Source organism: Endomicrobiales bacterium, from assembly GCA_023228045.1.
In the GTDB taxonomy this organism is placed as follows: domain Bacteria; phylum Elusimicrobiota; class Endomicrobiia; order Endomicrobiales; family JALOBY01; genus JALOBY01.
In genome coordinates this window covers 57,518-112,168 of sequence record JALOBY010000001.1, presented here as the reverse complement: position 1 = coordinate 112,168, position 54,651 = coordinate 57,518, and the positions used below count along the sequence as shown (strand labels likewise).

Annotated in this window: 53 protein-coding genes, 2 tRNA genes, 1 other RNA gene and 2 pseudogenes (1 of these 58 running past the window's edge); all 58 read left to right on the top strand. The window is 37.1% G+C overall.

Annotated elements, in window-relative coordinates; genetic code table 11:
• Positions 1 to 231: 231 nt before the first annotated feature.
• Positions 232 to 2,556 carry a glycosyltransferase family 39 protein gene (locus tag M0Q46_00600; protein MCK9582114.1) on the top strand — a complete coding sequence of 775 codons (2,325 nt, stop codon included), beginning with the start codon at positions 232 to 234 and terminating at the stop codon, positions 2,554 to 2,556.
• Positions 2,557 to 2,627: 71 nt separating this feature from the next.
• Entirely contained in the window at positions 2,628 to 3,668 is a 1,041-nt protein-coding gene (hrcA, locus tag M0Q46_00595) for a heat-inducible transcriptional repressor HrcA (GenBank protein ID MCK9582113.1), read from the top strand.
• 1 nt (position 3,669) lies between these two features.
• The gene (locus tag M0Q46_00590; GenBank protein MCK9582112.1) at positions 3,670 to 4,287 is read left to right on the top strand and encodes a nucleotide exchange factor GrpE; all 618 of its coding nucleotides are present in this window, start codon (positions 3,670 to 3,672) and stop codon (positions 4,285 to 4,287) included.
• Positions 4,280 to 6,154 carry a molecular chaperone DnaK gene (dnaK, locus tag M0Q46_00585; protein ID MCK9582111.1) on the top strand — a complete coding sequence of 625 codons (1,875 nt, stop codon included), beginning with the start codon at positions 4,280 to 4,282 and terminating at the stop codon, positions 6,152 to 6,154. The genes M0Q46_00590 and dnaK overlap by 8 nt, the downstream gene beginning before the upstream one ends.
• Before the next feature lie 92 nt (positions 6,155 to 6,246).
• A complete protein-coding gene (gene dnaJ / locus M0Q46_00580) occupies positions 6,247 to 7,380 on the top strand; it encodes a molecular chaperone DnaJ (protein MCK9582110.1) in 1,134 nt (377 codons plus the stop codon).
• Positions 7,381 to 7,430: 50 nt separating this feature from the next.
• Entirely contained in the window at positions 7,431 to 8,171 is a 741-nt protein-coding gene (locus M0Q46_00575) for a 16S rRNA (uracil(1498)-N(3))-methyltransferase (protein MCK9582109.1), read from the top strand.
• Entirely contained in the window at positions 8,161 to 9,363 is a 1,203-nt protein-coding gene (locus tag M0Q46_00570; protein MCK9582108.1) for a MiaB/RimO family radical SAM methylthiotransferase, read from the top strand. The genes M0Q46_00575 and M0Q46_00570 overlap by 11 nt, the downstream gene beginning before the upstream one ends.
• A gap of 86 nt (positions 9,364 to 9,449) precedes the next feature.
• A complete protein-coding gene (locus M0Q46_00565; protein MCK9582107.1) occupies positions 9,450 to 9,791 on the top strand; it encodes a histidine triad nucleotide-binding protein in 342 nt (113 codons plus the stop codon).
• Between the two features lie 39 nt (positions 9,792 to 9,830).
• Positions 9,831 to 10,037: a 30S ribosomal protein S21 gene (gene rpsU, locus M0Q46_00560; GenBank protein MCK9582106.1), complete on the top strand. Its 207-nt coding sequence runs from the start codon at positions 9,831 to 9,833 to the stop codon at positions 10,035 to 10,037.
• A gap of 12 nt (positions 10,038 to 10,049) precedes the next feature.
• A complete protein-coding gene (locus M0Q46_00555) occupies positions 10,050 to 11,009 on the top strand; it encodes a hypothetical protein (protein ID MCK9582105.1) in 960 nt (319 codons plus the stop codon).
• A gap of 143 nt (positions 11,010 to 11,152) precedes the next feature.
• On the top strand, positions 11,153 to 12,931 hold the full coding sequence (gene dnaG, locus M0Q46_00550) for a DNA primase (GenBank protein MCK9582104.1): 1,779 nt from the start codon (positions 11,153 to 11,155) through the stop codon (positions 12,929 to 12,931).
• A gap of 28 nt (positions 12,932 to 12,959) precedes the next feature.
• A pseudogene (locus tag M0Q46_00545) lies at positions 12,960 to 13,214 on the top strand (hypothetical protein).
• A gap of 681 nt (positions 13,215 to 13,895) precedes the next feature.
• Positions 13,896 to 14,636: pseudogene (locus M0Q46_00540) on the top strand (sigma-70 family RNA polymerase sigma factor).
• Between the two features lie 111 nt (positions 14,637 to 14,747).
• Positions 14,748 to 14,821, top strand: a tRNA-Ile gene (locus tag M0Q46_00535).
• Between the two features lie 92 nt (positions 14,822 to 14,913).
• Positions 14,914 to 14,985, top strand: a tRNA-Val gene (locus M0Q46_00530).
• Positions 14,986 to 15,023: 38 nt separating this feature from the next.
• A complete protein-coding gene (locus M0Q46_00525; GenBank protein MCK9582103.1) occupies positions 15,024 to 15,728 on the top strand; it encodes a C4-type zinc ribbon domain-containing protein in 705 nt (234 codons plus the stop codon).
• Positions 15,725 to 16,132 carry a ribonuclease HI family protein gene (locus M0Q46_00520; GenBank protein ID MCK9582102.1) on the top strand — a complete coding sequence of 136 codons (408 nt, stop codon included), beginning with the start codon at positions 15,725 to 15,727 and terminating at the stop codon, positions 16,130 to 16,132. The genes M0Q46_00525 and M0Q46_00520 overlap by 4 nt, the downstream gene beginning before the upstream one ends.
• Positions 16,133 to 16,166: 34 nt before the next feature.
• Positions 16,167 to 16,532, top strand: an RNA gene (rnpB, locus tag M0Q46_00515) — RNase P RNA component class A.
• A 33-nt stretch (positions 16,533 to 16,565) separates the two neighbouring features.
• On the top strand, positions 16,566 to 16,916 hold the full coding sequence (locus M0Q46_00510; protein MCK9582101.1) for a sulfite exporter TauE/SafE family protein: 351 nt from the start codon (positions 16,566 to 16,568) through the stop codon (positions 16,914 to 16,916).
• A 184-nt stretch (positions 16,917 to 17,100) separates the two neighbouring features.
• On the top strand, positions 17,101 to 17,526 hold the full coding sequence (mraZ, locus tag M0Q46_00505) for a division/cell wall cluster transcriptional repressor MraZ (GenBank protein MCK9582100.1): 426 nt from the start codon (positions 17,101 to 17,103) through the stop codon (positions 17,524 to 17,526).
• 21 nt (positions 17,527 to 17,547) lie between these two features.
• Complete coding sequence (gene rsmH, locus M0Q46_00500; GenBank protein MCK9582099.1) at positions 17,548 to 18,432, top strand: 16S rRNA (cytosine(1402)-N(4))-methyltransferase RsmH; 885 nt, start codon at positions 17,548 to 17,550, stop codon at positions 18,430 to 18,432.
• A gap of 3 nt (positions 18,433 to 18,435) precedes the next feature.
• Positions 18,436 to 18,690: a cell division protein FtsL gene (locus tag M0Q46_00495; protein ID MCK9582098.1), complete on the top strand. Its 255-nt coding sequence runs from the start codon at positions 18,436 to 18,438 to the stop codon at positions 18,688 to 18,690.
• Positions 18,683 to 20,398, top strand: a complete 1,716-nt coding sequence (locus M0Q46_00490; protein ID MCK9582097.1) for a penicillin-binding protein 2 — start codon at positions 18,683 to 18,685, stop codon at positions 20,396 to 20,398. The genes M0Q46_00495 and M0Q46_00490 overlap by 8 nt, the downstream gene beginning before the upstream one ends.
• 1 nt (position 20,399) lies before the next feature.
• Positions 20,400 to 21,890: a UDP-N-acetylmuramoyl-L-alanyl-D-glutamate--2,6-diaminopimelate ligase gene (locus tag M0Q46_00485; GenBank protein MCK9582096.1), complete on the top strand. Its 1,491-nt coding sequence runs from the start codon at positions 20,400 to 20,402 to the stop codon at positions 21,888 to 21,890.
• A 226-nt stretch (positions 21,891 to 22,116) separates the two neighbouring features.
• Positions 22,117 to 23,502 carry a UDP-N-acetylmuramoyl-tripeptide--D-alanyl-D-alanine ligase gene (locus M0Q46_00480; protein ID MCK9582095.1) on the top strand — a complete coding sequence of 462 codons (1,386 nt, stop codon included), beginning with the start codon at positions 22,117 to 22,119 and terminating at the stop codon, positions 23,500 to 23,502.
• A gap of 4 nt (positions 23,503 to 23,506) precedes the next feature.
• Entirely contained in the window at positions 23,507 to 24,592 is a 1,086-nt protein-coding gene (gene mraY, locus M0Q46_00475; protein MCK9582094.1) for a phospho-N-acetylmuramoyl-pentapeptide-transferase, read from the top strand.
• Positions 24,589 to 25,923, top strand: coding sequence for a UDP-N-acetylmuramoyl-L-alanine--D-glutamate ligase (murD, locus tag M0Q46_00470; protein ID MCK9582093.1), 1,335 nt, complete (start codon positions 24,589 to 24,591; stop codon positions 25,921 to 25,923). Before mraY ends, murD begins: the two co-directional genes overlap by 4 nt.
• Before the next feature lie 37 nt (positions 25,924 to 25,960).
• Positions 25,961 to 26,638 carry a response regulator transcription factor gene (locus tag M0Q46_00465; protein ID MCK9582092.1) on the top strand — a complete coding sequence of 226 codons (678 nt, stop codon included), beginning with the start codon at positions 25,961 to 25,963 and terminating at the stop codon, positions 26,636 to 26,638.
• The gene (locus M0Q46_00460; GenBank protein ID MCK9582091.1) at positions 26,635 to 28,344 is read left to right on the top strand and encodes an ATP-binding protein; all 1,710 of its coding nucleotides are present in this window, start codon (positions 26,635 to 26,637) and stop codon (positions 28,342 to 28,344) included. Before M0Q46_00465 ends, M0Q46_00460 begins: the two co-directional genes overlap by 4 nt.
• A gap of 338 nt (positions 28,345 to 28,682) precedes the next feature.
• Positions 28,683 to 29,933 (top strand): putative porin, encoded by a 1,251-nt coding sequence (locus M0Q46_00455; GenBank protein MCK9582090.1) that lies wholly within the window; start codon positions 28,683 to 28,685, stop codon positions 29,931 to 29,933.
• Positions 29,934 to 29,978: 45 nt separating this feature from the next.
• Positions 29,979 to 30,788 (top strand): phosphate ABC transporter substrate-binding protein, encoded by an 810-nt coding sequence (locus M0Q46_00450; protein ID MCK9582089.1) that lies wholly within the window; start codon positions 29,979 to 29,981, stop codon positions 30,786 to 30,788.
• Between the two features lie 60 nt (positions 30,789 to 30,848).
• Positions 30,849 to 31,733: a phosphate ABC transporter permease subunit PstC gene (gene pstC / locus M0Q46_00445; GenBank protein ID MCK9582088.1), complete on the top strand. Its 885-nt coding sequence runs from the start codon at positions 30,849 to 30,851 to the stop codon at positions 31,731 to 31,733.
• On the top strand, positions 31,730 to 32,596 hold the full coding sequence (gene pstA / locus M0Q46_00440) for a phosphate ABC transporter permease PstA (protein ID MCK9582087.1): 867 nt from the start codon (positions 31,730 to 31,732) through the stop codon (positions 32,594 to 32,596). Before pstC ends, pstA begins: the two co-directional genes overlap by 4 nt.
• Before the next feature lie 15 nt (positions 32,597 to 32,611).
• Positions 32,612 to 33,382 carry a phosphate ABC transporter ATP-binding protein PstB gene (pstB, locus tag M0Q46_00435; GenBank protein MCK9582086.1) on the top strand — a complete coding sequence of 257 codons (771 nt, stop codon included), beginning with the start codon at positions 32,612 to 32,614 and terminating at the stop codon, positions 33,380 to 33,382.
• A 34-nt stretch (positions 33,383 to 33,416) separates the two neighbouring features.
• Positions 33,417 to 34,076 (top strand): phosphate signaling complex protein PhoU, encoded by a 660-nt coding sequence (gene phoU, locus M0Q46_00430; protein ID MCK9582085.1) that lies wholly within the window; start codon positions 33,417 to 33,419, stop codon positions 34,074 to 34,076.
• Positions 34,077 to 34,133: 57 nt separating this feature from the next.
• The gene (gene nadC / locus M0Q46_00425; protein ID MCK9582084.1) at positions 34,134 to 35,015 is read left to right on the top strand and encodes a carboxylating nicotinate-nucleotide diphosphorylase; all 882 of its coding nucleotides are present in this window, start codon (positions 34,134 to 34,136) and stop codon (positions 35,013 to 35,015) included.
• A complete protein-coding gene (locus M0Q46_00420) occupies positions 35,003 to 35,956 on the top strand; it encodes a biotin--[acetyl-CoA-carboxylase] ligase (GenBank protein ID MCK9582083.1) in 954 nt (317 codons plus the stop codon). The genes nadC and M0Q46_00420 overlap by 13 nt, the downstream gene beginning before the upstream one ends.
• Positions 35,940 to 36,566, top strand: coding sequence for a nitroreductase family protein (locus tag M0Q46_00415; protein ID MCK9582082.1), 627 nt, complete (start codon positions 35,940 to 35,942; stop codon positions 36,564 to 36,566). Before M0Q46_00420 ends, M0Q46_00415 begins: the two co-directional genes overlap by 17 nt.
• Positions 36,567 to 36,574: 8 nt before the next feature.
• A complete protein-coding gene (locus M0Q46_00410; protein MCK9582081.1) occupies positions 36,575 to 37,213 on the top strand; it encodes a lactate utilization protein in 639 nt (212 codons plus the stop codon).
• Positions 37,214 to 37,248: 35 nt separating this feature from the next.
• Positions 37,249 to 37,884 carry a redox-sensing transcriptional repressor Rex gene (locus M0Q46_00405; protein MCK9582080.1) on the top strand — a complete coding sequence of 212 codons (636 nt, stop codon included), beginning with the start codon at positions 37,249 to 37,251 and terminating at the stop codon, positions 37,882 to 37,884.
• Positions 37,885 to 38,187: 303 nt separating this feature from the next.
• Complete coding sequence (gene rpsB / locus M0Q46_00400) at positions 38,188 to 38,973, top strand: 30S ribosomal protein S2 (GenBank protein MCK9582079.1); 786 nt, start codon at positions 38,188 to 38,190, stop codon at positions 38,971 to 38,973.
• Entirely contained in the window at positions 38,970 to 39,569 is a 600-nt protein-coding gene (tsf, locus tag M0Q46_00395) for a translation elongation factor Ts (GenBank protein MCK9582078.1), read from the top strand. Before rpsB ends, tsf begins: the two co-directional genes overlap by 4 nt.
• 28 nt (positions 39,570 to 39,597) lie before the next feature.
• The gene (gene pyrH, locus M0Q46_00390; GenBank protein MCK9582077.1) at positions 39,598 to 40,299 is read left to right on the top strand and encodes a UMP kinase; all 702 of its coding nucleotides are present in this window, start codon (positions 39,598 to 39,600) and stop codon (positions 40,297 to 40,299) included.
• A 173-nt stretch (positions 40,300 to 40,472) separates the two neighbouring features.
• On the top strand, positions 40,473 to 41,033 hold the full coding sequence (frr, locus tag M0Q46_00385) for a ribosome recycling factor (GenBank protein ID MCK9582076.1): 561 nt from the start codon (positions 40,473 to 40,475) through the stop codon (positions 41,031 to 41,033).
• Positions 41,034 to 41,105: 72 nt separating this feature from the next.
• A complete protein-coding gene (locus M0Q46_00380; GenBank protein ID MCK9582075.1) occupies positions 41,106 to 41,285 on the top strand; it encodes a 4Fe-4S binding protein in 180 nt (59 codons plus the stop codon).
• An 8-nt stretch (positions 41,286 to 41,293) separates the two neighbouring features.
• Positions 41,294 to 42,004 carry an isoprenyl transferase gene (locus M0Q46_00375; protein ID MCK9582074.1) on the top strand — a complete coding sequence of 237 codons (711 nt, stop codon included), beginning with the start codon at positions 41,294 to 41,296 and terminating at the stop codon, positions 42,002 to 42,004.
• A 13-nt stretch (positions 42,005 to 42,017) separates the two neighbouring features.
• Positions 42,018 to 42,857, top strand: coding sequence for a phosphatidate cytidylyltransferase (locus tag M0Q46_00370; GenBank protein ID MCK9582073.1), 840 nt, complete (start codon positions 42,018 to 42,020; stop codon positions 42,855 to 42,857).
• Between the two features lie 3 nt (positions 42,858 to 42,860).
• The gene (locus M0Q46_00365; GenBank protein MCK9582072.1) at positions 42,861 to 44,006 is read left to right on the top strand and encodes a 1-deoxy-D-xylulose-5-phosphate reductoisomerase; all 1,146 of its coding nucleotides are present in this window, start codon (positions 42,861 to 42,863) and stop codon (positions 44,004 to 44,006) included.
• Positions 44,007 to 44,066: 60 nt separating this feature from the next.
• Positions 44,067 to 45,125 carry a M50 family metallopeptidase gene (locus M0Q46_00360; GenBank protein ID MCK9582071.1) on the top strand — a complete coding sequence of 353 codons (1,059 nt, stop codon included), beginning with the start codon at positions 44,067 to 44,069 and terminating at the stop codon, positions 45,123 to 45,125.
• A complete protein-coding gene (gene ispG, locus M0Q46_00355; protein ID MCK9582070.1) occupies positions 45,122 to 46,237 on the top strand; it encodes a flavodoxin-dependent (E)-4-hydroxy-3-methylbut-2-enyl-diphosphate synthase in 1,116 nt (371 codons plus the stop codon). The genes M0Q46_00360 and ispG overlap by 4 nt, the downstream gene beginning before the upstream one ends.
• Positions 46,230 to 46,697: a transcription elongation factor GreA gene (greA, locus tag M0Q46_00350; GenBank protein MCK9582069.1), complete on the top strand. Its 468-nt coding sequence runs from the start codon at positions 46,230 to 46,232 to the stop codon at positions 46,695 to 46,697. Before ispG ends, greA begins: the two co-directional genes overlap by 8 nt.
• An 11-nt stretch (positions 46,698 to 46,708) precedes the next feature.
• On the top strand, positions 46,709 to 48,433 hold the full coding sequence (locus M0Q46_00345) for a proline--tRNA ligase (GenBank protein MCK9582068.1): 1,725 nt from the start codon (positions 46,709 to 46,711) through the stop codon (positions 48,431 to 48,433).
• A 79-nt stretch (positions 48,434 to 48,512) separates the two neighbouring features.
• A complete protein-coding gene (locus tag M0Q46_00340) occupies positions 48,513 to 49,706 on the top strand; it encodes a tetratricopeptide repeat protein (protein MCK9582067.1) in 1,194 nt (397 codons plus the stop codon).
• An 87-nt stretch (positions 49,707 to 49,793) separates the two neighbouring features.
• Positions 49,794 to 50,921, top strand: a complete 1,128-nt coding sequence (locus M0Q46_00335) for a hypothetical protein (GenBank protein ID MCK9582066.1) — start codon at positions 49,794 to 49,796, stop codon at positions 50,919 to 50,921.
• Positions 50,918 to 52,720: a hypothetical protein gene (locus M0Q46_00330; protein MCK9582065.1), complete on the top strand. Its 1,803-nt coding sequence runs from the start codon at positions 50,918 to 50,920 to the stop codon at positions 52,718 to 52,720. Before M0Q46_00335 ends, M0Q46_00330 begins: the two co-directional genes overlap by 4 nt.
• Positions 52,721 to 52,834: 114 nt before the next feature.
• Positions 52,835 to 53,290 carry a ribosome maturation factor RimP gene (locus M0Q46_00325; protein ID MCK9582064.1) on the top strand — a complete coding sequence of 152 codons (456 nt, stop codon included), beginning with the start codon at positions 52,835 to 52,837 and terminating at the stop codon, positions 53,288 to 53,290.
• 34 nt (positions 53,291 to 53,324) lie between these two features.
• Positions 53,325 to 54,578, top strand: a complete 1,254-nt coding sequence (gene nusA / locus M0Q46_00320) for a transcription termination factor NusA (GenBank protein ID MCK9582063.1) — start codon at positions 53,325 to 53,327, stop codon at positions 54,576 to 54,578.
• Positions 54,579 to 54,610: 32 nt separating this feature from the next.
• Positions 54,611 to 54,651, top strand: the 5' end (the start) of a protein-coding gene (gene infB, locus M0Q46_00315) for a translation initiation factor IF-2 (protein MCK9582062.1). 2,305 nt of this gene lie beyond the right edge of the window; only the first 41 of its 2,346 coding nucleotides appear in the window; the start codon lies at positions 54,611 to 54,613; its stop codon lies off the right edge, out of view.

Below are 54,651 nucleotides of genomic sequence, written 5' to 3'. Positions count from 1 at the left end.
TTTTTTTGCATTCATGCTCCTTTATTGAACCGTTTCAATAAAAGAGTATCAAATGTTTTTACTTGTCGTCTATATTTAAGACTTTATCCCTTGTTTTTAGCAACACTTTTTGAGTATTATGCCCATTTTGCGGACATTAGAACAAGTGAAAGGGTCTTAAATTGGCCAAAAGTAAATAACATATTTGGGTGCATCCTTGTGGTCTACAAGAATGTGCTCAAAGGATAATAAATGGGTAAGAAAAATAAAACAATAATTCAAAAACCAACTATAGCTGAAAACAAAAATTTCAGAGTGCCAGTTTTAATTATTATAACGGCATTAGTTGTATGGGCATGGTTTCTCTTAAGTGCTTATTTTAAAACTGCAAATATACCTGCATCTGTTGTTAATTACTATTTTGACCTTTCAAAGTTCACCCAGCCATTTGGCCCAGAAAATATAATTGTACTATTGCAAAATGCGTGGAATCTTCTATCGGCTATTTTTATTGTTTTTGCGGCATATGCTATTGGAAAACATATATTTAGTGTTTTTAAAATTGCTGTCACTTCGCTTTCAGAAAGAATTATATTTTCTATATCTCTTGGTCTTGGGGCTATTTTCTTTGTAGCTTATTTTTTTGGTGTCTGCGGCTTTTTCTATTCTTGGATATTTATCCCAATGATTTTGTTGTTTAATGTTTTTGGTTTGCTTGATATTTTATTATCTAAAAATAAAGAAGCATTCCAAACCTCACCTGCCCTTGGTTTTGAAAAAATACTTTTGTTGCCAATACTCGCTTTTGCCGTGGTTGTGCTTATTGGTTCTTTTGCTCCAGAAACATTTTACGATTCATTAATTGTGCATATAGGTAAACCAAATTTCTGGTTGCAAAATCACAAAATAATGCCCGATGAAACTATAGTTACATCCTGTTTCTTTCCTGGAAATGTAAATATTTTGTATTCATTTGGTTTAATGTTTGGAGACGAACGCTCATGTAAGGTTTTGCATTATTTATTTTCAATATTAACAGCCATGGTTATTTATGTTGCTGGTAAAAAGTTTTTTACAAAAAGTGCTGGTTTTGTAGGTGCGGCGATATTTCTAACAATTCCATACACAGGTATTATTTCATTTCGTTCTGGCATGGAAATGCCCATTGCTTTTTTTGAAACACTTGGTTTTTTTGCTCTTTTTAGCTTTTTAAAAGATCCACAAAATCGCAAATGGCTTATTTTATGTGCAATTAACTATGGTATTGCGTTTGGTATGAAGCATACCTCACTTTTTGCAGCAGCAGCTGCAATGCTTGTGCTTGTGGCAGATGCTATATTTGAAAAAAGGGGTTTAGTTAATTTAGTAAAATCTTTAGGCATTTTTTGGGGAGTGTTCTTTGCTGTTTATATGCCATGGATGTTATACAGTTATGTTCATACAGGTAACCCAATACACCCATGGTTAACAAAATATTTAGGAGGGCCAGCTTCATCGCCATCTAGGGCAATTGATTCTGTAACGATTGGGATAGATCTTTTTGGCCCTAAAAAAATACTAAAATCATTTTTAAATGTTTTTACTGGTCCTTGGGCAATAACTATGGGGAAATTTGAAGAGGCATATCCTGGTCCGCTTTTGCTGTTGCTTTTACCACTGGCATTATTTATAAAAAGCAATTTCAAGCATACATACAAGATTTTTATATATATTGCATTTTACTGGCTTGTTTGGGGTGTAACAACAAATATGTATTTTAGGTATTTTATGACGGCAGTTCCTGTTATTTGTTTATTGTGCGGAGCTTATGTTGCTTTAATATCTAAAAATAAATATGTCAAAGTATTGCTTTTTACACTTCTTGTGTTGTTGATGTTTAAAAATCTTTTCCTTGTTATGAACATTCAAAAATTTTCAAACAACTGTCTTGCGGTATCTCTGGGCTATCAAACGAAGGCCGATTATTTAAATAAAATGCGGCCAAGTTACCCAACACCATATTACGCAATGGCGCAATGGATAAACCAGCATACTCCAAAAGATTCTACTGTCGCAATCATGGGTGAGCAAAGAATATTTTATATAGAACGCAGGGTAATTATGAGTGACCTTCAAAGGAATTACCCATTAATAAGTTGGCTTAGCGAAAGTAAAAATGAGGATGATTATTACGCAAAACTTAAAAATAAAAATATAAATATAAATTATATTTTATTAAGTGTGCCGGAGTCGGTGCGGCTTACATCTTTTGACTTGGCTAATTTTGAACCAGCTGAACTTGAAATGTTCTCAAAGTTTTGGAATAAATATGTGCGTGAAGTGGCTATGTTTTGCCCTGATTTTGAAAACTTGCAACAAGGAGTATTTTCAATTAAAAACGATGTGCCACAATACTGGGCGCAATATTCTGCAAACCCATTTAACTATGTTTATGTTTATGAAATAATGTCCAAAGAAGAAGCGCTGAAGCCTCATCAAGCCCCGCCTAATTTTTTCCTTGCAAAGAACTTCTATAAACAAGACCGCTGGGAAAAGCTCTCCAAAACCGTAGAACGTTTAATTTCTGAGTCGAAATAATACCCACTTGACAAAAATAATGGTCAGTGTTATAATATTGGCACTTCAAACAAGGGAGTGCTAAATCAGTTATGCGTCAAATAGCTCCAAAAACTTTAGAGGATAGAAAAAGAAAGGTCTTGCAAGCCGTAATTCACCAGTATATTAAAACTGCAAAACCTGTCGGTTCAAAAGTACTTATAGAAGAACATGGTTTTGACCTCTCACCTGCAACAATAAGAAATATAATGGCTGACCTTGAAAATGCAGGTTATCTTAGCCACCCGCATACTTCCGCAGGGCGTATTCCAACAGATAAAGGTTATCGATTGTATGTTGACTCGCTCTTTGAGCTCCAAAAACTTGTAATTTCTGAAAAAGAACGAATAACAAAAGGGTACCACGGCAAGGTTAAAGAGTTACAAGATGTGCTTATGCAAACATCTCATGTGCTTTCAGGGCTTTCTAAGTATTATGGTTTTGTACTTGCGCCAAAAAATGAAGTTAACTGTTTAAAGCATATAGAGTTAATACCTATTTCAGATTCACAATTGCTTGCTATAATGGTAACTGACACAGGTATTGTTAAGCACCACATTGTTAACTCGATTGTTAACCGTGAAAAGATTGCATATGTAAATAAACTACTTAATAAGAAAATGTGCGGCATGAGTATGGCCGAAGCAAAAAAGAATATTGCATATAAAATAGCAGAGGCCGAGCAGGAACATAAAGAAGTTTTAATGCTTGCAAAAAACATAGGAAAGGACATCTTTGATCTTGATGAGGAATTATATATTGATGGTGCTTTAAATATTTTATCTCTTCCAGAGTTTAGAGATTATGAGCCAATGCGATGTTTGTTAAAAATAGGTGATGAAAAGAAAATTTTATCGCAAGCGGTTGGGAAAGATTTTCTTAAAGATGGTGTAAATGTGCTCATTGGTGCAGAAACTGAGTGCAAGGAGTTGGCAAACTTTAGTGTGATAAGCGCTGTTTATAAAGATGGAGAAAAACCACTTGGTGTTTTAGGTATAGTTGGTCCAAAAAGAATGGAATACGCTAAGATGATGTCTATAGTTGGCACGGTAACAGAGATTGTAAATAAAATGCTAGGTAAGATGGGAGAGTAAATTGGAAAAACAAAAAGATAATTCAACTTGTGATTGTAACGATAATTCTGACGATAATAGTCCCTGTATAGATAATCAAAAAGAGGTTTTAAATACCGCCAGAGAAGAAAAAGTGGGTGAGTTGGAAATATTGAGCCAGGCATTAGGTGAAGAAAAGAAAAAAAATAACGAACTAAGTGATCAGTTATTGCGCTTAAAGGCAGAGTTTGAAAATTTTAGGAAAAGAAATGAAAAAGAAAAGCATGCACTTATTGCCTGGGGCAAAGAAGATATTCTTCTTAAACAACTCGACCTGTTATTTGTAATTGAGCAGGCTTGTAAAAGTGTTGATGGAGCTAGTGATTTAGAAAGTATAAAAACAGGATTAAAACTTATACATAGCGAGTTTCAAAGAATGCTAAAAGCAGAGGGCGTAAGAATAATTGATGCATTAGGCAGGCAGTTTGATTTAAATTTGCATGATGCTGTTGAACAAATTGAAGATAATAAAGCAAAAGATGGGAGTATTATTGAGGTTTTGCAAGATGGTTACAAAATTGGCGAAAAAGTAATTAAACACGCAAGAGTTAAAGTTGCTAAAAATAATAAAAAAATAGAAGGGGGAGAATTAAATGGCTAAAATTATTGGTATTGACTTAGGTACATCAAATTCGGCAGCCGCCGTAATGGAAGGTGGTAAAGCGACAATTGTTCCTTCAGCTGAAGGAACAACTCTTGGCGGTAAAGCATTCCCGTCGTATGTAGCATTTACAAAAGATGGCCAGCTTTTAATTGGCGAGCCGGCAAGAAGGCAGGCTGTAACAAACCCAGAAGGTACAATTACCGCGTTTAAAAGAAAAATGGGTACCGATTTTAAGTACTCAATACACGGCAAAGAATACACACCACAACAGCTTTCAGGATTTATTTTGCAAAAAATTAAAAGAGATGCCGAGGCGTTTTTGGGTGAAACAGTTACAAAAGCTGTTATAACTGTGCCTGCCTACTTTAATGACAATCAGCGACAGGCGACAAAAGATGCAGGTTCCATTGCCGGTCTTGAAGTTGTGCGTCTTGTTAATGAGCCAACAGCGGCATCGCTTGCTTATGGCATTGATAAGGGCGGCAAAGAGCAGAAAATATTGGTATTTGACTTAGGTGGTGGTACCCTTGATGTAACAATTATGGAAATGGGTGCTGAAGGCACATTTGAAGTGCTTTCAACTTCAGGTGATACACAGCTTGGTGGTACCGATATGGACAATGCACTTATTGACTATATTGCTGAGCAGTTCAAAAAAGAAAATGGGATTGATTTAAGAAAAGACAAAATGGCAATGCAGCGCTTTAAAGAAGCAGCAGAGAAAGCAAAAATTGAGCTTTCCAATGTGCTTGAAACTGATATAAACCTGCCGTTTATTACTGCCGATGCTTCAGGGCCAAAACACTTAGCTATGAAGTTCTCTCGTGCAACGCTTGAAAACATAGTAAGGCCGATTGTGCAAAGGTGTAAAACATCTGTAGATCAGGCGCTTGGTGATTCAAAACTTGCACTTTCTGCAATTGAAAAAATAATTCTTGTCGGCGGACCAACCAGAATGCCAATTGTTCAAAAATTTGTTGAAGATTATGTTGGCAAAAAAGTAGAAAGAGGAATAGACCCAATGGAGTGCGTGGCGCACGGTGCGGCTATACAGGCAGCAGTGCTAACTGGCGAAGTAAAAGATATTCTCCTATTAGATGTTACTCCACTTACACTTGGCCTTGAAACACTTGGTGGTGTAAGAACAGCCATAATTGAAAGGAATACAACCTTGCCTGTTAAGCGCTCTCAGGTATTTTCCACTGCGGCCGACAATCAGCCATCGGTAGAAGTTCATGTGTTGCAGGGTGAACGCCCAATGGCAAAAGACAACGTTTCCCTTGGCAAATTTATGCTTGATGGTATTCCTCCAGCTCCAAGAGGTGTGCCACAAATAGAGGTTACTTTTGATATTGATGCAAACGGTATATTACATGTATTGGCAAAAGATAAAGGCACAGGAAAAGAACAATCAATTAAAATTTCTGCGCCAAATAAACTTTCAAAAGATGAGGTTGAAAAGTTTGTAAAGCAAGCCGAGCAATTTGCCGCTGACGATGTTAAGCAAAAAGAAGTTGTTGAGGTGAAAAATGAAACCGACAATTTGGTTTACGCAACAGAAAAAGCTTTAAAAGAAAACGGCGATAAAATTTCATCTGATGAAAGATTAAATATTGAAAGAGCTCTAAGCGAAGCAAAGGAAGCACTAAAAGGTAGCGATGTTGAGTTACTCAAAAGAACAAAAGATACTTTAACAGCTGCATCACATAAACTTGCTGAGGCAGTTTACAAACAAGCACAGCAATCTCAACAGGGCGCTCAGGCGGGTTCTGCGGATCAAAACGCACAGGAACAAGCTCAAGGGCAAAACACATCAAATGAAAAAGTTGTTGACGCAGAAGTTGTAGATGAAGAGAAAAAATAAAAAACCTGAGGGGTATTCCAGTTGTTTCTAATTGGAATGCCCTTCAGTTTATAGTTAGCTCACAAATAATAAAATAAAGGCATTTGATCAAAATGAAACACGACTACTACGAAATTCTTGGAGTACAAAAAGCCGCCTCAATTGAAGAAATAAAGGCGGCATATCGTAAACTTGCTATAAAATATCATCCCGATAAAAATCCTGGCGATAAATCTGCTGAAAATAAGTTTAAAGAAATAAACGAGGCCTATGAAGTACTTTCAAGTTCGGAAAAACGCGCACAGTATGACCAGTTTGGCCCAGATGCATTTAATGCCAATCAGGGGCAAGGGGCACAAGGGCAGGGTTTTGGAGACTATGGCGATTTTTCTTCTGTGGGTGATATATTTGGCGATATGTTTGGTGACATCTTTGGTGGTGCCAATAGAGGCGGCGGACAAAGAAGGTCTCGTGGTACAAGGCGCGGTGCAGATTTAAGGTATGAACTTGAATTAACACTTGAAGATGCTGTAAAAGGCAGAGAGATACCAATAAGTATTCCTCGTCGTGAGGTTTGTTCAACTTGTTCTGGTTCTGGGGCAAGGCAGGGTACTTCTGCAAAAACATGTACGCAGTGCAAGGGCTCAGGTCAGGTACGTTATTCTCAAGGGTTTTTCTCATTTAGTCAGGCATGTCCAAAATGTAAGGGCTCTGGTAGCATAATAGAAAACCCATGCCCATCTTGCGGCGGTGCAGGTACAACGCGTTCAACAAGTAAAATAACTGTTCGCATTCCTACAGGTGTTGATGATGGCACGTCTTTGCGTGTTACTGGGGCTGGTAATTTTCCTGAAGGTGGTGGCACAGCAGGTGATTTGTTTGTTGTTGTGCGCATAAAACAGCATCCAAATTTTCAAAGGCATGAAGATGATTTATTAACAAGCTTAAATATAAGTTACACACAGGCAGTATTTGGCGCGGAATTAGATGTAAAAACAGTTGAAGGCAGTGTTAAAATAAAAATTCCATCAAGCACTCAGCCAGGTACAACGATGCGCATAAGGGGAGAGGGTGTACCTCATTTGGGCAGAAAGGGGCGTGGAGATTTACTTGTAAAAATAATGCTTAGCGTGCCAAAAACATTAACTGATAAGCAAAAAAATGCATTACATGAACTTGCCCGTTCATTTGGTGAAACCCAAGAGACACAAGGCACAAACCCATTTAAAAAAGTTTTTGGAAGATAATTGCAGCGCACTTAAATTTAGTAATAAGTTGTCATTTTAAATCAAATAATATGCCATTTTACTTCGTAAAGCCAGAAAATATATCCGCAACTAATTTTACTGTTGATGGTTCAGAAGCAGGCCATCTTGCAAGAGTTTTGCGTAAACAAATAGGTGATAAAATACAGGTGTTTGATGGAAGCGGCAAGGTATATAGTGGGAAAATTCAAGAGATCTCCGCAGAAAAAATTACCTGTAAAATTATCTCTTGTGAAAATGCACCTGCAAGAAAAGTTAATTTAAAACTTTATCAGGCAGTGCTAAAAGGCGATAAATTTGACTGGCTTGTTGAAAAAGCAGTTGAGTTAGGTGTTAGCTCAATTTACCCGTTAATTTGTGAAAGATCAATTTTAAAAGATATTGGCACAGCGAAAATTGAACGATGGAAAAGAATAGCACTCTCCGCAGAGAAGCAATCAAAGCAAGCCAACGGTATTGAAGTTTCCGACCCTATTGATTTTGTAAAAGCCATTTCAAATATTAACTCTGGTGTTTTTTCTATTATCCCATGGGAAAGCGAAGAGGGTAATAGTATAGAATTAGTTCTTGCTAATATTGAACACTCCTCTCCGGTTAGTATAAATGTTTTTATAGGGCCGGAAGGCGGATTTACTCACAAAGAAATTGACATTGCAAAAAGCTTTGGTATAACTCCTGTTACACTTGGTAAAAACATCCTTCGCTCGGAAACTGCAGGACTTCTCACCTCAACTTTAGTATTAAACCACTTTGGTGCCTATAATGGGAAATAATAAAAAAGTATTTATTCGTGCTTATGGTTGCAAACTAAGCCAGTACGAAGCTCAGCAGATAAGAGAATTTCTAACAGCTGATGGCTATAATTTGGTGCAAAATATTAATCAGGCAAATATTCTTGTTATAAGTTCCTGTACTGTAACAATTGCGGCCGACAATGAGTGTCTGCGTTTAATTAACAAAACATTTAAAGAAAACCCAAATATAGAAATTTATTTAGCCGGTTGTTATGCGAAAAAAGCAAAAGAAAATCATAATTTCCCAAAAGAAGTTAAACTATTTGATGAATATTTTCCACAAATAAAAGAGCTTAATAAAAACATAACTTCATTTGATGGCCACACCCGCGCATTTATTAAAGTGCAAGACGGATGCGACAACTTTTGCACTTACTGCATTGTGCCTTTTGTACGTTCAAAATTGACAAGCAAACCAATTGAAAGTGTGCTTAGTGAGGTTTCGGATTTGGTAAAAAATGGCTATCCCGAAATTGTGTTATCAGGCGTGCGCCTTGGTAAGTACGCGGGAGGCCTTGAAAAACTTTTAAATGCTTTATCAAAACTTCCAGGCAATTTCTTAGTGCGTCTTTCGTCTCTTGAGGTAACAGATGTGAGCCCTCAGTTGCTAAATATAATTGCAAAAAATACTAATAGGTTTTGCCAGCATTTTCATCTGCCTTTGCAATCGGGCTCAGATACAATCTTAAAAAGAATGAACAGGCGCTATAATTCAAAAGAGTTTATCAATAAAATTGTTGAAATAAGAGCTCAATTGTCAGATGTTAGTATAACAAGCGATGTAATTGTTGGTTTTCCAGGTGAAACGCAAGAAAATTTTGAGCAAACGCTAAATGTTGTTAACAATGTCGCATTCTCACGATTACATGTTTTTACATATTCAAAGCGGCCAGGCACAGCTGCTACAAGTTTTTCTAATAGTGTTCCTGTTGAAGTTGCTAAAAAGCGCTATGTGAAGTTAAAGGAAGTAGGAAAAACACTAAGTGAGTTGTACTGGCAAGGGTTTGTTGGCAAAGTATTGCCTGCTGTTTTTGAAGAAGATAATTACTTTTTAACAACTAATTACATAAAAGCGTTAAATATCGGCCCTGTTGTGCAAGGAAAAGGCCCATTTAATGTGCTTATAGGTGAGCAAAACGGTATTGTGGTTGCAAGTTGTTTAGCGGTTTAACAGCAGAAATAGCTTAAATTATTGCTTGTTTTGTAAAATACCACTTGCTATTAACAGCCAACTTCTGTTATAATACAAAAGCTCAAATGGATTGCCTATTCTGCAAAATTATTGCAAGGCATATTCCGTCTTCTATTGTTTACGAAGACGGTTTTGTTTTTGCGTTTAGAGATACAAAGCCGGAAGCTCCGGTTCATGTAGTTATTGTACCTAAAAAACATATTGTGAGTTTGGACAAACTTGAAGAGTCCGACTCGGAAATTATGGGAAAAGTGGTTTTTGCCGCGTCAAAAATTGCACAACAAGAAAATATCGCAAAAGATGGTTATCGCCTGGTTGCAAATTGTGGCGGCAATGCAGGGCAGAGTGTGTGGCATATTCACTTTCATTTGCTTGGCGGTAGAAAGTTTTCTTGGCCTGCTGGATAATAATTTAAATAAACTGTAAAAAAAGGTGGTGTTTCTAGGATGGTTAATGTACGGGTTCGTGAAGGCGAATCAATTGAAGAAGCCATTAGAAGGTTTAAGCGCGAATGTGAAAGAAATGGCATAATGCAAGAGATTAAAAAAAGAGAGTTTTATAAAGCTCCAAGCGTTGTGCGCAAAGAAAAGCAGGCAGAAGCAAAGCGCAAAATGCGCCGCAGAATGTTAAAAGAGAATAGATGGGCAAAATAAGAGATTCTATAAATGAAATTTAAAGAGCTTTTTGAATTCATTATTTCTCAAGGCATAACGCAGGACCCACGCGGTCCAAAAGCCGTAAGAGAACTTCTTGTTGATAATGCGGAGAAATACGCGAAACTTTCCGGCAAAGAAAAAGGGCGCTTTGATACAGATAAGCTCACAAATCCATACGCCGATTCAAGAATATTAAACGGAAGTGGAAACGAAGAGGTTAAAACAATACTCTTTGGTATAGATATTGAGACATCTGAAATGCTGCTTGCCAATACCCTAAATGCCGCTGGTAGGAAAATTGACCTTGTAATTACGCATCATCCTGAAGGTAAAGCCTATGCAACTTTTTCTCAGGTTATTGGTATGCAAGCGGATATTTTAAATAAGTTTGGCGTCCCTCTAAATGTTTCTGAGTCTCTTACAAGCACTCGTGAAAAAGAAGTTGCAAGGCGCGTGTTATCTGCAAACCATACAAGAGCTGTTGATGCAGCTTTGCTTTTGGGCATTCCTTTTATGTCTGCCCATACCGTTGCCGATAATCATGTGGTATCTTACTTACAGAAGCTCTTTGATGAAAGCAAACCTAAAAATCTTGATGCGGTTGTTGATTTACTTTTGGATATTTCAGAGTACAAATATGCCGATTCAATTGGTGCTGGCCCAATAATTATAAATGGTTTGCCGGAAAATCGCACCGGTAAAATATTTGTAGATATGACTGGTGGCACAGAAGGTTCAAAAGACCTAATTGAAAAGCTTTCGCAAGCCGGCGTAGGCACAATGGTGTGCATGCATATGAGTGAAGATCATTATAAGAATGCCCAAAAACATCATATAAATGTGGTGATAGCAGGTCATATCTCTTCTGATAATCTTGGAATTAATTTAATGCTTGACGCTGTTGAAAAAAAATTCGGTAAAATTGAAACTGTGGAATGCTCGGGTTTTAAAAGGTTCCGCCGTAGTTAACCTAGACTTTGTAATAGGTTTGAGAACCGAGACGAAAGAGATGGAGGCATTTTTGACGCAAAAATTGCAGATAATGGTAATTCCATTAGCAAGAGTTTTGCGGATAAAAATGTCCCATATCTTGCGACGAATTCCAAATCCTATTGCAAAATCTAGGTTTAATTGCTGAAACACTTATGGCAATCCCAAATGAAATTATTGAAAGAATTCGCACATCCCTTGATATTGTTGATGTCGTGCGCGAATATCTTCCTTCCATAAAAAAAGCCGGTAGAAATTGGAAGGGACTATGCCCTTTTCACAAAGAGAAATCCCCATCGTTTATAGTAAGTCCGGATAAGGGTATTTACACCTGTTTTGGATGCAGAGAAAGTGGCGATGTTTTCACATTTGTAATGCACATGGATAAAATTCCATGGCATGAGGCAGTAAAAAAACTTGCGTCAAAAGCAAATGTAACAATAGAAGAAACGAACGAGCGCAATTTCCCAAAAGCATCGCAAAGGCAGAAATTACTAGGTATTTTGGAGCAGGCAGCAAATTTTTACAATAGGTATCTTTTGGAATCACAGGATGGGGAAAAAGCTAGAGAGTATTTGAAAAGCAGAGGTATAAAAAAAGCCACAATAGAAAAGTTTAAGCTTGGTTTTGCTCCAAAAAATCAGCTTCAAATACAAGCAAAGAAAAAAGGCTATACTCAAGAAGATCTTGTAGCATGTGGCATAACAGTAAAAACAGAACGTGGCACATACTTTGAGTATATGTCAGGCAGAGTGGTTTTCCCGATATTAAACTCTCAGGGTAAAGTGGTTGCTTTCGGCGGCAGAATTTTAGATGCTGGTCAGCCTAAATATCTTAATACTCCGGAAACGCAGCTTTACTCAAAATCTGAACAGTTATATGGTCTTTATCAGGCACTTAGTGATTTAAGGCAAAACTTAAATCCAATTGTGCTCGAAGGATATATGGATGTTGTTTTAACACACCAAGAGGGTTGCGCAAGAACTGTGGCATCGCTTGGCACTGCTTTTACTTCGCAGCAGGCAAGAATTTTAAAAAGGTATTCTGACAAAGCAACACTGCTTTTTGACTCCGATAATGCTGGTTTACAGGCGGCATTGCGTGGCATAACTCCTTTAATAGAAAATGAAGTTGCATGTTCGGTAGTTTTTATGCCAGAAGGTAAAGACCCCGATGAGTTTATTTTGCAACATGGGCTGGCAAAATTTGAGGCCATACTTAAAGAAGCTCTTGATGCCTCTGAGTTTGTTGTGCAAGAGAGCATAAAAAAATATGGCATAAATACCCCAGATGAAAAAGCAAAGGTTGTATCAGAAGTTTTGCCATTTGTAGATTTGGTAAAAAACTCTGTAGCAAAATCAGAATGGATAAAGCTTCTCTCGGAAAAAGTTGGTGTCAAAGAAGATTCAATAAATAATGAATTTTTAAAATTTAAAAAGTTTTCAGGTAGCAGGTCAAAAGTTGAAGCAGAAGTTAAACAAGTTACACCGAGTATAATAAGAACAGCTGAGGAAGAACTTTTACAGTTTTTGGTGTTAAATCCTGAATATATTGCAAAGCTTCAATCTGATTTGTTTTTAGACAAAAGGTGCCTGAAGATTTTTGAGCTACTTGGCTCTGGGGCAAAAAGCACGGACATAATTGGCAGTTTAGATGCGCAAGATGTTTCTTGGTTTGCATCCCTGGTTTTGGAACAGAAAGTGTATGATAATCCAAAACAGTTATTAGAAACGCTTTGCAACGATCTTAAAAAAAGAACAGAAAAAGGCACAAGAGATTTGCTTAAGAATGAAGTTGAGTTAATGCTTGGCGGTAAAATTCCAAAAGATGACAAGAAAATTGAATTGTACCTTGCTTTAAATAGAAAATTAAAGGGTTCGGAGAGAACTAATGCAAGATAAGGAAAAACTTTTCAAAGACCTTATTGAGATGGGCAGAGGACAGGGCTATCTCACCTATGACGAAATTAATCATCATCTCCCCGGTAAGGCTGTTTCACCCGAGCAAATTGACAGTTTTTTTGGAACGCTTGAAAACCTTGGCATATCTGTTGTCGAACGCAAAGAAGCCGCGCGCAAAGCAGGTGAGGCGACAGAAGCTGCAATAATAAATGCCGATGAAGATGACGAAACAACAAATCCGGTAAAGATGTATTTAAGTGAAATGGCAAAAGTTCCTCTGCTTGACAGGAAAACGGAGATAGAGCTTGCCCGCAGTGTTTATGACAATGAAAAATTGCTTAAGATGGTTGTGCTGGAATCCCCGTTGATTCTAAAGGAAATTCGCACTTGGGAAAACCTGATAACTCAGCAGGAAATGACAACGAAAGAGCTTATGCCCCGCGGCAGAAAATCTGTTGGCCAGCTAAGCCGTATGCGCCAAAAGATGAAAAAAGCAGTTTCAGGCATAAGCAAAGCAGAAAAAAAAGCCACAAAGCTTAGCGCGCGCCTTGATAAAAAGAAAATATCAGATAAAGAACGTGCAAAGATTGAAAAGTTGCTGAAAGAACAAAAAGATATTATTAGAAATACAATAATAGGTTTAAACCTTAACCAAGACAAAATAAAACGCCTTACAAATAAAATTAAAACCACCGCTCAAAAATTACGTGAGGCTGAAGAAGAAGTTGCAAAAATTGAAAAGAATTTGCGTATGCCATGGGCAAAGTTTAATGCTCTTGTTAAAAGTGCAAAGGCTGGCCGTCTTAAAGAGAGCCAATTTAAAAAACAAACTGGTAGAATTCTTGCAAATTCAATTACACTTGCGGAGACATTTGAAAGTTCTGCTGCCAAAACAGGCCGCCTCATGGAAGGTGTTCCGGTCTCAAGGGAGGAACTCTTAGCGACAGACACACAAATAAGAGATCTCGAGGAAAAAATACATGAAGATAAAACGAAACTTATCAGGGCAAACTTCCGCCTTGTAGTTTCAATAGCAAAAAAACATGTTGGCATAAGTAATTTAGAGCTTTCTGATCTTATTCAAGAGGGTAATCTTGGTCTTTCCAAAGCGGTTGAAAAGTTTGAGTGGAAAAGAGGTTTTAAGTTTTCCACTTACGCAACATGGTGGATTCGTCAGTCAATAAATAGAGCAATTGCAGACCAGTCAAGAACAATAAGAATTCCTGTTCATATGAAGGAGTTAATTTCAAAGCTTACAAAGATAAAAAAGCGTTATTTGCAAGAATCAGGCCGTGAGCCAACCATTGAAGAGTACTCAAAACATTTGCGGCTTTCTACAGATAGAGTTCGTAAGGTTCTAAAAATGATGCAGGAGCCAATCTCTCTTGCAACACCTATTGGTGAAGAAGAAGATTCGCGGCTTGAGGATTTTATTGAGGACCGCAATAGTCCAAGCCCAATGCAAAAAACGAGCGAGTACCGTTTAAGGCTTGAAATTGAGAAAGTATTAAATACATTAACTCCACGCGAAGCTGATATAATTCGCCTGCGTTATGGAATAGGTGTTGGATATCCAAGAACACTTGAAGAGGTAGGTAAAATTTTTGGAGTAACAAGGGAAAGGGTGCGCCAAATAGAGGCAAAGGCAATTAGAAAGTTGCGCCACTCATCAAGAAGTAAGCCACTACGTGAGTATATTGATTAAAAGCACTTGTAATTTCATAGATAAGTTTGTTTTATTTTGAATTGTAAATAAATTTGTAACGCTTGAGTTGATTTTTTTAAAAATTTAGAATAAAATGCCTATCCATAAAATGGGCTCGTAGCTCAGTTGGTTAGAGCAATCGACTCATAATCGATTGGTCGTAGGTTCAAGTCCTACCGAGCCCAGTTTTCTCATCTATTAGTTTACCCTTAAACCCGGATTAAAACAATTCCTTGACCGTTCAGACGCAAACTTTATATAATCCAAAAGGGTATGCGGGTGGTTAGCTCAGTGGAAGAGCGCTCGCCTCACACGCGAGAGGTCGCAGGTTCGAACCCTGCACTACCCATTTTCAACTCGCATTTTGCAATAATAACTGGAGAACTTATGTTATCCGACGACATTACACTACTTATTGAACTGCAAGAGAAAGACAATGCAATTGATGTGCTAAATTCACAAATAAGTGGCATTCCATTGGAAATCACTCAAAAAAAAGAGCTTATGTTACAGTTTAAGGCAGATTTTGAGGCAACAAAGTTGTCGTTTACACAGTTACAAATTAAGCGCAAAGAAAAAGAAATAGATGTAGAAACAAAAGAGAGCTTGGTAAAAAAACACTCTGGAGAGTTAAACTCCATTAAATCAAACGATGCTTACAAAGCTCTTATCTTAGAAATAGAACAGGCAAAAAAAGAAAAATATGCATTAGAAGATGAGATACTTCAAATTATGGAAGACTCAGAGAAAAAAAGCGCAGAACTTAAAGAAAACGAAAAAAAATATAAAGAAAAAGAAAAGCATATTGAGCAAGAGATAACTGATATCACAAAAAAGCTTGATGTTTTTAAAAATGATGTGTTGCAAAAATGTCAGCAAAGAGCCATTTTAGCTCAAAAAGTAGAGCCTAATACACTTTCAATGTATGAATATATTCGTTCTGGCAAAGGCGGTGTTGCCGTTGCTTGCATTGAGGGTGAAAACTGTGGCGGTTGTCACATAAACCTAAGACCTCAATTAATCAATGAGGTTCATAAAGCTCAAGCGTTGGTACGGTGTGATAACTGCTTTCGAATACTTTACAAAAAATGAAAATATTAAATATTTTTGTGGATGGTGGAGCAAGGGGAAACCCAGGTCCTGCTGGAATTGGTGTTTACATTTGTGATAGAGATAAAGTAGCCATTTTGAGCCATAAAGAGTATATTGGAAAGGCAACCAACAATATTGCCGAGTACACTGCACTGATAAGAGGTTTAGAACTTGCTAAAAAGTACTTGCCTTGTGCGGTAGTGGTTTTTACAGATTCAGAACTAATTTGCAAGCAGATGATAGGTGTTTACCGCGTAAAAGACACTACTCTCTTAGAACTATTCAAAACAGCGAAAACATATACAGTAAAATTTCAAAAATTTGATATTTGCCACATCCCGCGTGAAAAAAACAAAGAAGCTGACAAACTTGTAAACCAAGCGCTTGACGGCGCAGGGTTTTAGGTAAAATTAATATTTTTGCAGTATTCATATTATCTGGGGCAACTGCAGGGTCGCTTTGCGATTTATTCGCAAAGAGGAAAGTCCGAACTTCAATCCCGCCATAGGCGGGATAAACGGTAGTGGGCAATTCCCATCGTCCCGCATATAGCGGGATAGAGGTGCGAACAGTAACGGCTTTTGCTGAAAAGCAAAAGATTGCCGCCTAGTGCGGTAAAGGCCTTGAGGTAACTTAAGGTATGAAACGGCTAAATCCTTACCGGGATGCAAGGCAAAGTTTGCAGGTTTAACCGCCTGCAGGTAAGCCGCTTGATCGTATAGAGCAATCTATACGACAGAGAAATGGCCCTGATATGCGCTTAAAAGCGTATAACAGAATTCGGTGTATAGGTTGCTCCAGTTATTTTTTTATAAGGGAGATTTAGAATTGCTTTTAATGGGGTATGTTGTTTTAGGTTTAGTTGCTGGTTGTTTAAGCGGTTTTATAGGCATCGGCGGTGGTGTTCTATTGATACCGGTGCTGGTGTATTTCTTCAAAATGAGTCAGCATATGGCGCAAGGCACTACTCTTGCGGCAATGGTTGCTCCAATAGGTATACTTGCGGCAATAACTTACTATAATAAAGAGTATGTGAATATACCGGTTGCGGTGTTGATTTGCATCGGTTTTGTGATAGGTGGTTTAGTAGGCGCAAAATTCGCAGTGCTAAGCGATGGCGCAATTCTTAAAAAGGTTTTTGGTATTGTAATGCTTGTTGTTGCTTTTCAAATGATTTTTTCAAAATAGTTTTTTTATATCAATATAAATAATGCAAAATAGAAAGCGGTGGTTCTGAAATTTTAGAACTACCGCTTTTTTGTTGCCTTTTAATTGTTGTTAAATAAATAGCCTATTGACAAGTTATAGAAGTTGTAATATAATTCTGCCGTAGTGGTGCAAAGTGGTGGATTGTGTAAAATAATGGTGATATATGTATATTGGTAAATACCAGCATTTAATCGACGCAAAAAACAGGGTTTTTATTCCCTCGGCTTTTCGTACAGGGAAAAAGGCGAAGTTTGTGCTTACCCAAGGGCTTGATAAGTGTCTTTTTCTTTATGACTTACTCTCTTGGAAAAATGTCTTAGAAAAAATTGAAAAAGTGTCTTTACAAAGCAAAGTAGAGGAAAGGGCATTTAAACGAGCGTTGTTTTCCGGAGCATATGAAGTAGTTCCGGACGCACAAGGCCGCATATTAATTCCTGCCTCACTGGTGAAATATGCGGGTTTTAGCACAGAGACAACAATAGTTGGTGTAGGCAACCGAGTTGAAATTTGGGATAAAAAACTCTGGGAAGATTATTACTTAAAAGCTTCAACCTCTCTTAGTGAAATGTCCGATAAGTTAGAAATCTAAAGCTAACTAAAAGGCGCTTAAATGCAAGTGGAAAACTACCACATTCCTGTTATGCTTAATGAGGTGGAAGAGTATCTGCTTACTAATACAAGTGGTCTTTATGCTGATTGCACTCTTGGTGGGGCTGGGCATAGTTTTTATCTGCTAAATAAATATCCGAAGCTAAAAATTATCGGTATAGATTGCGATGAAGCTGCACTTGAGCAGGCAAAAATTAAAACTGCAGGTTTCACTGGTAGAATAGAGTTTGTTCGTGGGAATTTTGGGCAATTAAAAGGGCTTATTAACAAAATAGGAGTTTTAAAATTAGATGGTGTTTTACTTGATCTCGGTGTATCTTCAAGACAATTTGACGATAAGTCACGGGGTTTTAGTTTCATGCAGGGTCCTTTGGATATGCGCATGGACAACCGTTCTAAACTTACTGCAAAAGATATCGTCAATTTATATTCTTGCGAGCAACTTGCAGAAGTTTTTTATCGCTTTGGTGAGGAAAGGGAGTCGCGTAAAATTGCGCGCTACATAGTACAAAAGCGCTTGCAAGCGCCTATTGAAACTGCAAATGAACTTGCTTTAATTGTTCAAAAGGCAAAAAAAAGTTTTGGCAATATAAACCCGGCAACCAAAGTTTTTCAAGCATTAAGAATTGCTGTAAATAGTGAGTTGGATAGCTTAGAATCTGTGCTTAAATCCTTACCTGATGTCTTAAAAGCTGGTGCAAAAGCTGTAATTATTTCTTATCACTCACTTGAAGATCGTATTGTGAAAAATAATTTCAGGCAAGAAAAATTAAATGGAGTTTATGAGGTTCTTACAAAAAAAATTGTTGTGCCAAAAGAAGCAGAAGTGGCATCTAACTCAAGAAGCAGAAGCGCAAAACTTAGGGCTGCTAAAAGGTTAAATTAAACAATGCCAAGAAAACTTGTGTTTATTGTACTTGTCGCAATATTATATTCTGGCTTGTTAGTTTTGGAAGATAGTTTAGAGAAAAGCTCTGCCATTAACTTAAAAAAATTACAAGTTGAGGATGAAAGATTGGATTGCGAGAATGAGAAGTTGCAATTTGAAAATAAAAAGTACTCTACATTAGATATGCTAAAAAAAGTGGCAAAAGAGAAAAAATTAGTTCCACCAGAGCAAAACCAGGTGATATTCCTTGAATAAAAATAATAATAATTTAAATCATAAGTTGCCAACTTTCGTGATGGCATGTTGTTTTTTGTTTTTTGTTTTATTGGCTGCGCGTCTTTTCCAATTACAGGTTTGGAATCACGAAAGGTTGGATAACAGCGTAAATGAAAAAACTATAAAAAACAAAGAACAAAAGCCTTTAAGAGGTAGAATTCTTGATAGAAATGGCAACATTTTTGCGCTAACTACAAAAAGTTATGAAATGTTTATTGACCCGCTTGATGCTGGCGATTTGAAAAAGGTCATATCTGCCCTTAGAAGTGTTGGAGTTGATTTGCAGCTAAGCTTTTTTATTGGAAAAGAAAAAAGGCGGTATATTCCAATTGCAAAAAATTTAGATAAAGAATTTGTATTAAAAGTAAAGTCACTTAACGTTAAAGGTATTGGTTTTAACGAAAACTTTAATAGAAGTTACCCTGAAGGGCGCACCGCTTGTCATATTATAGGCACAGTTCGGAAAGACGATTTAACAGGCATTGAAGGTGTTGAACTTAACAAAGACAGTGACTTGCGTGGAAACAATTTAGTTAACAAGTACATGGTTGATGCAAGAGGCAGGCTTCTTCCTGAAAAAATAATTGATAAAGATAAACTTGCTGGGGCCGATGTTTACCTTACAATTGATAAAAAATTGCAGTATATTGCTGAGCAAGAAATTGATAAAATTTTTATTTTAACCAATGCAAAAAAGGGATTAGTTATTATACAAGATCCTTCAAACGGAGAGATACTTGCTATGGCTTGCAGGCCGAATTTTGACCCTTCAGCCACAGTTGAAGATATAAGTGTCCTTAGGAATCCAGTTGTTTGCGATACATATGAGCCAGGTTCAACATTTAAGCTTGTAACAGCCGCCGCAGCGCTTAAAAGTAAAACGGTATCTCGCGCAGATAAGTTTGATTGTGAAAATGGTGTATATGAATTATATGGTAAGAAAATTAGGGACCACGAAAAAAGAGGTGTACTAACATTTGATGAGGTAATAGAATACTCATCTAATATTGGTGCAGCAAAAATTGGACAGAAAATTGGAAAAAATAATTTATACAACACTATCCGTGAGTTTGGATTTTATTGTAAAACCGGTATAAATATTTCAGGAGAAGCTAAGGGAATACTTGCTCCACCAGAAAAATGGACAGGTCTTTCTCTTCCAAACATTTCTTTTGGGCAAGGTATAAGTGTTACTCCTATACAAATACTAAGTGCTTACTCTTGCATAGTTAATGGTGGTATGCTTTTTGCGCCCCAAATTATTAAGCAAATTAAATTTGCCGATGGAACAATAGTTCAAGACAATGAAAATAACTTTGTAAGAAATGTTATCCCAAAAGAAGTTTCAGACGATTTAAAGGATATATTAAAAAAAGTTGTTGAAAATGGTACTGGCAAAGCCGCAAAGGTTTTGGGTTATTCGGTTGGTGGTAAAACAGGTACAGCCCAAAAATATGATCAATTAACAAATAAATATTCAACAAGCAAGTATGTTGCTTCATTTTGTGGGGTAATTCCTCTATCAAATCCAAGGTTTACAATACTTGTAATTTTAGATGAGCCAAAAGGAGATTATTGGGGTTCTTCAATTGCCGCTCCTGTTTTTTGCAATGTGGCAAGCCGTGCCGTGCGACATATGCGCATAGATCCCGACGATGTTGTAGACCTTGCTTCTAAAAAGGAATAAAGTGAAACTAAAAGATTTGCTTTCCGGCTCTAACGGTATTTTGTATGGCAATGGCGATGTTGATGTTAAAGGCATTGCAGTTGACTCACGAAAAGTTAAAGACGGTTTTATTTTTTTTGCTATCAAAGGTATGCATGTTGATGGGAACAATTACATTGATCAGGCAATTAATTCTGGTGCCTGTGTTGTTGTAAGCGCGCAATACTTACACGATTTGTCATGCGCACTTTTTTTAGCTGAGCCATCAGAAGTAATTTCTGAGGTTGCCGCAAAATTTTATAACTACCCGGATAGCCAGCTTTTGCTTTTTGGAGTTACCGGAACAAATGGTAAAACCACAATTACCTATTTTCTGGAATCTATCCTTAATGTTTCTGACTTATCCACAGGGGTTGTGGGTACTGTGAATTACCGATACGCAAAAAAAACATTCGATTCGCCAAATACAACGCCACAAGCAGCAGAGCTTTATGAAATTCTTGCAAAAATGGTTAGTGAACATCAGGTTGCCGCTGTAATTGAAGTATCTTCTCACGCATTATCTCTTGGCAGAGTTAATGGAATAGAGTTTGATACAGCTATTTTTACAAACCTTACGCGCGATCATTTAGATTTTCATAAAACAATGGATGATTATTTTTACGCAAAGGCCAAACTATTTTCAGGTCTTGTGCAAAAAAGAAAAAACAAAAAAAAGATTGCTGTTATTAATATAGATGACCCATATGGCAAAAAAATGTTAGATGTTGTTGATCCCAGTGCGCAAAAAGTTACCTATGGCATAAAAAATAACGCCTTAGTTAGTGCTCAGGAAATAATTAAAAGTGCTAAACATGCATCATTTTTGCTTAAAAGCGATTTTGGAACATTACCGGTTATTTTAAATTTTATAGGCGAGCACAATATTTATAATGCTTTAGCAGCTGCGGCTTCTGCATTATACAATGGAATATCTATTGAAAATGTTAAGCGCGGCTTAGAGGGTTTAAATTCTGTCCCGGGAAGGTTGGAAAAAGTGGATCTCGGCCAGGCATTTAATGTTGTGGTAGATTATGCCCATACCGATGATGCCTTAAAGAATGTTTTAACATCGTTAAAACCATTAACAAGCGGTAAACTTATAACTGTTTTTGGTTGTGGTGGTGACAGGGATAGAACTAAAAGGCCAATAATGGGAGCCGTTGCAACAGAACTTAGTGACTATGTAATTGTTACATCGGATAACCCAAGAAGTGAAGACCCGCGCAATATCGCCCTTGATATTGAGGTTGGCATAAAAAGAACAAAGAGAGAAAATTATAAGGTTGTGCTTGATAGAAAAGATGCAATTTTAGAGGCATTATCAATGGCTGCAAGTGGTGATGTTGTTTTACTTGCGGGCAAAGGGCATGAAACCTATCAGATAGTTGGCAATAATAAAATTCATTTTAGTGATTTTGAAGTTGCAAAGTTAGGTTTAGAAAGTTTGCGCAAAACGGGCAAAAGTTTGTAAAATCCCTTCAATCCGAACTTTGCAATAGGTTTGAGAACCGAGTCGAAAGAGATGGATGTAGTTTTGATGCAAAAATTGCAGCGAATGGTTATTCCATTTGCAAGGTTTTTGCAGAAAAAAATATCCCATATCTTTTGACGAATTCCAAACCCTATTGTAAAATTTGGGTTCAGTTCAGTAATACATTCCAAAGATTGCCATAAAAACAAGCAAGAGTAATTAAATAATGGAAAAATTATCTTTTTCTGAGCTTATAGGTGCACTGCGTGGGAGTTCTGATTTTATTGGTGATAGAAATTTTTCCGTCACAAGTGTCTCTATTGATACAAGGGTAAGTATTGAAGACAGTTGTTTTTTTGCAATTTCCGGGAATAATTTTGACGGTCATGATTTTATACAAGATGCTTTTAATGTTGGAGCCAAAGCGGTTGTTGTCAAGAAAAATAAAGTAAAAAACTTAGCTAATATACTTAATAATAAACCTGTAATTGTTGTAGAAAATACAACTACGGCGCTTGGAGCACTTGCGCATTATTACAGAAAAAAATTTAGTGTAAATGTGGCGGCGATAACAGGGTCTTGCGGCAAAACCACAACTAAAGAAATGCTCGCTTCAATATTGCAAACAAGTTCTAAAGTATTAAAAACTCAAGGGAATTTTAATAATCAAATTGGTTTGCCACTTACAGTTTTTGGGCTAAATAGTTCCTACGATTTTTGTGTGCTTGAGTTGGGTGCATCTTACCCTGGTGAAATAAAAATTCTTTCAGATATTGTTGCCCCACAAGTTGCCATAATAACAAATGTAGGGCTTGCGCATTTAGAGGGTTTTGGCTCAAAAAATGCAATTTTGAAAGAAAAATGTTCAATATTTACTTCATTAGGGCAAGATGGTTTAGCTGTTGTAAACGCGGATGATGAGTTGTTGTTGCGTGAGGCAAAAACAAGCAAAGTAGATTATTTAACCTTTGGCATAAATAACAATGCCGATATAACTGCCTCAGATATTGTATCTTTAGGTGAAAATATAAAATTTAACATAAATGTATTTGGAAAAACAAAAGATGTTATGCTAAATACATTTGGTAAACATAATGTTTATAATGCTCTTGCGGCGGGTGCTGGCGCAAGCGCCTTTGGTTTTAGCTTAGATGAAATAGCGGTTGGTTTAAGTGAATTTAAAACATCTCCGTTGCGTTCTAATATTTCAAAAATTCATTCGTTAAACACAACGGTTATTAACGATGCCTATAATGCAAACCCAACATCTATGCTTGCATCGATTGATGCGTTATTAAGTTCTTTTGATAGTAAAAATATAGTTTTGGTGCTCGGAGATATGCTTGAACTTGGCGCGGATGCTCAAAGCGAGCATGAAAAATTTGGTTTATATTTGCGTGGCAAAAAATTTGAAAAGGTGTTATTTGTTGGTGAACTTATGCGGTTTGCTTACAAATCATACAATTTTGAAAATGCAGGTTATTTTAAAAATGTAACTGCTTTATGCGAAGCTTTAAATTCGCTAGAAATAAAAAACAAAACAATTTTTTTAAAAGCTTCTCGCGCAATGCGTTTAGAGAAAGCAATTGAATTTATTAAAGAGAGGGAATAACTAAATGCTTTATCATCTACTTTATCCTTTAAAAATATTTTTTTCGCCGTTAAATATATTTCAATACATTACTTTTAGAAGTGGTGCGGCAATACTTACAAGTCTGCTTATAAGTTTTCTTGTGGGTCCATGGTTTATTTCTTATTTAAAAAAGAAAGAAATAGGCCAGCATATAAGGCAGGATGGCCCAAAAACACATTTAGGAAAATCAGGAACGCCAACTATGGGTGGATTGCTAATATTAGTATCACTTGTTGGTTCAACGCTTTTATGGGCTCGTTTAGATAATAGGTTTATTCTCTTGTGCCTTGCTGGTATGCTTTGGCTTGGTTTTTTGGGTTTTCTTGATGATTACACAAAGCTTATAAAAAAGAATCCAAAAGGTATCTCCGCCAAAACAAAATTATTTTGGCAGGCCCTTTTTGCTGTTGGTGTTGCCGCTTATTTATGGTTTTTACCATCAAACTCAAATTTTGTTTCAAGTGTAAACATACCATACATTAAAAGTATGTTTGTAAATTTGTCATATGGTTATATGTTGTTTGTGTTTTTGATAATTGTTGGCAGTTCAAATGCTGTTAACCTTACAGATGGCTTAGACGGTCTTGCGGTAGGGAATTTATTAATTGCGGCAATTGCTTTAGCTTTTTTCGCCTATTTTGCAGGCCATATTGAAATAGCCAAATATCTCAAGGTTGTTCATGTTGTCGGAGCGGGTGAATTAAGTGTGCTTTTGGGGGCTATGATAGGCTCGTGCCTTGGATTTTTATGGTTTAATGCTTACCCTGCCGATGTTTTTATGGGTGATACAGGCAGTTTGTTCCTTGGCGGAATTTTGGGGCTTGTTGCGATATTTATAAAACAGGAACTTATATTAGTTGTATTGGGTGGTGTTTTTGTTGCAGAAGCATTGTCTGTTATGATTCAGGTTTTTTCGTTCAGGCATTTTAAAAGGCGTGTTTTTAGAATGTCGCCATTACACCATCACTTTGAGCTTGGCGGCCTTGCCGAAAATAAAGTTACTGTGCGGTTTTGGATTATTGGCATCATACTTGCATTGTTGTCTTTTGTGTCATTAAAAATAAGATGAAAAAAATATTAAAAGACAAAAAAATCTCTGTTTTAGGTATGGGGCTGACTGGCGTATCTTTCGCAAACCTTGCGTACACTCTTGGCGCTAAAGTTTTTGTTAGCGACTCAAGGTCTGGCCAGAATAGAAAAGAATTAAATAAAAATATTCCTTTTGAAATAGAAGGCCATACCGATAAGGTTCTAAATGCTGACATAGTTATTAAAAGCCCTGGCCTACATGCAGATTTGCCTATTATAAAAAAAGTAAATAAGAGGAAAATACCTCTTAAAAGTGAAATTGATTTTGCGCTTAGTTTTATTAAACCTAAAAAAGTTGTTGCTATAACCGGTACTAATGGAAAAACAACCACCACCGTGCTTACCGGCGAGATATTTAAAAAATGTACAGGTAAAACAATTGTCGCAGGCAATATTGGCAAGCCGCTTTCTTCAGTGGTAAATAATGTAGATTCAAAAACTAACCTTGTACTTGAACTTTCAAGCTATCAATTACAGGACTCTTCCTCGTTTCGCCCAAACATTTGTGCCATATTAAACATAACTCCTGACCATTGCGAACACCACGGTAATATGCAAAATTATATTCTGGCCAAAAGTAACATTTTTTTAAACCAAAAGCCCAAAGATTACTGCATTTTAAATTTTGAAGATAAACACTGCAGAGTGCTTTCAAAAAAATGTATTTCTAAAATTGTGTTTTTTAGCTCTAAAAGAGCTTTGAAAAAAGGTGTTTGGTTTGCCGATGGCTTCATACATATTAAAATTGGAAAGGTAAATTTTTCTTTTAAGACAGACATAAAAATACCAGGTCTGCATAACATTGAGAACGCTATGGCTGCAGTTGCAATTGCTATTTGCGCAGGATTAAATCCGCTTGCCGTTGCAAAAGTTGTAAAAAATTTTAAGGGTGTTGAGCATAGAATTGAATTTGTTAAAAGGGTAAATGGTGTTGACTATGTAAATGATTCTAAAGGTACAAATGTTGACTCAACAAGGGTAGCACTTGAAGCATATAACAGGCCTATTTGGCTTATACTTGGCGGCCGTGACAAAGGCGCGCCATATAAGCCGATTTTTTCATTAGTTAAACGAAAGGTTAAAGGAATTCTGTTAATTGGAGAAGCTTCTTTAATTATAAAAAAAGCTTTCGCTGGAGTTGTTCAAATAATTGATTGCAAAACACTCAAAAACGCAATAACTTACGCTAATAAACATGCCATAAACAATGATGTGGTTTTACTCTCTCCTGCTTGCGCTTCCTTTGATCAATTTAAAAATTTTGAACATCGTGGGCAGATTTTTAAAAATTTAGTTAACAAGTTACATTGATTTTCAACGAGTAGATAATTTTACTTTAAGAGGAAAAATGTCAAAGCTTATTGCAATAGTAGATGACGAAGAAGATATTTTAGAGCTTGTAGCTATAAATTTAAGAAAAAGTGGTTTTGAGCCAAAGGTTTTTGCTGATGGCGCTAAGTTTTTTAAGTTTATTGCCAAGCAAAAACCAGAATTGGTTATTTTAGATATTATGTTGCCTGATATGGACGGTTTTGAGATTTGTAGAAATTTAAAAAAAGATTCGCGCTATGATTTAATTCCAATTATTATGCTTACCGCAAAAGCCGATGAAACCGATAAAATACTTGGTCTTGAGTTTGGTGCCGACGATTATGTTACAAAGCCGTTTTCGCCAAAAGAGTTGGTTGCAAGGGTAAAGGCGGTATTAAGGCGCAATGAACGAAAGAGTGTGTCAAAAGAGATTTTAATAGGTGGAATATTAAAGCTTGATTTTGAACGGTTTAAAGCTTTTGTAGATGGCAGGCAGGTAGAGCTTACAACTACTGAGTTTAAACTTTTGGAGCTATTTGCGTCAAAAATTGGTTTTGTTTTCTCAAGGGAGAATATTCTTGATCATCTATGGGGAGAAAAAGCTGTGTTAGATCGTACGGTAGATGTACACATAAAAAATCTGCGTGAAAAGCTTGGCAAGGCAGGAAAGTTCATAAAAAATATAAGAAGCATAGGTTATAAATTAGAAGAATGAAAAGTTTATTTGCAAAACTTTTTTTTAGTTTTTTTATTATAACAACACTTCTTTGTGTTGTGTTGCTTTTTGTTTCTTTTGAAACTGTTAAGAAACAGCACTATTCTCTCCTCTCCGACACGCTTGAAAAAAACTCAGCCCTTCTTACCCCAGAAGTTTTGAAATTTATTGATAACAAAAATGCTTTGAACTTATATGTTGCAAAAGCTGCGAAGGCTATTAATGCAAGAGTTACAGTTGTTAACTTGCAGGGCAATGTTCTTTCAGATTCTGAAAATGATATCTCAACAATGGATAACCATAAATTCAGGCCGGAAATAAGTGATGCCTTAGATGGGCGCATAGGAAAAGCAACGCGGTTTAGCCAAACTGAAAAGAAACAGATGTTTTATGTTGCAGTACCAGTTAAAGATCAAGGTGTTTTAAATAGTGTGGCTGTTCTACGGTTAAGTGTGCCGGTTTCTGCTATTAAGGGCTTTCAGCTTGAAATATGGGATAAAATTTTAAATGTAGCGTTGGTTACTTTATTACTTTCCTTGTTATTAGCGTATATACTTTCAAAAAAAATAGCAGGGCCACTTTCTCAAATTGGTGCTGCCGCTAGTAAGATAGCCACGGGCGATTTTTCAGCAAGAGTTTATATTAAAACACAAGGTGAAGTTAAAAATCTTGCGGATAATTTTAATTCTATGGGTGAGAAAATCAAAGGTTTATTTTCTGAGCTTTCTGAAAGTAGAGAACTTATGAATAGAATTCTCTCTTCACTTGAAGAGGGAATAGTTGTATTTGATAAAAATCAAAAAATAATAATATTTAACCGAAAATTTGCAGAGATTGTTAGTTTGGAAAATTTAAATGGTAAACACCTTTGGGAGGTACTTACTTTATCTGATTTTACTGGTATTTCTTCGCTTTCTGACAATGTGTTTCATAAATTGCCAGATGTAGCGCGCAACGGGCTAATCTATGCACCAACAGTTTCCCTTGTTAAGGCGGGAAGTGAGGTGATGCTTGTATTGTTTGATGTTACTCAGTCAAGAAACATTGAAAAAATAAAGAAAGAGTTTGTTGCAAATGTATCGCATGAACTTATGACACCACTTACAGCCATTAAAGGTTTTGTTGAGACAATGCAGGAAGAAAACACTACCGAGTATTTGCCAATAGTTCAAAAGAATAGCGAGCGACTTATTTATATTGTAAAAGACCTGTTGTTGCTTTCTAAACTTGAAGAAAAGACAACTGAACTTGAAAAAGAAAAGTTTGATTTAACAAAACTTGTCGCAAATGAAATTGAAATATTTCTGTCTAAAGCAGAGCAGAAGGGAATTAAAATTGAGTTTGATAGTTCTAATGTGTATGAGCTTCTTGCCGACCAGCTTAAAGTTGAACAAGTAATTGTGAATTTGTTGGATAACGCAGTAAAGTATAGCGAATCAGGTAAGATAAGTGTTAGTATTCAACGCGACAATGGGTATGTAGTATTGAGCGTGAAAGACACAGGTATAGGCATACCAAAAGAAAGTATAAATAAAATATTTGAGCGGTTTTATGTGGTAGATAAATCGCGTTCAAAAAAACTTGGTGGCACCGGTTTGGGCCTTTCAATAGTAAAACATATTGTTCATCTGCATAATGGCAAGCTTGAAGTTTTAAGCGAGCCTGGTGTTGGTTCAACCTTTAAAGTTTACCTTCCACTTGTTTAGTATATCGTCTTACAATCCAGGTTAAACCCTCTTAACACAAAATTAACAATTTATTTATCACCTCTTAATTGTGTTCTGTTATAATTTCGCCAGAAAGATGGCATTATAATTTTACACAGGAGGTGATTTGATTTTTTGTTGTTGATAGCTGATCAAATAAATTCAATGTTCTTTTACAATTTAGGAAAGGGTTCAGCGAGTTTTACGAGCGACGATGAAATGGGAAAACCTTAGGTTTTCCCTTGTAGAGCGGTTTGGCGATTTAACTAAAGCCAAACCAACCCCGCCAACGGCGGGATAAGTTCCGCCGAAGGCGGAACGCGATATAGGAGGTTGTAATGCGTAAAGTATTAGCAGTGTTAGTTTTGGCAGTTCTTTTTTGTACAAATGCTTTTAGTTCACAGGTTGATATGCTTGTAAATAAAATGGTTGATCTGAATTTATTAACACCAGGTGATGCTCAGCAGATAATTACAGAAACTAATCAGGATGAAAGATCTCTTATAGCGGCCGGAACATCGGAAACACTTCCTCAATGGATACAAAATATGTCCTTTAAGGGTGATTTCAGAACAAGAGTTCAAACCGATTGGGCAGTTAATACAGCGGCACGCACAAGGGCAAGGATAAGAGCAAGATTAGGCATTGATACCAGAGTTACCGATGGTGTTAAGGTAGGGTTTGGTTTGGCAACTGGGATAAATAAAACTTTAGGTACAGCTATAGGCAGCGATGTTAGTGATGGGGAGCCTCGTTCAACAAACTGGACACTTCAAAATACTTTCAGCAAAGCTCCGCTAATGCTTGATTATGGTTACATTGAATACGAACCAGTTGGTTATGCAAAAATGCAAATCGGTAAAATGAAGGGAAATCCAATTTGGAATACAAGCGATATTCTTTGGGATACAGATCTTAATTTAGATGGTGCCGCACTTTTCTTAACTCACACTCTAACACCAGAGCTATCTCTTTTCCTTACACCAGAGTTTATTACAATTGATGAATCATCAACTGATTCTTCAGATCCAAGCTTATTTGCCATTCAGCCCGGAGCTAATTGGAAAGTAAATGATATGTTAAATGTTAAGGCCGCAGTTGCTTATTATGCCTTTAATGTAAAAGATAAAATTCTTGATTTTAATGCAGGTACAAACACTGGAGCGACGACTGGTTTAAAAAATTCTTTTGAAGCACTTAACCCAAGTATTGAATTAACAATTTCTGATTTATTTGGATACTCTCTTGGCTTATTTAGTGATTATGTTGTAAATAACAGTTCTGGCGAACAAAATGTCGGTTATGCTGCAGGTGCTAAGTTTGGGTTTGCAAAGGTTGGTGATTTTGGTCAATGGCAGGTAAAGTATTTAAGAAGATGGCTTCAAACCGATGCTTTTGTTGATGCTTTTCCGGACTCCGATTCGTACAGCGGAAAAACAAATGCGCTTGGAGATGAAATCATTATTGAGATTGGATTAACAAAATCAACCAGTTTGACACTTGACTATTACGCGATGGATGCAATTAAAGGTAACTCTCAAACAACGCCAAAAAGCTTGTTACAGGCAGATATTGTTGTAAAGTTTTAAGTAGCTATTTGTGAAGTATTAAAAAACTATTACAAGGAGAAATCAGTGAAAAAAAGTTTAGTAGCGATTTTCTTAGCGACGGTTCTTGCGGTTAATTGTTTTGCGGTAAATAAAAAGATTGTAATGGATGGTTCTACCACCGTGCTTCCAATAGCACAAGCGGCGGCGGAAGTATTCATGGATGCCAACAAAGATATTGAGATAAGTGTGCGTGGTGGTGGGTCTGGCGTTGGGGCAACATCTCTTGTAGAGGGAACTTGTGACATTGCCAATATGTCGCGTTCCATGAAAGATTCAGAAATTCAAAAAGCAGCAGGTCGCGGAGTTATTGCAAAGGCAAATGTTGTTGCAATGGACGGTATAGCTGTAATTGTTAATCCTTCAAACACTGTTTCTGCACTTACAAAAAAGCAGGTAAAGGACATCTATACCGGTAAAATATCAAACTGGAAACAGATTGGTGGGCAAGATGCAAAGATAGTTGTTATTTCAAGAGACAGTGCAAGCGGAACTTATGAAGCATTTGGTTCACTTGCACTTGATGCTCAGAAAGTGCGCTCGGATGCTCTTACAATGGCATCTAACCAGCAGATAGCAGTTACAGTATCTAATACCCCTGGTGCAGTTGGCTATGTAGGACTTGGGTTTATATCTGAAAAGGTAAAAGCTTTGAGTATAGATGGAGTTATACCGTCAAAAAAGTCAGTGCTTACAAAAGAGTATGTATATTCAAGGCCATTGTTTATGTATACAAATGGCAGCCCAAAAGGTGATGTAAAAAAGTTGATAGATTTTATTAAAAGTCAAGAAGGTCAAAAGTTGGTTGATGAACAAGGTTTTGTTGCATTAAAATAACCTGCGCTTAAGGAACTTAGGGTAACAGCAGATATTCTGCTGTTACCCGAGGGTTTAAATATGATAAAAATAAAAGAACAAATATATAAAATACTTTTTAGCGCGCTTGCATTTTCGTCATTGCTTTTTTTGCTTGGAATAATTTTTGTGCTTTTCTGGCAAGGGTTGCCTGTGTTGAAAAGTGTGGATTTTATAAGTTTCATTACTGGCCAACTTTGGTACCCTACGCACGACCCTGCCGAGTTTGGCATTTTACCGTTAATACTTGCTTCTTTTTGGATTGCTATCGGAGCTATGTTTGTTTGCGTACCTCTGGGTATTGGTTCTGCTTTATTTATAAATGAAATCGCGACTTCTAATCAAAAATCAATTTTAAAACCGTTAATTGAGGTGCTTGCCGCTGTTCCTTCAATAGTTTTTGGTTTTTTTGGCATGGTAGTTGTTGCTCCTTTTATTCAAAAGCTATTAAATTTGCCAACAGGCCTTTGCGCGTTTAGCGCAAGCTTAATACTTGGTATTATGGCAATACCGACAATTTGCAGTATTACCGAAGATGCACTGAGCTATGTGCCTCGTTCTTTCAGAGAGGCATCATTTGCGCTTGGGGCAAACCGTTGGCAAACACTTACCCGTGTAGTGGTTCCCGCGGCCGGCTCTGGAATTTCAACTGCTTTAATGCTTGGAATGAGTAGAATAGTAGGCGAAACAATGACTGTTTTAATGGTTGCAGGTGGCGCGGCTGTTATACCTACTTCATTTTTTGAGCCAGTGCGGCCAATGACTTCAACAATTGCCGCAGAAATGGGTGAAGCGGTTCTAGGAAGTCCTCATTATCATGCACTTTTTGCCATAGGGCTTGTTTTATTTTTAATAACTTTTGTTATAAACATTGTTGCTGAAATAATTAGTAAAAAATACCGTATCAAGCTTGGGTTAAGCCGATGATAACTTTAAAAACTATAAATTCCATTAAGCAAAACATAGGTTTTATTTTTCTATATTTGTGTCTGATTACTACACTTTTTTTCTTGGTAACAATTGTTTACTTTATAGTTTCAAAGGGTATTGGTGTTATAAGCTTTGAGTTTTTAACAGCTGTTCCAAAAAAGTTTATGACTGCAGGTGGTGTTGCACCTGCAATAGTTGGAACTTTCTATTTAACACTTGGCGCAATTCTTTTTGCCTTACCACTTGGCCTTGCCTGTGCAATTTATTTGTGCGAGTACAGCCCAAGAGGTGCGTTTGTAAATTTAATTAGAATGAGCATAAATAACCTCGCTGGTGTTCCTTCTGTAGTTTTTGGACTTTTTGGTTTAGCAATATTCGTTAAGTTTTTTGGTTTTGGTATTTCAATACTCTCAGGCGCGCTTACACTTGGAATTTTAATTTTGCCTGGCATAATTTCTGTTGCGCAGGAAGCGTTAACTGCAGTTCCTCAATCGTTAAGAGAGGCATCACTTGCACTTGGCGCAACTCATTGGCAAACAATAAAAAAAGTGGTAATTCCAAGCGCGTGGCCAGGTATTTTAACAGGCGTAATATTAAGTATCGGCAGGGCTGCCGGTGAAACAGCACCAATTTTATTTACTGCCGCAACATTTTATACACGCAGATATCCTGATTCACCATTTTCTGAGGTAATGGCATTGCCATATCATATATACGCTCTAATGGCGGAAGGGTCTCACCCTGAAAAGCAAACTGCCATAGCTTACGGATGTTCTTTAATACTGTTGGTTTTAGTATTATTGGTTTCCGCTACAGCAATAATGATGCGGCAAAAACAAAAAAAGAGTTATGTGCATTAAAAATTAGAGGAAAAAATGAAACCTACAGAAAATAAAATAAGAATAAATGCTACTAACATCAACTTCTTCTATGGTGCCAAAAAAGCGTTGAACGACATTAATATATACATATTAAAAAATAATATAACCGCTTTTATTGGCCCGTCTGGTTGTGGAAAATCTACACTTATTCGCCTATTTAATAGAATGAATGATTTAGTCCAAATCGCGCGTTTTGAAGGTAAAATAACACTTGATGGTCAAGATATTTATGACAAAAGTTTTGATGTTGTAGATTTGCGGCGCATGGTTGGTATGGTTTTTCAAAAGCCAAACCCGTTTCCAAAAACTATATTTGAAAACTTAAGTTATGGCCTTGAAATAAAAGGGATAAAAGATAAATCCTTTATAGCGCACAAAGTAGAAGAGTCACTTCAAAAGTCCGCTCTTTGGAACGAGGTAAAAGATAGGCTTCATGATAGTGCATTAGGGCTTTCTGGAGGTCAGCAACAGCGCTTATGTATAGCGCGGTGTCTTGCGGTAGAGCCAGAGGTAATTTTATTTGACGAGCCGTGCGCAAGTTTGGACCCAATATCAACCAAAAAAATTGAAGAGTTGATGCTTGAATTAAAAAAAGAGTACACAATAATAATTGTAACCCACAATATGCAGCAGGCGGCAAGAATTTCAGACCAAACGGCATTTCTTTATATGGGGGAGTTAATAGAATTTGATAGAACAGAAAAAATATTTACCGTGCCACGCGATAAACGCACCGAAGATTACATTACTGGCAAATTTGGGTAATTAAAATAAAAATAAGCTTTAATTGGGGGAAGAAATGTATCAAGAAAAAATTACAGAATTGAAAAAACAAATTACAGAGTTTGCTGGTTTTGTTGAGGAAATGATAGAAAAAAGCATTAATGGTTTGCTTACACGCAATGAGTCGTTGTTAAAAGAAGTAATTGATGTATTAGAGCCAAAAGCAAATTTTTTTGAACTTGCGATTGATGAGGCCTGCACGACTGTAATAGCCCAGTACGAACCAAAAGCTATCGATTTGCGCATAGTTTTAATGGTTATGAAAATGAACACTGACTTAGAAAGAATGGGTGACCATGCTGTAAATATTTCTGAGAGCGCCCAGTTCCTTGTAGGCCGTCCTTCCGTAAAACCACTAATTGATACTCCAAGAATGGCAAAAATTGTAACAGGAATGGTACACGACAGTATTAAAGCTTTTGTAAATAATGATGTCTCTCTTGCCAGATCAGTTTGTTTATCCGACACAGAGGTTGATGAGCTTAAAGACCAAAGCACCCGTGAACTTATAACAATTATGGTTTCTGATGCTTCAACTATAGAACGAGCATTGCACATTATGCGCATATTTGCCAACCTTGAAAGAATAGCCGACTTATCTACAAATATTTGCGAAGAAGTACTATTTATTGTTTCCGGAACAGTTATTAAGCACCACACAAATGAAAAGAAATAATTGAGCCTCATAGTAAAACTTTAATAATTACTCGGTTTTTTGTAATATAAGCGGCAAATGAATAAAGAATTGCTAAATATTACAATAAAAACAATAATTGCGGCACTTAAAGAAGATGCCGCTTTCTCAGACATAACAACCCTCTCGGTTGTTCCTGCCAGAAAAATAGTTGGCGCCTCGTTGCTTGCAAAAACTGCATGCGTAGTTTGCGGTTGCGATGTTTTTGCTCAGACAATTCTTGAGTTAGACCCGAAAGCAAAATTTCAATTTCTAATACCAGATGGTAAATTGGCAAAAGCCGGAGAGGTTATATTAAAGTTAACAGCTTCTGTCCGTTCAATATTATCCGCAGAAAGAACAGCCCTCAACTTCATACAGCACTTATCAGGTGTTGCAACACTTACTGCAAGCTATGTCAATGCCATAAAGGGTAGTGGAACAATAATTCTAGACACCAGAAAAACTATTCCGGGACTGCGTTTGCTTGAAAAGTATGCTGTCCGCTGTGGTGGTGCTCAAAACCACCGTATGGATCTTGCTCAAATGGCAATGCTTAAAGACAATCACATTGAGCTTTCTGGAAATACAAACGGTGCGGGAGAAGGTATTAGCACGGCTATTGCAAAAATAAGAAAACGCAAACCAAAAATACAAATAGAAGTGGAGTGCGAAACCCACTTGCAAGTATTAGCAGCCATCAAATCTAAAGCTGATGTGATTATGCTTGATAATATGAATATAAAAATGCTTAAAACAGCCATAAAAACTATAAAAGTGTTAGGAAAAACCAATAGGCCTAAAATAGAAATTTCAGGCGGGGTTTCATTAAAAACAGTACGCAACCTTGCCGCACTTGGTCCAGATTTCATATCAGTAGGGGCACTTACCCACTCAGCCGCCGCGGCAGATATCTCGTTAGAAATAGAATGCAAAAAATGAATGTATTAGAACTCCTGTCTGAAAACAACTATATTTCGGGCCAAACCCTTGCAAAAAAACTAAAAGTATCTCGTGCCGCAATAAACAAGCAAATAAATAAGCTTAGGCGCAGTGGTTATTGTATAGATGGTGTAAAAAATCTTGGTTATAAAATATTAAGTGTTTCATCAGATGAGTTTAGTGCACAAAGTACACTGCTATCGCTTAGCCAATGTTCATTGATTAAAAAAACAATTTTCTTAAATAAAACCAACAGCACTCAAATACAGGCAAAGAAAAATGCGGATGTATATTCTGACGGTACATTGATAATTGGTTGTGAACAAAATAGTGCTTATGGCAGAATGGCAAGAAAGTGGCACGCATCGTCGGGTGGGTTATGGTTTAGTTTACTTTTGAAGCCTAAAATGTTGTTACAAAATGTCGCGCAGATATCGCTGGTGGCATCTCTTAGTGTTGCGCAAGCATTGATAAATCTTGGTTTTAGCGCACAAATTAAATGGCCAAATGATATATTTATTTCGGGTAAAAAAGTTTGTGGCATACTTGTAGAAACGGCTGCTGAAGCCGATATGGTTCGTTGGGTTGCACTTGGTATTGGTTTAAATATAAACAATCTTTTACCGTTTGAGCTATTAAATACATCCACAACACTTTCTTTAGAAAAAGGTGCCACGGTTTCGCGAATAGAAGTTTTGCGAGAAGTTTTACTTGAGTTTGAGAAAGCATACTCACAATTTTTAAAAGATGGTTTTGTTGGTATGAAAGAGAATTACAATGCGCTCTCATATCTAATAAATAAAAATGTAAAAGTTGCATCTTTAGATAGCGAGTATTTTGGCAAAGCTGTAGGCATAGATTCTTACGGTCGGCTTTTAGTCAAACAAAATGGAACAGTTTCAAAATTTCTCTCTGGAGATGTAAGTGTCAGAATTAAATAATGTTATTGATGCAATAAAAAATAGACGAAGTGTTAGAAGTTTTAGCAATGAACCTATAAGCAATAGCGATATTTTAACTATTTTAGAGTCCGCAACTTGGGCGCCATCGGGTGGGAATAATCAAAATTGGGGTTTTATTGCAGTCACTAATAATGAAGTAAAAAATAAAATGTTTTCAGTTGTAAAAGATAAGTTGGTATCTGTTGTAAGTAATATAAATTCTGCATCCGCACTTAAATCATTTAACGACTATGCAAATTACTTTGGGTTTTTCGCGAGTGCACCGGTTGTTGTTGCTGTTATAAAAAAACCTTACGATTCTTTAATTCAAAGAATGTTTAAAAGGTATGGTGTTGAAGAAGAGTATATATCTACTGCGGGTGAGCAAGGTGTTAGTGCAGCAATAGAAAATATGTTGCTTTGTGCTCACAGTATGGGTTATGGCAGTTGCTGGATGAGCGGTCCGCTAATTGCAAAAAAAGAGTTGGAAGGCATGCTTGAAATTTCTTCGCCTGATGAGCTTTTTGCGCTGGTTCCAATTGGTCGTGCTAAAGATATTGTAAAACCAACAAAACGCAAACCTATAAATGAAGTTGTAAGAATTATTTAGGTAAAATTATGGACAAAAATCTTATTATACAAAGCCAAAATTTATTAAACTCAACTGTGAAGGCACTTGAAAAAAACAACTTTACAGTGTTTATTTTTGAAAATGCCGCAGCTGCAACAGCAAAAATATTAGAATTAGTTCACCCGACTGAAAGCGTAGGCAGTGGTGGTTCTATGACGCTGGGTGAAATGGGTATTTTGCAAACATTAAAAGAACGAGGAAATAATATAATTGTAAGCACTCATGAAATGTCTTTTGAAGAAATGATTGAAACAAGGCGCAAAGCCCTGCTTGCCAATGTGTTTATAGGCAGCCCAAATGCTGTAACAACAGATGGTAAACTTGTATTTGTAGATAAAATTGGCAATAGGGTTGGTGGTATGACATTCGGGCCACAAAAAGTTATTGCGGTTGCAGGCATAAATAAAATTGTTCAAAACGAAGAGGCCGCATTTGAACGTGTACGCCTTGTTGCAGGCCCAGCAAATGCGGTGCGCTTAAAGCTTAAAACACCATGCGCGCAAAGCGGCATTTGCTCAGATTGCAACAGTAGTGATAGAATATGCAACATAAAAGTTGTGCTTTCAAAAAAGCCAGCTTACACACAGTATTTCGTGTTGCTTGTAGCTCAGGAACTTGGTTACTAGTTAGGGGGGCACTGAAAAACTCCTGCCCATTTTCAGTGAAAAATAAATTTATGGAAAAACAAAAAATACCAACAAGGGTTGTTCCTCGTCTTTCGCGTTACTACAGAATTCTAAGGGAGTTTGACGATAAACCTTGGGTTTCGTCAAGAGAGCTTTCGGCTGAAACTGGTTTTACTGATACACAAATAAGAAGGGATTTTACATACTTCGGGCATTTTGGTAACCGTGGCAAAGGATATAATGTAGAAGAGCTAAAAAAATCTCTAAAAAAAATATTAGGGTTGGATAAAAGTTGGAATGTAATGCTTGTTGGTGCTGGCAACCTTGGCAAAGCGCTTTTGGGGTATAAAGGTTTTCTGGAACAGGGTTTTAAAATAGTTGCGGCATTTGATGAAGATTCATCAAAAATTGAAAAAAACATATCTGGTATAATTGTTTACCCAATGAGTAAGCTTGCCGACATTGTAAAAGAAAAGCAAATAAAAATGGCTATACTTACTGTGCCTGAGAGCGTCTGCCAAGAAGTCGCAGAACAGGTTGTTGCATCAGGGGTAAAAGCCATATTTAACTTTGCCCCAAAGCAGTTAAAGCTACCTTCTGATGTAAAAGTGCGCCATATAGATATGACAGTTGAAATAGAGCGTCTTTCTTTTATGGTTTCAAGGCAGTAGTAAGTAATTAGTTTCTGCATTGCTCTTATGTTCATTAAATTATATTTGTTCAGCTTATTTGATAGTTCAGCAGCAAGTAGTAGCCAAAATCAGGCTTGAATTTCATCAATTAATTTTGTAACATCAACCAGAATTTACACAGTTTTTTGTAGATTTAGTTTATTTGTAAAAATAAACACACCTCGGGTTTTCTCCAGGGTCCCATCATATTGGTGGGCTGGGGTAAGTGCAACGGGGTGGAAGTCCCTCGCAATTTGCGGGGGTCCGGCTAAGGCCGGAAAAAACCAAAAGGAGGACATATTAATGTCCAATATCACAATGAAGGCCCTGCTTGAGGCAGGCGTACACTTTGGTCATCAGACCAGAAGATGGAACCCGAAAATGGCGAAGTACATTTTCGGCACAAGAAACAAAATCCACATCATTGACCTGCAGAAAACCGTAAAAGAACTCAAAAAAGCCTACAAATATGTCCGCGATGCCGTCTCTGAAAAAAAAGAAATTCTATTTGTTGGTACAAAAAAACAAGCGCAAATTCCATTAAAAGAAGAGGCTGTTCGTTGCGGTGCTTTTTTTGTTTGTGACAGATGGCTTGGCGGTACACTAACAAACTTTGAAACCCTAAAAAAATCTATTGGCCGTTTAAACCAGCTTGACAGAATGAAGGCCGACGGTATTTTTGCCGTGCTTTCAAAAAAAGAACTCTCAAAACTTGAAAAAGAACGCGCCAAACTTCATAAATCTCTTGAAGGTATAAAAGATATGAAGTCGTTGCCGGGCTTGGTTTTTATAATTGACCCTGTTGAAGAACATACCGCAATAGCTGAAGCGAGAAAACTTGGCATTCCAATTGTTGCTGTTTGCGATACAAACTGCAACCCTGATGATATTGATCACCCAGTTCCAGGTAATGACGATGCAATAAGGGCAGTAAAACTGTTCTGTTCAATAGTAGCAGATGCTGTATTAGAAGGTAAGGATATGGTAGCTAAAACAACAGATGAAGTAGCAGATGAGTCAAAAGAAACAAATGTTGTAACCGCGGATGCTAATATTAATAAAACAATTGAAAGCGAGGTAGGAAAATGAGTTCAATGGAACAAATATCAAAACTACGGTCTATGACCGGTGCTGGTGTTGTTGATTGTAAAGTGGCACTAAAAGAAAGCGGCGACGATATAGAAAAAGCGGTGCAGTGGCTGCGTGAAAAGGGCATTGCATCTGCCGTAAAAAAAGCAGAAAGAAAGGCAAACCAGGGACTTGTATACTCATATATACACTCCGGCGGTAAGCTTGGCGTGCTTGTGGAAGTGAATTGTGAAACTGACTTTGTTGCAAAAACAGAAGATTTTCAAAATTTCGTAAAAGAAGTAGCAATGCAAATTGCGGCTGCAAGCCCTCAGTATGTTAGAAGGGAAGAGGTTCCATCAGAAATAGTTGAAAAAGAAAAAAAGATATATACAGTTCAATTAAAAGAAGAGGGCAAACCTGCGAATATTATAGAAAAGATACTGATTGGTAAGTTAGAGAAGTTTTACTCGGAAGTTTGTTTAATGGATCAAATTTATATTAGAGATGCCGCTGGTAAAGAAAAAGTTAAAGATATGTTAAACGCACTTATTGGCAAGATTGGTGAAAATATGGTAATTCGTCGTTTTGCTCGTTTTAAAGTTGGCGAAGAATAACAATTCTTTTAAGTTAAATGGTGAAATTATGAAAACACTAAAAAGGGTTTTACTTAAACTCTCAGGCGAGGCGCTTGCTGGCGACGGTGTGTTTGGCATAACAACAAACGGTCTTAAAAAAAGTGTTCAAGAAATTTTGCCTGCTGTAAAAAAGGGTGTTGAAGTTGCTATAGTGCTTGGCGGTGGAAACATTTGGCGTGGCGCGGGAAAAGAAATGAACCGTGTAGCCGCTGATTACATTGGAATGCTTGCAACAGTTATGAATGCTATTGCTATGCGTGAAGCACTTGCAAGTGCAGGTGTTAAAGCTGTGGTTCTTTCGGCAATTGATGCAACACAAATTGTTGAGCGATATAGTCCGAAAAAAGCAATTGAATATCTTAAAGACGGTTATGTGGTTTTGCTTGCCGGTGGAACCGGGAACCCATATTTTACAACCGATACAACCGCGGCTTTGCGTGCAGTTGAACTAAAAGCCGATTGCGTGCTAAAGGCAACTCAAGTGAATGGTGTGTATTCGGCGGATCCAAAAACAACGCCAAACGCGAAAATGTTTTCAACGCTTTCTTTTGCCGATGCAATTGAAAAAAACCTTAAGGTTATGGATATCTCGGCTTTTGCGCTTTGCCGTGACAACAAAATGCCAATATATGTTTTTAATTTCCATAAAAAGGGCAACCTTTTAAAAGTTTTATCTGGTGCTAATATTGGGACTAAGGTTCAACCCTGATTTTGTAATAGGATTTGGAATTCGTCAAAAGATATGGGACATTTTTTTCCGCAAAAGCCTTGCAAATGGAATAACCATTCGCTACAATTTTTGCGTCAAAAATGCCTCCATCTCTTTCGCCTCGGTTCTTAAACCTATTGCGAAATCTGGGTTCAATAGTTTCGGAGGAAAAAATGTTTTTGCAAGAATTACTTAAAAATGGTGAAGAATCAATGAAAAAAACGCTTGAAAAATTAAAAGCGGAGTTTTCTCTATTGCGCACAGGCAGAGCAAGCACAGGATTAATAGATAATATTCGGGTTGAAAGTTATGGCTCGCTGTTGCCGATAAACCAACTTGCAGGCACAAGCGTGCCAGACGCAAGAACAATTGAAATTAGGCCGTGGGATATATCGCAGTTGCAAGCAATTGAAAAAGCAATTCAAAAATCTGACATAGGCCTTACCCCATTAAACGATGGTAAGGTTATTCGTTTATCATTACCGTCTTTAACAGAAGATAGAAGAAAAGAAATGATAAAACTTGCCAGCAAAATTGCTGAAGAGCATAAAGTGTCGCTAAGAAATGAAAGACGCGAGTTAATTGACGAAATAAAAAAAGCAGAAAAAGATAAAAAACTTACTGAAGACGAACGCAAAAAAGCAGAAGTTCAGCTTCAACACTTAACCGACTTTCATGTTGGTAAAATCGATGAAATGTTATCGGTAAAAGAAAAAGATATTATAGAAATATAAGCGTGCTTATTTCAATTTACCGATAAGTGTGTTTTAATAACCCGCGGTTGCGGAAAAATTACGGAGGCAGTTATGGCGTTTACAATTGACAAAGAGCAGTGTGTAGGTTGTGGGGTTTGTGCATCAACTTGTCGTTTTGAAGCTATCTCTGAAGATGATGGTAAATATATTATAGCCGCAGCCAAATGCACCGATTGTGGTGAGTGTGCCAGTGCTTGCCCAGTTAGCTGCATTAGTGGTAGTGCGAAGTAAGATTTATTTTGATAAGTGCAACTAATAAAATACCTTTAGATTGTTTGCCTGCGCACATTGCCATAATAATGGATGGCAATGGTCGTTGGGCTGCGGCTAAGGGTATTGCCCGTATTTTTGGGCATAAAAAGGGTGCACAGCGCGTACGCGAGATAACAGAGTATTGTTCTCAAATAGGCATTAAAGCTCTTACCCTTTACGCTTTTTCAACAGAAAACTGGTCTAGGCCCAAAACAGAGATATCGGGACTGATGACTATTTTAAAAGCATACCTAAAAAATGAGCTTAAAACTTTTAATGCAAACAACATCCGCTTCAATGTAATTGGCAACATTGCCCGCTTATCACAAGATGTACAAGATGTCATTAATAAAACTATTGATTGCACTTCTAAAAATTCAGGTCTTATTTTAATTTTGGCATTAAATTATGGTGGTAGGGATGAGCTTGTAAGAGCTTATAATAGTTTATTTTCAAAAGGTGTAAAAAAAGTAGACGAAGAACAACTGTCTGCGGCACTTGATACTGCCAAAATAGCTGACCCTGACCTTGTAATTAGAACTTCCGGTGAGATGAGGGTTTCAAACTTTTTGCTTTGGCAATGCGCATATTCAGAATTTTATTTTACTAAAACTCTCTGGCCAGATTTTACTCACCATGCGCTTGAGCAAGCCATTAGTGATTATCAAAAACGCCATCGTAAATATGGTGGAATTTAAGGGTTTAAATTAAATGCTTCTTCCTAGGCTTATCACTGCTTTAATTGGTATACCATTAGTTCTTATATGTATAAAATTTGGCGGTATTGCCTTTTTATTATTAATGCTTTTTGTTGTTGTTTTTGCGTTAACTGAGTACTTTCTTTTGGTAAAACAGGCAGGTTATGCCTCACAGCCGATTATTGGTACAATAACAGGAATTGTACTGTTTCTTTCAATTTATGTTAATGGTACCCAAAACGGTATGTTGTCTCATAATTTGGGTACGCCGGCTATTTTAAGTTTTATTCTTCTTCCGGTGTTCCTATATGAAATTATTGCCGGCAGAATTAATAGGTCTATTGAAAGCGTTGGCATAACATTTCTTGGTGCATTTTTCATTCCTTGGGCGTTGGGACACCTTATTTTAATAAGAGATTTTATGCCGGACGGCGCGATAATTGTTTATTTTTTATTTGCGGTTATTTGGGTGTTAGATACGGGCGCGTATTTTTTTGGGCGAAAGTTTGGTAAACACAAACTCGCACCTTTAGTTAGCCCTAAAAAAACAATAGAAGGTTTAATAGGTGGTGTTGTTACCGGAGCGCTTGCAAGCTGGGGTTTTGTTTCAATTGTTCACTTTGCTATTAATAAAACTTTATTTTCTACAACTGAAGCAATTATTATTGGTGTGGTAGTCGCGTTAATATCGCAGTTTTCAGACCTTAGTGAATCATTGCTTAAAAGAAATGCCAATGTTAAAGATTCGGCCGAGTTATTGCCAGGACACGGCGGAATGCTCGACAGGTTTGATTCCTTCCTTTTTACTGCTCCATTTTTCTACTATTACCTAACAATCATCAAGGGTTTTTAAAACATGAAAAAAATAGTTATTCTTGGCTCAAGCGGTTCAATAGGAACGCAGGCGCTTGATGTTATACGAAAATTGGGCAAAAAAGTGGCTGTGAGTGGTTTAAGCGCTCACTCTAATGTTGAGCTGTTTAAGAAACAATTGCTTGAGTTTAAGCCAGCAGTTGCAAGTATTTGGCATGAAAACTCTGCAATTCTTTTGCGTAAGTGGTGTAAAGAAAATAAAATACGCACAAAAATTTATTTTGGGCAAGAGGGCTTACTTAAGCTTGCCTCGTTTCAAAGTGCCAACACAGTGCTTTGTGCTCTTGTTGGTGCCGCAGGACTTATACCATTAATTGAGGCGGTTAAGGCCGGCAAAACTGTCGCGCTTGCAAACAAAGAGGCACTTGTTATAGCCGGCGATATAGTTTACGCAGAAGCAAAAAAAAGTGGCGCTAAAATAATTCCTGTTGATAGCGAACACTCTGCCATATTTCAGTGTTTAAAAGGCGATGCGCATAACGCAAAAAGAATAATTTTAACCGCATCAGGCGGGCCTTTTTACAAAAATAAAAATCATACAAATGCAAGTGTTGAGCAGGCGTTGATACACCCAACTTGGCTAATGGGTAAAAAAATAACCATTGATTCTGCCACTCTTATGAATAAAGGACTTGAAGCTATTGAGGCACATTTTCTATTTAATATGCCGTTTGAAAAAATTGAAATAGTCATTCACCCTCAGTCGGTAGTGCATTCTTTGGTAGAGTTTGTTGATGGCTCAACCTTGGCGCAAATGTCAGAGCCAGATATGCGCATAGCAATACAGTATGCCATTACATATCCAGAAAGGTTTAAGTCGTGTGCTAAACCATTGGATTTATCAAGGCCACGCACTTTGGAGTTTTTTCCGCCGGATTTTAGGCGTTTTCCGTGCCTTGAGCTTGCACTAAATGCTGGTCGTATGGGTGGGTTGATGCCGGTAGTGTTAAATGCGGCAAATGAGGTGGCTGTTGAACTTTTCTTAGATAATAAAATTAAATTTACAGATATTGCGCAAATTGTTGCAAAAGCACTCAAGGGTTTTAAAAATAAAAAAAATCCAGCGCTAAATGATATTATTTTTACAGATGCTGTTGTGCGCAATGCTGTGTTAAATAGTTATAAGTAAATTAAAGTTAAGTACTAGCAATAAAACAGTTTTTAAAAACAAATAAAATTGGAGAGTTTAATGCTTGGTTTAAAAATTACGCTGTTGCAGTTGTTGTCGGTGGTTTTTGGTATTGGGCTTTTGGTTTTAATACATGAGCTTGGGCATTTTATGTTTGCCAAAATATATAAAATTGCCGTGGAAAAATTTACAATTGGTTTTGGCCCTGAGTTGTTTGGTTTTACAAAAGCCGGCACTCGTTACAGCATTTGTTTAATTCCTCTTGGCGGTATGGTTAAAATGAAGGGAGAAGATGTTGAAGGCCTTAGCGGTGCACCAGATGAATTTTTTTCACAGGCATGGTACAAGCGGCTAATTATTGCTTTATTTGGACCGCTTATGAATTACTTTCTTGCAGCAGTTTTATTTGCCGTGGTTTTTTTATTTTGGGGTGTTGCAGGGCCATCAAAATTACCTTATGTTGGAGAGGTGAAATCGGGTATGCCGGCGGCAATGTCAGGTGTTCTTAGTGGTGATTTGGTAAAAGAAATAAACGGTAAAACGATAAACAAGTGGGAAGATATATCGCAAACAATTGCCGCAAGTGATGGCGCAATTTCATTTATTCTTGCGCGTGGAACTTCAACTTTAACGGTGAATATGCAAGCAGATAAAGACCCGGTTAGTGGCCGTTTTCTTGTTGGCATTGCTCCAAAAATAGAGTTTGAAAAATTAAGTTCTTTTAGCTCAATAAAACTTGCCATAGAAGTTCCAATAACCCAAACGGTATTTACTGCAAAGTATTTATACGATAAAATTACACAGGGCGAAAAGCCGGAGCTGGCAGGCCCGATAGGTGTTATGCAGTTTCTTGGTAAAGCGGCAAGCGATGGTTTAGCGTCGTTACTGTACCTTTTAGGTGTGCTTTCAGTTGCGCTTGGAATGTTTAATCTTTTTCCTATACCTGTGTTAGATGGTGGCCATATTATGTTTGCAATAATAGAAGGTGTAAGTGGGCGCAAGGTAAGCGCAAAAGCAATACAAGTGGCAACATTAATAGGTTTTGTTTTTCTAATTTCAGTTATGGTTTTTGCCACTTATGGCGATATCGCAAGAATAATCTCATCATTTAAAAAATGACAAAAAATAAATTTTATACCAGAGAAAACACAAAACAATTATCTGTTGGCGGTGTGTTAATTGGCGGCGGAGCGTCAATTTCCGTGCAGTCAATGACAAATACGCAAACTAAAGATATTGACTCAACTGCTGCGCAAATAAAAGCGTTAGAAAAAGCCGGTTGTCAAATTGTGCGCCTTGGCGTGCCCGACATGGAAGCTGCCAGAGCTTTTAGGGTTTTAAAAAAGAGAACGAAACTCCCGTTGGTTGCTGATATACATTTTGATTGGCGTCTTGCAATAGAAGCACTTGAAAATGGCGCCGATAAGCTTAGAATTAATCCGGGCAACATTGGCTCAGAAGAAAATGTGCAAAAGGTTGTGCTGGCCGCGCAAAAAAGGTCTGTGCCAATTAGAATTGGTGTAAATGCCGGCTCACTTAAAAGTTTGCATAACGGTAAAAAACTTGATTATGCGCAAAAGGCGCAAAAGCTTGTTGATGCCGCAATGGAACACATAAAAATACTTGAAAATTTAAACTTTACCGATATAGCAGTATCATTAAAGGCATCGGATGTTTTAACAACAGTTGAGGCATATAAACTTTTTGCAAGTAAAAGAAACTATCCGTTGCATCTTGGTATAACAGAAGCCGGTTCGCTAATGCGCGGTACAGTTAAATCTTCTGTTGGGCTTGGTATATTGCTTTCACTTGGGCTTGGTGATACCATAAGGGTTTCACTTACCGCTGATCCTTGCCAAGAAGTAAAGGTAGGATATCAAATTTTGCAGTCGCTTGGATTGTCTTCTTGCGGCATAGAAATAATATCTTGTCCAACTTGTTCGCGTTGTCAGGTTGACTTAATAAAAATTGTAAATGTTTTAGAGACAGAGCTTGAGAAGCTTAATATTCCACCCTTAATTGCTTCCAACAAAAAACCACTTAAAATTGCGGTAATGGGTTGTGTTGTAAATGGTCCCGGCGAGGCATTAGATTCCGATATAGGTATTGCCGGCGGGAAAGATACCGGCATACTATTTATGAACGGCAAAATTGCAGGCAATGTAGCACCAGGTGAGTGGGTAAAAACACTTATGCAATTTGTTATTAATTGGAGAAAAGAAAATGGCTAATCAAATTTACTTAACAAAAGATGGTTACAAAAACCTTGTGGAGGAACTTCATCGCTTAAAAGAAAGAAAGCCCACCATAACACTTGAAATTGAACGGGCCCGCGAACACGGCGACTTGCGTGAAAATGCCGAATACCATGCTGCAAAAGAATCTCTCACAAACCTTATGCGCCGTATTGGGGAATTAGAGGGCAAACTTGGCAACTCTAGAATTATAGATGAATCGCAGATAAGTACCGAGACGGTTTATATTGGTGCAACTGTATGTGTTAAAGATTCCGATGGTGATGAATTTACCTACACACTTGTAGATGTTGAAGAAGCCGACCCAACAAACGGCAAAATTTCAATGCAGTCACCATTTGGTCAGGCGTTAATGGGCCATGCAAAAGGCGATAAAGTAACTGTAAAATTGCCAACTAATCAGTTTGATGTAACAATAATAAAAATTTCACGATAATTGGAGCAAAAATGCGTTACTCAAAGTTGTTTCTTCCAACATTAAGGGAAGCACCCTCGGATGCCGATGTAATATCCGCAAAGCTAATGTTTAGGGCCGGAATGATACGAAAAGTTGCTTCAGGCATTTATGAATGGTTGCCAATTGGTTTAAAAGTATTAAAAAAAGTTGAAAATATTATTCGTGAAGAAATGAACTCTATAGACGGCAATGAAGTTTTATTCCCAATAATGTTGCCAAAAGAACTGTGGGAAGAAACAGGCCGCTGGGCAATTTACGGAAAAGAACTATTTAGAATTTCCGATAGAAAAGATTCTCTCTTTTGCCTTGGCCCAACTCACGAAGAAGCAGTAACAGCACTTGCAAGAAACGAAATTCGTTCATACAGGCAACTTCCAATGATGCTTTACCAGTTTGGTACAAAGTTTCGCGACGAAATACGGCCTCGTTTTGGCGTAATGCGCGCCAGAGAGTTTTATATGAAAGATGCTTACTCATTTCATGCGGACGAAAAAAATGCTGACGAGTATTATAAAATAGTTTTTGATGCTTACAAAAGAATTTGTGCTCGTTGTGGGTTTTCGTTTAGAGCGGTAGAGGCAACAAGCGGTGCGATAGGCGGCAGTTTTTCGCATGAATTTATGGTAATAGCCGATACAGGTGAAGAAGAAATTGTTTTTTGCGATTGCGGCTATGGTGCAAACACCGAAAAAGCAGTATTTAAAATAACAAAAAAAGTACCATTATCAGATAAAATGGATGCGCTAAAAGAAGTTCATACCCCGGGTGTTGGCAGTGTTGTTTCGGTTAGCAAACTAATAGGTAAACGAGAAGACAACTTTATTAAAACGCTAATTTATGTTGCAGATGGCACACCAGTAATTGCTTTAGTGCGTGGCGACTGTGAAATAAATGAGAATAAATTACAAAACTTGCTTGGGGCAAATGAAATTGTGCTTGCAAAAGATAGCGTTATAGAAGAGGTAAGTGGTGCGACACGGGGTTTTGCGGGTCCGGCGGTCGGTTTAAAAAAACAAGTAAAAATAGTGGCAGATAATGCTATTTGTGGTATGTTAAACGCGGTATCAGGCGCAAATAAAACAGATTATCACCTTACAGGCATAAACTATGGCAGAGATTTTAGTGCAGACATAGTTGCCGATATAAGAAAAGTAAAACATAATGATTATTGCGCAACTTGCGGCAAAGAGCTTAAGTTTTGCCGCGGCATAGAGGTGGGGCACACATTTAAACTTGGAACAAAATACTCAAAAGCTATGAACGCGCAATATTTAAACAAAGAAGGCAAAGAAACAGTAAGTATAATGGGCTGTTACGGCATAGGAGTTTCAAGAATTGTTGCTGCAACCATTGAACAATCCCATGATGAAAACGGCATAAAGTGGCCAATTGCTCTTGCCTCATTTGAGGTTGTTGTTATACCTGTAAACATTGACGAGCCAAAAACCGCAGAAGTTGCCGAAACCCTCTATAAAAATTTGCAAAAACTTGGTGTAGATGTATTAATTGATGATAGAGCAGAGCGGGCCGGTGTTAAATTTAAAGATGCCGATTTGGTTGGTATTTCAATAAAAGTAGTAGTAAGTGAAAAAAACCTAAAAGACGACAAAATAGAAATAAAACTAAGGCATTCAGGTGAAGTTATGCTTGTTTCAAGCCAAGACGCAATTGCCACTATATTAAAATTAAAAAATAAATTACTACAGGTGCAATAATTCAATAGCGTTTTAGTGGTGTGTCAAAGCATTTATTTTGTCTGCAATACTTAAAACAACATAGTAAAGGAATTTATAAATGAAGTTTTTCAAAATTGGAATTGTAATGATGTTGTTGTGCATTATGATTAGTGTCGCTTATGGTGAAACGGACAATATAGACAAAGCAACTCAACGCTTTGAGAAGGCAATAAACATTAATGCAAAAGATTATGAGGCCTACTACAATATGGGTGTTACTTATGATGAATCAGGTAGTATTGAAAAGGCAATTAAAGAATACGAAAAAGCTGTAAGCATTAATCCAAAGTATTCTGAGGCTTATTATAATATGGGTATTGCTTATGACAAAATGGGCAATATGGAAAAAGCTATTGAACAGTATCAAAAAGCTGTAAGCATCAATTCAAAATATTCTGAGGCCTATTATAATATGGGTGTTTCTTATGGAAAAACAGGGAATTTTGACAAAGCAATTGAATGCTATGCGAAAGGTATAAGTATAAATTCAAAATTTGTTGAGGCCTTTAATAATTTAGGAGTTATTTATTACTTAAAAGGTGATTATGATAAAGCGATTGAGCAATATGAAAAAGCAATAAGCGTAAATCCAAAATATTTCCAAACATATGCAGGCATTGGTCTTGCTTATGTTGCCAAAGGGTTGTATGACAAAGCAATTAAACAGTATGAGAAAGCAATAGAGGTAAATCCAAAAAGTTCCGAGATATACAATAATATGGGTATTGCTTATGGTAAAGCAGGGAATTTCGACAAAGCAATTGAGCAGTATAATAAGGCAATAAGTATAAATCCAAAATATTCTGATGCATATAGCAATATGGGCGATGTTTATATTGCCCAAAAATTGAATGACAAAGCAGTTCAGCAGTATAAAAAAGCAATAAACATCAATCCAAAAGATTCTATAACGTATTTTAAAATGGGTCTTGCATATCATTACAAAGGTGATTACAATAAAGCAATTAAACTCTATATAGAAGCAATAAAAATAAATCCAAATTTTTCTGAAGTTTACAATAATATGGGTACGGCTTATATAAATAAAAAAGAGTATGGTAAAGCAATTGAACAGTATGAAAAAGCCATAAACATCAGTCCAAAATACTCTGACGCCTACGCAAATATGGGTGTTGCTTATGGCGAAAAAGGAGATCAGGTCAAAGCAATTGATTGCTATAAGCAAGCTGCTAACCTTGGACACGAAAAAGCGCAGCAATACCTAAAAGAAAATGGAATAAGTTGGAAGTAAAAAATATTTTTTAGGTGTAGTGTTATTGTATATGAAATTAGAAAATAATCTACAAAGGATGCAATAATTCAAAAAACATTGCTTGCCGTGCTTTTTCTACTTATATTTGCTCAAATAGGACAGTGTGATTTATCAAGTGGTTTTGGGTTTGAGGCCTTCACTGCGATAGCTCCTTGTTCTTTGTTTCCATCTTCTGCCTCCGTTAGTGTCGATTTGTACAACGCAGATTCTTCTTGTGAGCTAAAAAGCCACCCTGATGGTTTTGAAATACAAACAGGTTTTTTCAATTTTGTCGACTTTGTTGCTTTTGAAAGCCCACAGTTAGTTAGCCGTGCGCACAGTGCATACTTCTTCTGCATTCCCTCAGAAAATAAGGCAACATTTTCATTAAATTATACAGACCCTTATGGCAACATTCCATCTTTAGGTTACCCTTTGGTCTGCTATTGGAAAGATGGTTCTGCGCAGAAAACAACTCTCACCCTTGATTTTAAAAATTCCACAAATGGCGCGTTGCAATACTCTAAAGAAGCAGATTTAACACCCGGCTTATATTGGTATTATTATTCTGCAACAAATGCCCAATACCCCGGAACTTACGACCTTGTGGCAAGCTCATTTGCCATAACAGAAAGGCCTAGTGGATTTGTAAATAATGGTTTGTCCGATAATGCGTTTGTTTCAAATGGTTTGCTAACACTAAAGTGGCTTGCGCAAGACCCAGAAGGTTCAAATGTTACATACAGGTTGTTTTTTGGAAAAGACAGTTCATTGCTTAGCCAAATATACGAAGGGCCGCTAACTGAGTTTACATTGAAGTCGCTTGATTATGGCACACAATACTTTTGGCAGGTTGAAGCAATTGATAACTACGGCGCAAGCTCACTCAGTAAAAAGTATTCATTTACAACCATAGCTACGATAAAGCGCAGTTTTAATTACCCAAACCCGTTTAACCCTTCAACCGATAAAACACACATTGTTGTTGATATGTCGCAAAATGGTAGTGCTTCAATTAGTATTTATAGCGAGTTTGGCGATTTGGTTTGGCAACGCACCTTAGACAACCTGCCTTCTGGAATAAATGAAATTGAATATAACGGTACAGATGACTCCGGCTCAGTTCTATATAATGGCAGCTATGTTTGTGTAATTAAAAAACTTTACGGTTCAAAAGAAGATAAAGATACTTGCCGCTTACTAATAATGAAATGAAAAAAATTCTGTTTGTCTTTTTCGCATTATCCATAGTTTTAAACGTTGGTTCTGCCGCGCAAAGAACGACGTTTTTTTCGCATGGGCCGTCTGTTGCGGCTTATGGCAGGGGAGAAACCTCTTGTGCACAGTGCGATGATGCCTCTTCGGCTTTTTACAATCCATCTTTGCTTTCAAGGTTGAATACAAACAATGCTGTTTTTTCGCATTTTTTACTTTTTGACGGTACCAATTACTCAAACCTATCTACTGCTCTTATACTAAGTGAAAGTGTTCGTGCAGGATTGATGTTGTCAAACCTTTCAAGTGGTGATATTGAGCTAAGGCAAAACATAAACGATGTGCCAAGAATAATAAAAACAAATACATATCTTGGCTCCGCAAGCGTGGCGTATAAGATCAAAGAGTTGTATTCATTGGAAACAGGATGTTCACTAAAGTATTTTTATTTAGATTTTGTTGATAAAAAAGCAGGCTCAGTTGGTTTAGACATGGGCTTATCTAAAAGTTTTTCTGGTCCCGCGGTTTTTGGAAACTTAAGTACCATTAGTGTTGGCGCTTCTGTGGCAAACTTGCTTGAGCCCACAATTAAGCTTGTATCTGTCAATGAGCGTTACCCGCAAATTTATAGAGCTGGCTTTGTATTTTCATTTCCGGTTTTGCAAAAGGTGTTTAATTCAGACACACTAGCTTTTTCCTGTGATGTGAAAAATGAGGAGCAAAAAAGTTCTTTTGCCATTGGCTCTGAATATAAATTTTTAGAGAGTTTTTTATTAAGATGTGGCATAAATGAAAATCGTATAAACGCCGGTTTTGGTTACAACATCGGTTTTATGCAATTTAATTATGCAATTGACTTTTTGGAGTATGCCGCATTTAATCGCTTTGGTGTAACTGTGCTATGGGGCTCTAAAGAAAAAAAGAAAAGCAAAAAAAAGTATAAAAAAGATACCCAACTTTACGAAGAGGCGCAATCGGCTTATAAAGAAGCACAAGAAATTGAAAATGCCAGAAAAACCGAGATGGAGAAACTTTTCAACCAAGCAAAAGCCGACTATCATACAGAACAATACCTTGATGCCGATGAAAAATTTTGTAGTTTATTACTTGAATATTCGGAGTGCGCTCCTGCCAGAGAAATTAACCAAAACATTGTAAATACAATGGAGCAAGATGCTAAATACGATGGCTCCAATCTTGAAAAAATATCTTATGCTGAAGGGTTTATCGCTTACAAAACTGGCGATTATCGAACCGCACTTTCGCAGTGGAATAAAACGCTTGAAATAAATAATAAGCGTGTAGAACTAAACAAATACATAGAAATTGCAAAAAAACATCTTTCAGATATGCAATTAGCCCAACAAGAAGCGCACGAACAGGCGCAAACGAATAGTTTATATAAACAAGGCGAAGAGCATTTTGCAAATAAAGAGTTCGTTTTATGCGTAAAGAAAATGGAAGAACTTATTGTTTATTGTAAAACTTTAAAAGGCAATATTGCGCTTATCTGGCAAGACAAGGCATCTGCGCTACTTAAAAAGTCAATTGAAGAACTTTCAAAAACAATACCACAGCAAAAAACCCGCAAAAAGCAAGACATGGCTGATGTACCAAAAACTGAGCAGGTGGTGGTCAATGTTGCCGAAGCCGACAAAAAGTACAAAGAAGGCCTTATTATGTATGCGCAGGGCAAAGCATCGGAAGCAATTCGTTTGTGGGAAATAACACTGCGCTTAAATCCTGCTCACGAAAAAGCAACTAAAGCCCTTGAACGCGTAAAAAAAGAGCTAAACTAAAACTGTTGTTTAAATACCTGTGTTGCTGTTGCTTTATAGTCAATGCTTTTGCTATAATTACTTTAAGAGTGGGGAGTTTGCCACTCTTATTTTTTTACAAGAATTCGGGGTTTTATGTTAAACATTGATATTGAAAAAAAAGTTGAAGAGTTTGTTGCACGCTTTGCAATAGAGCTTGTTGACATACAAAATGTTTCTGAGTTTGGCAGGCGTGTGTTAAGGGTTTTTATTGATAAGGAAGGCGGAGTAAAACTTGATGACTGCGCTGCTTTAAGCAGAGAACTTGGCACTTTTTTGGATGCAGAGTTTCCATCGCTTGGTAATTATATGCTTGAGATATCTTCACCCGGGATAGACAGAGTTTTAAAGAAAGAGAAGGACTTTATTAAATTTGTTGGCAAGGGTGTGCGCGTTACAACACATCAAACATTTGATAATCAGAGAAATTTTAGCGGTAAGTTATTGTCGTTTAATAATGGGACACTTGAGATAGATGATGTTACAGGGAAAAAGGCGCTCATTGCTTTTAGCAATGTTTACAAAGCTCGTATTGCACCAGAGTTAGATTAAATTAAATAATAAAGAATATTTATTTGGAGGGAGTATGTCGGAAAGAAATGAGTTGTTAGACGCATTGCAAAGAATTGAACAGGAAAGTAACATAAAAAAAGAAGATATTATCGCGGTAATTGAAAGTTCTCTTGTTTCCGCGTATAAAAAGCATGTTGGCAAAAATGTTAATGTTGAAGCAAAGGTAGATACAGAAACATCTCGCCTCTCGGCAAATGTTATAAAAACCGTGGTTGCGATTGTTAATAATTCAATGCTTGAGATAGATTTAGCGGAAGCTAAGAAAATTTCACCAAATGCTAAAGAAGGCGATGAAATAAGAATTCCATTAGATACAGAAGATTTTTCAAGAATTGCCGCCCAAACTGCAAAACAGGTGATTGTGCAAAAAATACGCGAGGCAGAAAGAGATAAACTGTTTGAAGAATACACTAAAAAAACAGGCCAGCTTGTTAGTGGTGTTGTTTGGCGTTTTGCGAATAGAAGCATTGTGGTTGATTTAAATAAAATTGAGGCTATATTGCCAATTTCTGAGCAGGTTCCGAGGGAGCGTTTTACAATTGGCAACCATATAAGAGCTTTGGTTGTGCGTGTTGATAAAACACCACGCGGTCCTGTTGTTGTGCTTTCTCGTTCTCATAGCGATATGGTAAAGCGCCTTTTTGAAGTTGAGGTTCCAGAAATTTATGAAAAGTTAGTTGACGTTGTAAATATTGTGCGCGAGCCGGGATTGAGGTCCAAAGTTGTTGTTGTTTCAAACAACTCAAAAGTTGACCCTGTTGGTGCTTGTGTAGGCGTTAAGGGTGCGCGAGTTAAGCCAATAATAGATGAATTGCACGGTGAAAGGATAGATTTAGTTCCTTTTTCAACCGACCCAATAAAGTTCATTGCATCGGCACTTTCACCCGCAAAAGTGCTTAGTGTTAATATAATTTCACCAGAAAATAAAAGCGCGGAAGTTATTGTTTCCGATGATATGCTTTCGCTTGCCATTGGCAAAAATGGGCATAATGTGCGCCTTGCCGCAAAGCTTACCGGCTGGCATATTGATATAAAGTCGGAAGGGCAGCGCCATGCAGAGTCATTACAGAGGATTGCAACATCGGCACAGGAGCTTACAAGTATTGAAGGTATAGGTCCTAAAACTGCTGAAATACTTATAAAAGCAGGGTATGCAAATATTGAAAAACTTGCGAACTCCAGTGTAGATGAACTAACAGCTTTTCAGGGTATTGGCGCAAAAACAGCCGAAAAGATAATTAACTCAGCCAAAAAGCAGCTTAAGTAAATGACAAGCAATGCCAGAGAGGAAAACTAACAATGACGGAAAAGAAAGCAAAAGAAGTTAAGGAAATTAAAAA

Excerpts from the sequence above, each read along its gene's own strand:
- M0Q46_00600 (MCK9582114.1), top strand. The coding sequence starts at position 232 with ATGGGTAAGAAAAATAAAACAATAATTCAAAAACCAACTATAGCTGAA.
- hrcA (MCK9582113.1), top strand. The coding sequence starts at position 2,628 with ATGCGTCAAATAGCTCCAAAAACTTTAGAGGATAGAAAAAGAAAGGTC.
- dnaK (MCK9582111.1), top strand. The coding sequence starts at position 4,280 with ATGGCTAAAATTATTGGTATTGACTTAGGTACATCAAATTCGGCAGCC.
- dnaJ (MCK9582110.1), top strand. The coding sequence starts at position 6,247 with ATGAAACACGACTACTACGAAATTCTTGGAGTACAAAAAGCCGCCTCA.
- M0Q46_00575 (MCK9582109.1), top strand. The coding sequence starts at position 7,431 with ATGCCATTTTACTTCGTAAAGCCAGAAAATATATCCGCAACTAATTTT.
- M0Q46_00570 (MCK9582108.1), top strand. The coding sequence starts at position 8,161 with ATGGGAAATAATAAAAAAGTATTTATTCGTGCTTATGGTTGCAAACTA.
- M0Q46_00565 (MCK9582107.1), top strand. The coding sequence starts at position 9,450 with ATGGATTGCCTATTCTGCAAAATTATTGCAAGGCATATTCCGTCTTCT.
- rpsU (MCK9582106.1), top strand. The coding sequence starts at position 9,831 with ATGGTTAATGTACGGGTTCGTGAAGGCGAATCAATTGAAGAAGCCATT.
- M0Q46_00555 (MCK9582105.1), top strand. The coding sequence starts at position 10,050 with ATGAAATTTAAAGAGCTTTTTGAATTCATTATTTCTCAAGGCATAACG.
- M0Q46_00525 (MCK9582103.1), top strand. The coding sequence starts at position 15,024 with ATGTTATCCGACGACATTACACTACTTATTGAACTGCAAGAGAAAGAC.
- M0Q46_00520 (MCK9582102.1), top strand. The coding sequence starts at position 15,725 with ATGAAAATATTAAATATTTTTGTGGATGGTGGAGCAAGGGGAAACCCA.
- M0Q46_00510 (MCK9582101.1), top strand. The coding sequence starts at position 16,566 with ATGGGGTATGTTGTTTTAGGTTTAGTTGCTGGTTGTTTAAGCGGTTTT.
- mraZ (MCK9582100.1), top strand. The coding sequence starts at position 17,101 with ATGTATATTGGTAAATACCAGCATTTAATCGACGCAAAAAACAGGGTT.
- rsmH (MCK9582099.1), top strand. The coding sequence starts at position 17,548 with ATGCAAGTGGAAAACTACCACATTCCTGTTATGCTTAATGAGGTGGAA.
- M0Q46_00495 (MCK9582098.1), top strand. The coding sequence starts at position 18,436 with ATGCCAAGAAAACTTGTGTTTATTGTACTTGTCGCAATATTATATTCT.
- M0Q46_00480 (MCK9582095.1), top strand. The coding sequence starts at position 22,117 with ATGGAAAAATTATCTTTTTCTGAGCTTATAGGTGCACTGCGTGGGAGT.
- mraY (MCK9582094.1), top strand. The coding sequence starts at position 23,507 with ATGCTTTATCATCTACTTTATCCTTTAAAAATATTTTTTTCGCCGTTA.
- murD (MCK9582093.1), top strand. The coding sequence starts at position 24,589 with ATGAAAAAAATATTAAAAGACAAAAAAATCTCTGTTTTAGGTATGGGG.
- M0Q46_00465 (MCK9582092.1), top strand. The coding sequence starts at position 25,961 with ATGTCAAAGCTTATTGCAATAGTAGATGACGAAGAAGATATTTTAGAG.
- M0Q46_00460 (MCK9582091.1), top strand. The coding sequence starts at position 26,635 with ATGAAAAGTTTATTTGCAAAACTTTTTTTTAGTTTTTTTATTATAACA.
- M0Q46_00455 (MCK9582090.1), top strand. The coding sequence starts at position 28,683 with ATGCGTAAAGTATTAGCAGTGTTAGTTTTGGCAGTTCTTTTTTGTACA.
- pstC (MCK9582088.1), top strand. The coding sequence starts at position 30,849 with ATGATAAAAATAAAAGAACAAATATATAAAATACTTTTTAGCGCGCTT.
- pstA (MCK9582087.1), top strand. The coding sequence starts at position 31,730 with ATGATAACTTTAAAAACTATAAATTCCATTAAGCAAAACATAGGTTTT.
- pstB (MCK9582086.1), top strand. The coding sequence starts at position 32,612 with ATGAAACCTACAGAAAATAAAATAAGAATAAATGCTACTAACATCAAC.
- phoU (MCK9582085.1), top strand. The coding sequence starts at position 33,417 with ATGTATCAAGAAAAAATTACAGAATTGAAAAAACAAATTACAGAGTTT.
- nadC (MCK9582084.1), top strand. The coding sequence starts at position 34,134 with ATGAATAAAGAATTGCTAAATATTACAATAAAAACAATAATTGCGGCA.
- M0Q46_00420 (MCK9582083.1), top strand. The coding sequence starts at position 35,003 with ATGCAAAAAATGAATGTATTAGAACTCCTGTCTGAAAACAACTATATT.
- M0Q46_00410 (MCK9582081.1), top strand. The coding sequence starts at position 36,575 with ATGGACAAAAATCTTATTATACAAAGCCAAAATTTATTAAACTCAACT.
- rpsB (MCK9582079.1), top strand. The coding sequence starts at position 38,188 with ATGTCCAATATCACAATGAAGGCCCTGCTTGAGGCAGGCGTACACTTT.
- tsf (MCK9582078.1), top strand. The coding sequence starts at position 38,970 with ATGAGTTCAATGGAACAAATATCAAAACTACGGTCTATGACCGGTGCT.
- pyrH (MCK9582077.1), top strand. The coding sequence starts at position 39,598 with ATGAAAACACTAAAAAGGGTTTTACTTAAACTCTCAGGCGAGGCGCTT.
- frr (MCK9582076.1), top strand. The coding sequence starts at position 40,473 with ATGTTTTTGCAAGAATTACTTAAAAATGGTGAAGAATCAATGAAAAAA.
- M0Q46_00380 (MCK9582075.1), top strand. The coding sequence starts at position 41,106 with ATGGCGTTTACAATTGACAAAGAGCAGTGTGTAGGTTGTGGGGTTTGT.
- M0Q46_00370 (MCK9582073.1), top strand. The coding sequence starts at position 42,018 with ATGCTTCTTCCTAGGCTTATCACTGCTTTAATTGGTATACCATTAGTT.
- M0Q46_00365 (MCK9582072.1), top strand. The coding sequence starts at position 42,861 with ATGAAAAAAATAGTTATTCTTGGCTCAAGCGGTTCAATAGGAACGCAG.
- M0Q46_00360 (MCK9582071.1), top strand. The coding sequence starts at position 44,067 with ATGCTTGGTTTAAAAATTACGCTGTTGCAGTTGTTGTCGGTGGTTTTT.
- ispG (MCK9582070.1), top strand. The coding sequence starts at position 45,122 with ATGACAAAAAATAAATTTTATACCAGAGAAAACACAAAACAATTATCT.
- greA (MCK9582069.1), top strand. The coding sequence starts at position 46,230 with ATGGCTAATCAAATTTACTTAACAAAAGATGGTTACAAAAACCTTGTG.
- M0Q46_00345 (MCK9582068.1), top strand. The coding sequence starts at position 46,709 with ATGCGTTACTCAAAGTTGTTTCTTCCAACATTAAGGGAAGCACCCTCG.
- M0Q46_00340 (MCK9582067.1), top strand. The coding sequence starts at position 48,513 with ATGAAGTTTTTCAAAATTGGAATTGTAATGATGTTGTTGTGCATTATG.
- M0Q46_00330 (MCK9582065.1), top strand. The coding sequence starts at position 50,918 with ATGAAAAAAATTCTGTTTGTCTTTTTCGCATTATCCATAGTTTTAAAC.
- M0Q46_00325 (MCK9582064.1), top strand. The coding sequence starts at position 52,835 with ATGTTAAACATTGATATTGAAAAAAAAGTTGAAGAGTTTGTTGCACGC.
- nusA (MCK9582063.1), top strand. The coding sequence starts at position 53,325 with ATGTCGGAAAGAAATGAGTTGTTAGACGCATTGCAAAGAATTGAACAG.